Consider the following 57,671-nt stretch of genomic DNA (forward strand, 5'->3'; position numbering starts at 1 on the left):
ACGACCGAAAAATATCCTTTGGCGTCGATACCGGCGGCATTCAATTGCGATAACAGGGCAACCATGATGTCGACGCCTGCATATGTGGTTTCCGAGCGCCTGACCTTGACGCCCAACTTTTCGAGTGGCGCACGATGCAGCAGCGTGACACGGCTTTCGGTTTCGAGCAGCATGTTCGCATTCTGGCCATCGATCGTGACAGGGAGGGCAGGGTATTGATGGGAACCGACCAGGCTCAAGGGAACCAGCGTCGTCGTTCCCATGTCGCATGCCTGGGCATGGGCGGAACCGGGAAGCGTGGTCGATGCCATGGCGGCAGACAGAACAAGAGAGGAGAAGCCGGAAAATCGGGATGCGTTATTCATGGACTGGTAATCGGTACCGATCGGGCGGCGGCTGGAAAGGCCACAGACCAATGCATTATTCATGGAAACCCTGATGGTGTAGCGATCTTGATGTGCTGCTCGGTGGGGTTTTGTTCTTGCCGGGATCAGCCGCCCATTCCCAGAGCCGGCCGCGTGGCCAGCCGCACTTTCACATACGCCAGCCATTGGTCGTTCTCGTCGACCTTCCCATCCACGATCTCGATCTTCTCGAAGCTGCGCCACGTTGCCTGCGAACCCTGGAACACGAGGTAGCTTTCGCCCAGCACGAAGCTGGGCGCGATGATGCAGTCGCTTTCGTTGATGGTCCGGCCGCCGCCGTGCTTCCAGAACACCGGCGCGGTGTGGTGCTCGAAGCTCGTATCCTTGTGGTTGCCGGTGGCCGGACCGCCCATCAGCGTGAAACTTTCCTGTTCCGGTCCGGCCAGGCGCTGCTGCACGACGAAGCGGTACTCGACTGCGGATTCTCCGGCAGGCGTGGCGCTCACGGCCATCGCCACCGTCACATCCCTCGCCCGCGCGATCTGTTCATCCACGCCGATCAGCTGCTGGGGCAGGGGACGATAGCAGGCCGATGCATCGTGGAGGATGAATGCGCAGAGCAGGGCAACCAGGCTGCGCGTCACGGGCTTACGCATCCTTGCGCTTGAAGAACTTGGCCAGCCCCGCCACCAGCCCGAAGCCCGCGATCAGGGCAATCTTGGCAAATTTTGCCAAGAAGGCCGCGATCACCGCGAACAGCCCCAGCTTCTTGGCCGCGACACCGGTCACCAGCGCGGCGATCCCGTACTCCGCCACCTTGTCGGTGCCGGCATTGAAGTCGGCGTAGGTCTTGCCGGTATTGAAGCTGGTCTGGGTCAGCAGGGTCTGCACGAAGGGTTTGTTGCGGGGCAGCGAATCCAGCCCGGACACCAGGTTCATCGACAGGTAGCCTTCGCGGCCCAGCACGTAGGTGTTGTAGTTGACGCCGTGCTCTTCGTTGCCGGCGCCCTTGTCCTTGCTTTCGATGGCCCACACCAGGCGGTGCGTGGCCTTGTCGTAGGTCGGCTTCTGGCTCCAGCCGACGATTTCCATGTCGGGCATACCACGTGCCTGGCGCTCCTTGTTGCCTTCCTCGGTGCCTTCCTTGATGCCGCTGAGTAGTTCGTCCGCATTCCAGTCCGCCGCCTCGTCGTCCTTGATGTAGCCGGCGTCGATGTAGCGCGGGACGACGAAGCTGTCGCCTTCGGGCGGCAGGATCACGCCGAGGCGGCTCGGGTCTTCGCCGTTGCCCATGGCTTTCAGCAGCTGGTCGGCCTGCGGCTGGGGGATGAAGGCGTAGCCCTCGGGGAGTTTCAGGCGGGCCTGCTTGCCGAGCGGGATCTCGGCCGGACCGGACTGCATGGCCGCCTGCACGGCCGCGCTGGCCGCTTTCATTTCCGCTTCCTGGTCGATCTTGCCGGGCTGCGCATAGGCGCCAGTCAATGCGAACGAAACGAGCAGTGCGCCTGCGGCGCGCGTGGTCCATGCAGTGTTCATGAAGCTCCCCGGTGATGGTCCGGCAGATGCGCCGTGGTGGTATCGATCTTGGTGTGCTGTTATTTTAAGCGCGAGGACAGCGCTCAATACTCTCCAATTATTACTATTTTGTAAGGGATGAACCGGGTGCGGATGCCAGTTCGGGCCTGCCCCGATCGTCGAAGCAGGACATATCCGATGGCCACAATTGGCGCGTTGAAGACCTTGATCCGAAAGCGGAGGATCGTCAGGCAGCGGCCAGGTAACGTGCGCCGGGCTGTGCGTGCGAGAAGCGCTGTGCCAGTGCCTGGCGGCTGGCTTCGTGACGGGTCCAGTCGGCGCCGTCCTGCAGCGGCGGGATGGTGACGACTTCGCCCTGGTCCAAGCCGGCAAGGGCGGCATCGACCATGTCGCTGGCGTGCATGACCCAGTTCTGCGGCATGTTCGAATACGCCATGCCGGCGGTGTCCCAGAACTCGGTGGCGGTGGCGCCCGGCAGGACGGCCTGCACCCGCACGCCCTTGTCCGCCAGTTCATGCTGCAGGGACTGGGTCAGGGCCAGCACGTAGGCCTTGCTGGCGCCGTACACGCCGTTCAGGATTTCAGGCGCCACTGCAACGATCGAGGCGATGTTGATGATCGTGCCGGCGCCGCGCGCCACGAAGCCGGGCGCCGCCGCATAGGTAAGGCGGGTGGGGGCGGTCACGTTAATGTCGATCATCTGTTCCATGCGGTCGACCTCCGAGTCGAGCAGCGGCGTCACGCCGCCAAAGCCGGCGTTATTCAGCAGCAGCGTGATCGAGGCGTCGGCGCGCAGGATCGCTTCGACCCGCGCCAGGTCGTCGCGCTGGCCCAGGTCGGCCTGGACCACGGTGACCTGGCGTCCATGGGCGGCCTGTACCTTGTCGGCCACGGCGTGCAGGCGCTCTTCGTTGCGGGCAACCAGGATCAAATCGTAGCCGCGTTCGGCCAGGCGCTGCGCGTAGATGGCGCCGATGCCTGAGGATGCGCCAGTAATCAATGCGGTACCGCGTGGGGAAGTGGTGTTCATGTCGATCTCCTTGTGTGGGGGTGGGTTGATGAGATGAAGTATGGCCCCGTAAGCCGAAGACCGATATGACATCTTTCCCTCTTTTCCAGACATCGCATTACGGCCATGTTCCGCGTTAGAATCGGCGCATCATCCACTCCATCGGGCATGCCATGGCCGCACGTATCGCACTCGTCGTCTTCCCCGGTTTCCAGATGCTCGACTTCGCCGCGTTGACGGCTTTCGAGCTGGCCAATGCCGAGCATGGCGGCGCGCCGTATACCGTCGAGACGGTGTCGCACAGCGGCGGGCCGGTGCGCAGCTCGGCCGGGGTGCAGGTGGACACGGCGCCGATCGGCCGGCGCGTCTACGACACCCTTTTGATCGCCGGGCCGACGGTGGTGGCGCCGGCCGAGCCGGAACTACTGGCGGCCCTGCGCCGTACAGCGCCGCGGACGCGCCGTACCGCCTGCCTGTGCACCGGCGCCTTTGTTGCCGCCGAGGCCGGGCTGCTCGATGGCCGCCGCGTGACGACGCACTGGGCGCTCGGCAACCAGCTCAGGAAGCAGTACCCCGGCATTCTTCTCGATGACGACAAGATCTTCGTGAACGACGGTCCGGTCTGGACCTCGGCCGGCATGACGGCCTGCATCGACCTGGCAATCGCCCTGGTCGAGGCGGACCTGGGCAGCGAACTGGCCAGGACGGTAGCGCGCAAGCTGGTGATGTACCACCGCCGCACCGGCGGCCAGTCGCAGTTTTCGTCGCTGGCCGAAATGGATGGCGGCTCGGACCGTATCCGCAGCGCGCTGCTGTACGCGAAGCAGAACCTGCAAACGCCGCTGTCGGTGGAGCAGCTGGCCGGCCACGTCAACTGGAGCCCGCGCCACTTCAGCCGCGCGTTCCGCGACCAGACGGGCCATTCGCCGGCCAAGGCCATCGAGAAGCTGCGCCTGGAAGCGGCACGTTCGATGCTGGAAGACGGCCACGTCTCGATTGCGCGGGTGGCGGCGCAAACCGGTTTCGGCGACGAGGAAAGGATGCGGCGCGCCTTTGTGCGCACGCTCGGCAAGCCGCCGCAGGCCGTACTGCGCGAAGCGCGCCAGCGCGCCGGCTACGAGGTGCCGGACTTCGCCTGACGGGAAGTTGGTAGCGGACAGGCGCAAAAAAAAACCGGAGCCTGTGGCCCCGGTTCGGTGTCGATGCAGTCTTGCTCAGTCCATCATCGCTCAGTCTTTCATCAACTCCGCGATCATCTTCACCGGCGCATTGCCATAGCTGAGGAACTGGTCGTGGAACTGCTTCTGGTTGAAGCGGTCGCCCAGTGCCTGCTTGCGCTGCTCGCGCAGTTCCATGATCTCGCTGTAGCCGCTGTAGTAACTGGTCAGCTGTACCGACGACAGCTGCACGCGGCGCCACTTCTCGGTTGCTTCCTGGCGCGTCTGGAAGGCCTGGTTCACCAGCAGGTCCATCGCCGCTTCCTGGCGCATGCCGAGCACGTGCACCGAGTAGTCGAGGATGGTGTTGGTCACGCTGCGCAGGTTCCACTTCGAGTACATCAGCCACATTTCCGGCGCGTTGCCGCCGTAGCCGGATTCGAGCATCATGCGCTCGCCGTACACGGCCCAGCCTTCGACCATGGCGCCGTTCCCGAATAGGGACTTCACCAGCGACGGCGAACGGTTCGCATGCACCAGCTGGGCGTAGTGACCGGGAATGGCTTCGTGGATGTTCAGGATCTGCAGGATCCACTCGTTGTACTCGCGCAGGCTGCTCTCGGCCTGCTCGGCCGACAGGCCGTCCAGCGGCGTCACGTTGTAGTAGGTGCGGTCCTTCGGACGGTATGGGCCCGGCGCGTCGATGCTGGCGCCGGCCACGCCGCGCTGGTACATCGGCGTTTCGCGCACTTCCAGCGGCTTGTTCGGGTCGAGGGTCAGCAGGTCGTGCTTGATCACCCAGTCCTGCAGTTCCGGAATCTGGCGCCGGATCTCGGGCAGGAAGTTTTCGCGCGCGACGTGGCGTGCTGAGAGCTTGTCGATCAGCAGGCCGATCTTCTTGAAGCGGTCATTCGGTTTGCTCACACCGGCCATGTAGCGCGGCCAGAGTTCATCCGAGATCGTGTCCATGCGCGCTAGCAGTTCCTCGCGCGTGCGCAGGGCCTTGCGGAAGGTCTGCTCGGCGCTGCTGGCCGACTGGATCTCGAGCGCGAACTTCTGTTCGTACAGCGCCTTGCCCAGCCTGAACGGACGCGCCTGTCCGCTTTGCGCCAGGGTCTTGTCCAGCTTTTCCAGGTAATCCACGTAGCCCAGCACCGCAGTGCCGGCATTCGCGATGCGCTGCGCGAAGATCGCCTTTTCCTGGGCGTTCAGGATCGATTCCTGGGCCGCCTGGCCAAGGTCGGCCAGCACGGCCAGGGTGCCCGGCGCCTGGGCGATCGCCAGCTGGGTGTGCTCGCGCGTCGGGTTCTTGATCGTCGCCTGCGCCGCCTGGTAGTAGGCCGGCACGTCGGCCAGGCGCTTCAGGATGGTGCGCAGGCGCTGCGGTTTCGCCGCGTAGTCGGTGTTCAGGATCAGGTCGAGCGGCTGGGCCACGTTGTACAGCGACGGGTTCCATTCGAACTCGCGCAGCGTGGTCAGGCGCCAGCGGTCGGTCTCGAGCTTGTTGATCAGGAGGGCGACGTCGGTGCGCTGGCGCGGCGACATCTGGCGCTGGTCGAGCTTGCGGAATTTTTCCAGCCACTCGCCGGCAAAGGCGAGTTTTTTCGCGCGCGTGGCGTCGTCGGGAATGGTGAGATTCGCGGCGGCGTCGAACTTGCCGACCGAGATGCCTCCTTCGGGATCGACGCGCCAGAGCGCGGTCAGGTACTGCATGCTGTAAGAATCGGCGCGGCGGTCGAGGCGTTTTTCGGAGCCGGTCGATTTGGCTGCTGCGACCGAAGCACCGGTTGCCGCCGCAGCGGCTGCGACGGCCTTGCCTTTCGATTTGCCCTTGGCGGCGGGCGCTTTGGCCTTGGAAGACGCTTTGGATTTGACTACTTTCGTCGCCTTCGGCTTGGCGCTCTTGGTCTGCTTGGCGCTGGCGGGCGCCAGCGCGAGGCTGGCGAGCATGACCGCCAGCGCGAGTTTCGTTTTCATCATCTTGATCGGCCCTGTGGAGTATGAATCGGGGCGCCGGGCGCAACGAGAACGCAGGCCAGCGCGCCAGCGTAGCACCATTCAGGCTGCTTGCGGGTGCTTGAAACAATACGTCACGTTTTGCGCCAGCCTGCGCCGGCTCCTTTTTCGCATGCGGCTGCGCTTGCAAAAGCGGCAATGATCACATGGATGGGCTCAGCGCGCCAGTCCCTGCTGCAGCATCGCCAGCATCTCGCTCGGCGACATGCGCGCCGCCATGTCGCCGCCTTCGAGCAGGCTGTCGGCCAGGTCGCGCTTGTGGCCGTGCAGTTCGACGATGCCTTCCTCGATGGTGTGGCGCGCCACCAGGCGGTAGATGGTCACCGGCCGCTGCTGCCCCATGCGGTGCGCGCGGTCCGAGGCCTGGTCTTCCACCGCCGGGTTCCACCAAGGGTCCATGTGGATCACGTAGTCGGCCGCCGTCAGGTTGATGCCGACGCCGCCCGCCTTCAGGCTGATGAGGAACAGGTCTCCTTCGCCGGCCTGGAAGGCGTCGACGCGTTTTTTCCGCTCCTGCATGGGCGTGGAACCGTCCAGGTACTGGTAGGCGATGCCGCGTTCGTCGAGCAGCTTGCGGATCAGGGTCAGGTGGTCGACGAACTGGCTGAACACCAGCACCTTGTGGCGGTTCTCCAGCAGGTCGTCGATCAGGTGCGCAAAGGTATTCAGTTTGCTGCTGGCGATGCCCAGTCCCGGGGCGACGAGCTCCGGATTGCAGACCGCGCGGCGCAGCCGCATCATCTCGGCCAGGATGGCGATCGACTTCTGGCTTTCCGGCGCTTCGAGTGCCGACAATTTGTCCAGCGCTTCGCGCCGCAGCGACTCGTAGAACGCGGTTTCTTCCGCGGTCAGCTCGACCGGGATCACGATCTCGGTGCGCGGCGGCAGTTCGGTCAGCACCTGGCTCTTGGTGCGGCGCAGGATGAAGGGCTGCGTCAGGCGCCGCAAACGCGTGCGTGCGCCAGCCTCGGCGCGCTTGTCCTGGGCCTTTTCGATGGGGCCGGCAAAGCGCAGCTGGAACTGGTCGGCGGTGCCGAGCAGGCCCGGGTTGATGAACCGGAACAGGTTCCAGAGTTCGCCCAGGTGGTTTTCCAGCGGCGTGCCGGTGGCGATCATGCGGAAGTCGCCGCGTAGCGCCATCACCGCTTGTGAGCGGCGCGTGGCCGCGTTCTTGAAGGCCTGCGCTTCGTCGAGCACGATGGTGTGCCAGGTCTTCTTGGCGAACAGCGGCGCTTCCAGCTGCAGCAGGCCGTAGCTGGCGACGATCACGTCGAAGGGGCCGGCGCTTTCCAGCATCCCGGCGCGCTCGCCGGTGCCGAACAGCTTGATGTTCAGCGTCGGCGCAAAGCGCGCCGCTTCCGCGATCCAGTTGGTGCAGACCGAGGTCGGCGCCACCACCAGGGTCGGGCCGTTCGGTGCGCGCAGCAGGATCAGGGCCAGCGCCTGCAGGGTCTTGCCGAGGCCCATGTCGTCGGCCAGGCAGGCGCCCACGCCCCAGTGGGCCAGGCGCGCCAGCCACTCGAAACCTTCGCGCTGGTAGTCGCGCAGCTCGGCCTGCAGGGTGGACGGTAGCTGCGGCTCATAGGCGGCGTTGTCCGCCATTTTCTTCAGGTGGGTACGCCAGGCCTTGTCGAATTCCACGTTGCCGGCGTCAAGCGCCAGTTCTTCCAGCGCGAAGCTGGCCAGCGGGTGCACGCGCAGCGCGTCCCCGTTGGCATCGGTGTAGGCGGCGAGGTCGGTGAGCCTGCGGTGCAGTTCGTTGGTCAGCGCCAGGAACTGGTTGTCGCCCAGCGCGATGAAACGGCCTTCGCTGCCGCGCATCTTTTCCAGCAGCGACACCAGGTCCATCACCCGGTTTTCGTCGACCACGACTTCGCCATTCGCGGCAAACCAGTCCTTGTCGCGCTTGATGTTCAGGCGCACGGATTTCGACGACACCTTTTTGCTGACGCGGAAAGGCTCGCCTTCGGGCCAGGCGATGACCACGCGCGCCGGGTCCAGCTCCTGCAGCTCGCTTACCAGCTCCAGGCTGGCGAAAGGCTGGCCGAGCAGCCATTCGCCGTGCTCTTCTTCCGCGCTTTCGAGTGCGCGGCATTCAAGCAGCAGCTGGCGCTGGCTTTCGCGCTCAAGGTTCAGGTCGCGTTTCGCTTCGGTGCGCACGCCATTCACATCGGCGATCACGCGCTCGGCGCCGCTGCCCGGCGCGTAATAGGCGCCGCTGTCCGGCAACGGCCGCACCAGGATGCGGATGCGCAGGCCCTGGCCATAGGGCAGCAGGTGCACGTGCAGGCGCGGGTCGGCGGCGATGCGTTCGATATCCGCGGAGCTGGCGCCGATGTCCGACTGCACCGTGACGATCGAGGAAATCGCGCCGATCGCCTGCAGCACGCGCACTTCGGCTTCCAGGGGCACGACCAGCGACTCGCCGACGATCGCGCCGATGCGGCGGTGCTCGTCGCGCACGCGCACCACGCGCAGGCGGGTCGGCGACTCGCGCGTGACCACCACGTCGCCGGCACCGCGGTGCAGGGGCGGGCGCAGCGAGATCGTCACGTTGTCGCGGTCGGCTTTGACCAGCAGCTCGGGTTCGCCCGGCAGCAGTTCCACGCGCGTGCCCGGAGAGTCCATCCAGAACAGCAGCGGGTGGCCGATCAGCGCGGCCACGGCCTTGTCGAGGTCGAAGTCGTAGCGCAGGTTGCTGCTGTATTGCTGGCGCTGGGCGCCGATGCTGGCGACCACCTGCAGGTCTTGCGCCGTGACGAAGTCGAGCGCGGCGGCTTCTTCGAGCAGGCGCTTCAGGCCCACCGGGCGGCCGCGGCTCCAGGCGCCCTGCGCATCGCGCTTCTGCTCGCGCGGCTCGACTTCCTGCACGCCGTACTGGGCGTCGTAGCGCAGCAGCCAGACCAGGCGCGATTCCTTCACCACTTCCACGTTCACGGCCGGCTGCAGGTTGATGAGGGCGTTCAGCTGGCGCTCCCAGGCCTGCTCGCGCTCGAACCAGAGCGTCATGTCGGTGAGCCGGTGCTGCCGGCGCAGGGCGATGGCGCGCTGCTCGTGCGCGATGCTGCCCATCTGCCCGAGCACACCGGCCAGCTGTGCGCTGACCAGGTCGAAGCCGGCCGCTTCCGACAGCGCCAGGCTTTCTTCCAGCAGCTCGCTGCGGTTGGCGAGCTGCGGCATGCCCAGCCACCAGTGCATGAGCGCGCGGAACATCACCGGCTGCAACGCGGTTTCCCAGTTCCGCGACGGCAGCACGTTGGCATCGACCGTGCCGCCGCGGATCTGGCGCAGCATGCTCAGTTGCTGGTAGACGGCGGTATCGTGGCTCTGCACGGCGCGCGTGGCGCTGTCGAGATAACTGTCGAGGGCTTTATGCAGCCTGGCGTCGTCGCGGCGCAGCATGGCCGTCACGTACAGGTGGCCGCCGATGCCGGGGAAGACCGCCTTGCGCCTGCCGGTTTCGCGGCGCAGCAGCTTGAGGGCGGCGTCGAAGCCGGCCAGGGCCTCATCGAGCCCATCGCGCAGCAGCAGGATCACGCTGCGGTAGAACAGGGCGGTGGAGTCGTCCAGCTCCGCCAGCAGCGCGCCGGCGTCGTCCAGGCGGCCGCACAGGATCAGGTGCTCGGCCAGCGCCACGCGCAGGCCCATCGAGGCCCAGCCCTGGGCCACGTAACGTTCGGTATAGGCGCGGATGTCCGCCGCTACCTCCAGTTCGCGCTGGGCATGGTGGATCAGTACCGCCAGCACGCCTTCGAGCACGCGTGGATTGATGTGGTCGAGCAGCTCCGGCTCGAAGGGGCGTGCGCAGATATCGACGAAGGGCGGCGAGTACGCCGCTTCGTGGCAGGCCAGGCAGGCAGCCAGCAGCGGCGAGATCAGCGCGCTTTCCTTGCCGGTGACGAGCGCCACGCGCAGCAGGGCCAGGCCCTGGCGGTAGCTGCGCAGCACCGGGCGGCCCTGCCAGTCCATCCGCACCGGCATGTCGTGCAGGTAGGCGGCGGCCAGGTCTTCGATCTCGTCGTTGTCGATCACCGCCTTCAGGGCCGGCCACGAGGCCTCGGGCGCGATGACGAAGCCGCGGCCCGTGACTTCCTGGATCAGGCCATGCTCGCTCAGCTGGTTCAGGTCGGCGTTCGAGGCGCTTTCGGTAAAGCTGCCCTGGTACATCAGCTTCAGGCAGTCGAAGATGCGCTTGCGCCCCATCGGCTCGCCCGCCAGCGCGAGCAGGCCGAGCGGGCGTTTGAATTCATCTGCGAGTCCGGGAATGGCCTGGCGTAGGTTGTTCGGCGTCATGCAGCCAGGTTCTCGATCTCGACTTCAGGCAGCCCGCCTGGGACCGGGATGCCGAACACGCGCAAGTAGAACACCAGCTCCGCTTCCAGCGTTTTCACGACGCTGTCGGCCTTGCGGAAGCCGTGGCCTTCGCCTTCGAGCGTGATGTAGGCCACCGGCACGCGGCTGGCGCGCAGCGCCTCCACCATCGACTCCGACTGCTGGGGCGGCACCACCTTGTCGTCCAGGCCCTGGAAGAAGATCATCGGGCGCTTGAGCGAGGCCGTGTGGTGGATCGGCGAGCGCTGGCGGTAGACGGCGTCGGCCTGCGCCTTGGGTGCGATCAGGTATTCGTTGTAGTGCGACTCGAACTTGTGCGAGTCGGCGTCCAGGCCGGCCAGGTCGGACACGCCATAGTAGCTGGCGCCGGCCTTGAAGACGTCGTGGAAGGCCAGGGCCGACAAGGTCGTCAGGCCGCCGGCGCTGCTGCCGCGGATCAGCAGGCGCTCGGGGTCGGCCAGGCCTTGTTCGGCCAGGTGGCGCGCGCCGGCCACGCAGTCCTCGACGTCGATCACGCCCCACTGACCCTTGAGCAGGTCGCGGTAGCTGCGCCCGAAGCCGCTGCTGCCGCCGTAGTTCACGTCGAGCACGGCGAAGCCGCGGCTGGTCCAGAATTGTGTCGCCAGTTTCAGGGTGCTGGTGGCCATGCCGGTCGGGCCGCCGTGGCCGATCACGATCAAGGGCGGCAGCTCGCCGTTCTGCGGTGCGTAGTCCTTGTTGGTCGGCGCGTAATGGAAGGCATAGGCGCTGCGGCCGTTCGCGCTCGGATAGCGGATGCTGCGCGGGACGGACAAATAGCCGGTGTCGGGCAGGGCGTCGATCGAGCGCGCCAGCACTTCGCGTGCGCCGGTGGCAGGGTCGATCAGGGCCAGTTCCAGGGCGATGGTCGGTGAGCCGGCCAGCACGGCCACCGCCTGCGGCGTCACGCGCAGTTCGCGGATTTCCTGGTAGGGCGTGTCGATGGGCGTGAGTGTGCAGCCGCGCGTCGACAGGCTGGCCAGGCGGCTGACGCCGTCCTCGATATAGGTGCAGACGATTTCGTCTTCCGAGCGGAAGCCGTACATCGAGCCGCCGAAGCTCCAGTGCGGGCCGCCGAATTCGGCTTCGCGCGGGCACAGCGCGTGCACCACGCCGTGCTCGAAGCGGTACAGGTTCCACCAGCCGCTGCGGTCGGACACGAAATGCAGCAGGCCTTCGGGCGACCACTCGGGCTGGCAGATCGACTCGTCCATGCCGCCTGCCACCAGGCGGCCGTCGACCAGCTTGCCGTCTTCCCCGACATCGGCCACCCACAGCTCGGTGCCTTGCCAGGGCATGCGCGGGTGGTCCCAGCACAGCCAGGCCAGCTGCTTGCCATCGGGGGACAGGCGCGGGGCGGCATAAAAGTCGTTGCCGTCGACGAGGATGGTCTCTGTTCCGTCGAAGCCGACCGCGCACACCGTGTTGACCGGGTAGGCTTCGCCGGCCAGGTGGTCTTCGCGCACGGCGACCAGGCGATTGCGCGCGCGGTCCGGCACGAAGTCGGCGTAGCGCACGGCGTCTTCCTTCGTCATCAGGACCGGCTCGCCACCGTCTTCCACGCGGTACAGCTTGTTGTCGGCGTGGTGCGAGAACCAGACCGTGCCTCCGTCGGCCGCATACGCGCCGCCGCCGTACTCGTGCACGCGGGTGCGCACGTTGAACGGGGCCGGGGTCAGCTCGGTTACGTCGTGCGCGCGCCGGCGCAGCAGGGTGGTGCGGCCGGCTTCGCTGGCGCGGCCGGCCAGCCACAGCACGTCCTGGCCGTCGAGCGCGAGCTGGGACAGCGGCATGGCGCCGGCGGCGACCACGGCGGCGCTGATCGGGGAAGTCCAGGTGCCGCAGGGCGCGGCCTGTGGGCGGGTCGAGTCGGTCATGGCGGTTAGCTCAGGAAGATGAACCAGCATTATAAGAGTTAGCCTGGTTTTCGTAGGGTGGACACCTGTGTCCACGCGGATTCGGCTGTCGCGACTCGCGATATCGTTTCGATCGTTCAGTCGATGTACCGCGTGGACACAGGTGTCCACCCTACGAAACCTCGGTGCGCACCTGCCGAGCTACCCAGCCGGATGCCAAGTCCGTAGGGTGGGTACTTGTACCCACCGGTTTCACAACACATCACGCGCACATGGTGGGTACGAGTACCCACCCTACGAAACCGCAGCCGGATGCCAAGACCCCCTCAAGAATGCGATAATAACCCTCTTCCCGACGCCTTTATTGTCAGCCATGCCACAATTTGCCCCGCTCAAGAACGATACTTTCCTGCGCGCGCTGCTGCGCCAGCCGACCGAGTACACGCCTGTCTGGCTGATGCGCCAGGCGGGGCGCTACTTGCCGGAATACCGCGCCACCCGCGCGCGTGCCGGATCGTTCCTGGGCCTGGCAAAGAACCCGGACTACGCCACCGAAGTCACGCTGCAGCCGATCGACCGCTATCCGCTCGACGCCTCGATCCTGTTCTCGGACATCCTGACCGTCCCCGATGCGATGGGCCTGGGCCTGTACTTCGCCGACGGCGAAGGCCCGAAGTTCGAGCGTCCGCTGCGCACCGAGGCCGACGTGCTGGCGCTGCGTGTGCCGGAGATGGACTCGCTCGACTACGTGTTCAAGGCCGTCACCTCGATCCGCCTGGCGCTCGACGGCCGCGTGCCGCTGATCGGCTTCTCGGGCAGCCCGTGGACGCTGGCCTGCTACATGGTCGAAGGCCAGGGCTCGCGCGAATTCCACACCATCAAAAAGATGCTGTACGCGCGCCCGGACCTGATGCACCGCATCCTGGAGATCAACGCCACCGCTGTGGCGCAGTACCTGAACGCCCAGATCGACGCCGGCGCCCAGGCCGTGATGATCTTCGATTCCTGGGGCGGTGCGCTGGCCGACGGCGCCTACCAGGAGTTCTCGCTGAAGTACATGCAGCAGGTCCTCAGCCAGCTGCAGCGCGAAAAAGATGGCGTGCGCATTCCGGCAATCGTCTTTACCAAGGGCGGCGGCATCTGGCTCGACGAAATGGCGGACATCGGCGCCGATGCGCTGGGCCTGGACTGGACCGTGAACCTGGGCCGCGCCCGCGCCCTGGTCGGCGACCGCGTGGCCCTGCAGGGCAACCTCGACCCGGCCATCTTGTTCGCCGAGCCGGACCAGATCCGCGCCGAGGTGGAACGCTCGCTCACCGCCTACGGCGCACCGTCGGCCGGTTCGGGCCACGTGTTCAACCTTGGCCACGGCATTTCGCAGTTCACGCCGCCGGAATCGGTGAGCGCCATGGTGGAAGCTGTGCACAGCTTCAGCCGCCGCCAGCGCGCTGGCTGATTTGCCAGGCAGGGTGGACAAAATGTCCACCGCGGCGCAGCAAAATCACACTTGTTCACAAGTTTCAAAAATGCAAGTCTAGAGGCTGTGGACAATTGGCTGAGTGAGCGTAAACAGCAAGCTATTGAATTCAAAGAGTTTTTCTTTGTTTAATCGATTGGCTTGCTAGTACGAAAGCGAGTTTTCCCGGCGAAATCAGTGCTTTTCACTTCCTTGTTCACAAAGTTATCAACAGCACGCTGAGCTCGGCTATAAAAACTCCCGTGTTTACCGATACTTAGACAAAGCTTCGTAGATTATTGTTTAAATCTTCATTACTTTGTTGCATGCCTTAGCATGGAAACCAAGGTTATACACAATCATTGCAGAGCGGGAACCAAGTTGCTGTGGACTACTTTGGCTGGCGTAAGTGATTGAATATACAGGGCTTATTTTTCTTGTATTTCCGCGTATCCACGTATCGTTTGACTTAACGTAAACTTCTCCACCGGTCAAGCCTTCCATTCTCCACAAAGTTTTCCACAGCCTGTACGACAAGGATAAATTTGCCGCATTGCATCCTACAAATCGCACTCGACACGCCGCTCAATAGCGTGTTCGACTACGGCTGGCCGCATGAGGAAGGCGCCTTGCCCCTGGTCGGACAGCTGGCGCTGGTGAGCTTCGGGCGGCGCGAAGTGATGGGATTGATCGTCGCGGTCAAGCACGAGACCGACGTCCCGCCCGAGAAGCTCAAGGATGCACTGGCAGTGCGCAGCCAGCTCGCGCCGCTCTCGAAAGAGTGGCTGGCGCTGGCCGGTTTCGCGGCCGATTACTACCAGCGTCCGCTGGGTGAAGTGGCCTTGCCCGGCCTGCCGAAGAACCTGCGCATCCCGAAAACCGTGGCGCTCGACCGCGCACTGAAAAAGCTGGCCAAGCTCGATGCCGCGACCGATGCCACCCCGTCCGGCATGCCGCCCCTGAACCCGGAGCAGCGCGAAGCGGCCGATGCCATCGGCGGCGCGATCGGCTTCAAGCCGCTGCTGCTATACGGCGTGACCGGCAGCGGCAAGACCGAGGTCTACCTGCAGGCCTGCTCCCAGGTGTTGGCGCGCGACCCGCAGGCGCAAATTTTGATCCTGGTCCCGGAAATCAACCTGACGCCGCAACTGGAAGGGAATATCCGCGCGCGCTTCCCGGGCCTGGCCCTGGCCACCCTGCACAGCAGCCTGTCGGAAGGCGAACGCATGCTGCACTGGCTGGCCGCGCACGGGGGCCAGGCGCGCATCGTGCTCGGCACGCGCCTGGCGATCCTGGCTTCGCTGCCGCATTTGAAACTGATCGTCATCGACGAAGAGCACGACCCCTCGTACAAGCAGCAGGAAGGCCTGCGCTATTCCGCGCGCGACCTGGCCGTGTGGCGCGCGCACCAGCTGCGCATTCCCATCGTGCTGGGTTCGGCCACGCCCTCGCTGGAAAGCTGGCACCACGCGCAGACGGGCCGCTACCGCAAGCTCGAACTGCGCGAGCGCGCCGTGCGCGACGCCGTGCTGCCCACCGTGCGCCTGCTCGACATGGAGCGCGACAAGCCGAAGGAAGGCCTCACCTCCGGCCTGCTGGCCGCGCTGCGCAAACGCCTGGAGCGCGGCGAACAGTCGCTGCTGTTCCTGAACCGGCGCGGTTATGCGCCGGTGATCACCTGCGAATCCTGCGGCTGGATCAGCAATTGCACGCGCTGCACCTCGTTCATGGTGCTGCACAAGCCCGAGCACCGCCTGCGCTGCCACCACTGCAGCCTGGAGCTGCGCATCCCGCGCCACTGCCCGACCTGCGGCAACGTCGATTTGCAGCCTTTGGGGCGTGGCACCCAGCGCTTCGAGGAAGGGCTGGCGGCGATGTTCCCGGAAGCGCGCATCCTGCGCATCGACGCCGATTCCACGCGCAAGAAGGGCAGCGCCCAGGAAGCCTTCGACACCGTGCACCGCGGCGAGGTCGACATCCTGATCGGCACGCAAATGGTCGCCAAGGGCCACGACTTCAAGAAGCTGACCCTGGTCGGCATTTTGAATCCGGACACGGCGCTGTTCTCGCAGGACTACCGCGCCAGCGAGCGCCTGTTCGCCCAGCTGATGCAGGTGGCGGGCCGCGCCGGACGCGCCGGGCTGGCCTCGGAGGTGCTGATCCAGACCCGCTATGCCCAGCACCCGCTGTACGCGGCGGTGGTGAAACACGACTACGACCGCTATGCCGGCAGCCTGCTGGAAGAGCGCCGCCAGGCCGCGCTGCCGCCCTACATGTACCAGGCGCTGCTGCGCGCCGAGGCGCCGGAACTGGCCACCGCGATCGCTTTCCTGGAAGGGGCGCGCGACATCCTGCCGACCGATGCCATCACCCTGAACGACCCGATCCCGATGACCATGACGCGCGTGTATAACGTCGACCGCGCCCAGCTGCTGGTCGAGTCGAGCTCGCGCCCGGCGCTGCAGGCCTTCCTGAAGGAGTGGGTGGGCTTGCTGCGGGCGCTGAAGACGCGCGTGCGCTGGTCGCTCGAGGTCGATCCGCTCGACATCTGAGCACGCCGCAGGCGCCAGCAACGGGCAAGAGCGGCAAAAAAAGCGTAACCTCTCGGAGCCAGAACGACGAGGACAACAATGAACAAAATGAATGTGGACGTGGCCGTGATCGGCACCGGCACCGCCGGCATGTCGGCCTACCGCGCCGCCCGTGCCGAAGGGGCGCGCGTGGTCGCCATCGAAAGCGGCCCTTACGGCACCACCTGCGCACGCGTTGGCTGCATGCCGAGCAAACTCCTGATCGCCGCCGCCGATGCGGCCCACATGCTGGACCTGGCGCCGGGCTTCGGCGTGCACCCCGAGGGCAAGCGCATCGACGGCCGCGCCGTGATGGAACGCGTGCGGCGCGAGCGCGACCGCTTCGTCGGCTTCGTGCTTGAAAGCGTCGAGGGCTTCCCGGCCGCGGACAAGATCCAGGGGCGGGCACGCTTCATCGGGCCGCACACGCTGCGCGTGGACGAGCATACCGAGATCGAAGCGAAGACGGTCGTGATCGCCACCGGCTCCACACCGACCGTGCTGCCGCAACTGAAGGACGTCGGCCCAGGCATCGTCACCAGCGACGACGTGTTTTACTGGGACGCTCTGCCCAGCTCGGTGGCCGTGATCGGCACCGGCGTGATCGGACTGGAACTGGGCCAGGCCCTGACGCGCCTTGGCGTGCGCGTGAGCCTGTTCGCACGCGGCGGCAGCGTCGCCCACCTGAGTGACCCGGAAGTGCTGCGCGCGGCCACGCGTACCCTGTCGCAGGATCTCGATTTGCGCTTCCAGACCGAAGTCGTGCGAGCGGAGCAGCAGGGTGACGAGGTCCTGCTCACCACGCGCGACGCCCTCGGCAAGGAAACGAGCGAGCGCTTCCAGTACGTGCTGCTGGCCACCGGCCGCACGCCGAACGTGCACGGCATGGGGCTGGAAGAAACCGGGCTGGAACTGCAGGCCAACGGCATCCCGGCTTTTGATAGCCGCACCATGCAATGCGGGAACAGCCACATCTTCATTGCGGGCGACGCCAACAACGAACTGCCGCTGCTGGCCGAAGCGGCCGATCACGGCAAGATCGCTGGCGAGAACGCGGGCCGCTTCCCCGACGTGCGCCCCGGCCTGCGCCGCACGCCGCTGGCGATCGCGTTCACGGAGCCGAACATCGCCACCTGCGGCAAGAACTACAAGACCCTGTGCGAGGGTGGGCGGCCGAAGTTCGCCATCGGGCAGGTCTCGTTCGAGAACCAGGGGCGCAGCCGGGTGATGTTGCAGAACAAGGGGATGCTACGGGTGTATGCGGAGTATGGCACCTGCCGTTTCCTGGGCGCCGAGATGATCGCGCCGCGCGGGGAGAACATCAGCCATTTGCTGGCCTGGGCCGTGCAGGCACGCCTGACCGTGCCGCAGATGCTGGAGATGCCGTTCTATCATCCGGTGATAGAGGAGGGCGTGCGCACGGCGTTGCGCGATTTGGCGGCGAATTTGGCGAAAGGGGTGAACCATACCGATCCGGCCGATTCGGAGCCGGGGACGTAAGCGCAAAGGTAGCTTCGACCGTACGGTGGGCACTCCGTGCCCACGCGGTTACGTGCCTATCCTTTTGACCCGCTGCCGCAACAATTCGCTCCGCGGCCCCGATCCCGGCCACGCGCACGAACTAATCCCACTCCACCCGCTGCGCGTGCACCGTCCCACCCCAATCCGCCGGATACACGCCCTCGCGCACATACCGATGAAACGTCGAAAACGGCCACACCGCCGCGCTTGCGGCATACCCGTGCTTGACCGGATTGAAATGAATGTAATCCGCATGCCGCTCGAAATCCCATTCGTCGCGAATCTTGTGCTCATGGAAGCGGCGATGCCAGATGCTCGCATCGCGGTGCTTGATGCGTGATGCAGACGGTTGCCAGCCATCTTCGAACTGGGTCGCGCATGAACGGGAAACGAGACGCTTGATCAGGGCCCAGCGCGTCGAATAGTCGGCATCATCCGGCGGCAGGGTCCAGATGGTGTGCAGGTGATCCGGCATCAGGACCCAGGCATCGATCTCGAAAGGGCGGCGTTGGCGGACGTCGATCAACGCTGAGCGCAGGGCCGTGCGGATCGGAACCGAACAGAGGATAGGGCGGCGCCAGTAGGAGACCAGCGTGAAGAAGTAGGTTTGGCCATCACGGGCGCGGCGGTAGCGGGACATGGTGGCGCGGATTGTAGGGCGCGTTCACCGTCGCACGGGAGGCATCACGGATGATCATTGAGACGGGTCAGCAAGACGCAAATCGATCGACAAACCGAGCGCCAACATGATGCGGCGTTCCGCGTGGGCACGGAGTGCCCACCGTACGGGATACGCTAACGTCCCAGATACATCATCTCAGTTCAGGTAACTCGCATCCAGCTTCCCGTCAGCCGCCATCTGGCGCAGGATGCGCACCGTATCGATATCCGCCTCCTCATACGCCGATTTCTTGAAATCGTCGTACATCTTGTTCGCCGGATCGCTGTGCTCGCCGGTGCCGTCGTCGTACGCGAAGCGCACGTACAGCCGCGCCGAATCCGGCGCCTCGATGGTCATGGTCAGCAGGGACGCCTGGATTTCACCCTGGGCCGGCACCTCATAGCGCACTTCCTGCAGCGGGGTCAGGATGACGGTGTCGTTCACCACCAGGTCGCCGTAGCGCAGGCGGCGCTGGAAGCTGCCGCTTTCGCGTTCGCCGATCTCGCATTCGTCCAGGTGCGGCACGAACAGCTTCGGCGATTCGGCGCGGATGACCAGGCCGCGCCACAGCTGTTCGCGGGTGATCGTGTCGATCAGCGGGTTGAGCGGGTCGTTAATTTCGATCAGGTGTTCAAATTTCATTGTTGTCAGCTCGTAGCAGTGGGCGCGGGGGGCGCGATGGGGCGATGGTAACCGATCACGCCCGAAGCAGCCCATATGCCGCCAGCTTGGCAGAATTCAACCTGCGCGCCCGTGCCCATCCGCCAGCGTTGCAGATTTGCACAGCAAGATTGCCGGATCGACCAGAGCGCTCCCGGGAAGCGGCCAGAAAGCCCCAAGTTCGCCGCGCACAGCCGCGCCGGCTTCGCTACAATACTCAGCTGTCCTCACGATTGCATCCCCATGTCCAATGCACCAAAGTTCGGCCTGAACGGGCCGCAAAGCGAAGCCGTGCTCTATCTCGACGGCCCCTGCCTGGTGCTGGCCGGCGCCGGCTCGGGCAAGACGCGGGTGATCACCCAGAAGATCGCCTACATGATCGAGCATTGCGGCTATGATCCGCGCACGATTGCGGCGCTCACCTTCACCAACAAGGCCGCGCTCGAGATGCAGGAGCGTATCGCCAAGCTGCTGAAACAGCCGAAGCAGGCCAAGCAGCTGACCGTCTCGACCTTCCACTCGCTGGGCGTGAAGATCCTGCGCCAGGAAGCGGCCGGCGTCGGCCTGAAGGACAAGTTTTCCATCATGGACAGCGACGATTGCTACACCATCGTCTCCGACCTCGGCCTCACCACCGACAAGCAGGAAATCCGCCGCATCCAGAACGCCATCTCGCTGTGGAAGAACGGCCTGGTCGACCCGGAAGACGCTATCAAGGGAGCGAAGGACGAGGACGAAGCCCAGGCCGGCCGCGTCTACCGCAGCTACGTGGCCACCCTGCAGGCTTACCAGGCAGTCGACTTCGACGATTTGATCCGCCTGCCGGTGGAGCTGTTCCGGAATAACGACCCGATCCGCGACCGCTGGCAGCGCCGCCTGCGCTACCTGCTGATGGACGAGTACCAGGACACGAATACCTGCCAGTACGAGCTGGTGAAACTGCTGGTGACGGGCATCGGCAAGAAGCCGATGTTCACGGCCGTCGGCGACGACGACCAAGCGATTTATGCCTGGCGCGGCGCCTCGGTCGAGAACCTGAAGACGCTGCAGGTCGACTTCCCCGACCTGCGCGTCATCAAGCTCGAACAGAATTACCGCTCCACCACGCGCATCCTGCAGGCGGCGAATGCCGTCATCGGCAACAACCCGAAGCTGTTCGAAAAATCGCTCTGGTCCGAGCACGGCCTGGGCGAGCCGATCAAGGTGATGGGCATGCAGAACGACGACCAGGAAGCCGACCAGGTGGCGATCATGATCTCGGCCGACCACTTCCAGCGCAAGAACAAGTGGTCGGACTACGCGATCCTCTACCGCGGCAACCACCAGGCGCGCGTGATGGAGCAGGCGCTGCGCAAGGAGCGCATTCCGTACACGATGTCGGGCGGCCAGAGCTTCTTCGACAAGGCCGAGATCAAGGACATCATCGCCTACCTGCGCCTGATCGCGAACCAGGACGACGACCCGGCCTTCATCCGCGCCGTCACCACACCGAAGCGCGGCGTCGGCATGGCCACGCTGGAAGTGCTGGGCGAATTCTCGCGCCAGTGGAACTGCTCGCTGTTCGAGGCTGCCGGCAAGGGTGGCATCGAGGCGAAATTGCAGGACCGCCAGCTGCATCCGCTGCGCGACTTCTGCCGCTTCATCGACGATCTGGAGGACCGCGCCACGCGCCCCGGCCCGTCCGGCAGCGGCGACAACGCCGCCGAGGTGCTGGACGACATGATGAAGGAGATGAACTACGAGCACTACCTGTACGAGAACTTCGACGACCGTGCTGCGCAGAGCAAGTGGCAGAACGTGCTGGAGTTCACCAACTGGCTGAAGGAACGCGGCAGGGGCGGGCGTGACCGCGACGGCGAGGAAAAGAACCTGCTGGAGCTGACGCAGATGGTGGCGTTGATGTCCATGCTCGAAGGCCAGGACGAAACGCCGGACGCGGTGCGCATGTCGACTCTGCACGCGTCGAAGGGGCTGGAGTATCCACACGTGTTTTTGGTGGGCGTGGAAGAGGGCATCCTGCCGCACAAGGGTGACCCGGACGACCCGATCGAGAAGATCGCCGCACGCATCCAGGAAGAGCGGCGCCTGATGTACGTGGGGATCACGCGCGCCCAGCGCACGCTGCAGATCACTTGGTGCAAGAAACGGAAGCGCGCCGGCGAGCTGGTGCACTGCGATCCCTCGCGCTTCATCAAGGAGATGGCGCTGGACGAGGGCGATGCCCCGCCCAAGGAAAGCGAGATCATCAGCCCGAAGGACCGGCTGGCCAGTTTGAAGGCCTTGTTGGCGACGCCGAAGCCGGATGCGCCGAATCCGGTGGCGTAGCGCCGCCAACGCTACCCGGTAGGCTGATGCATCGCCGCCGTTTCCCGTAGGGTGGGCACTCCGTGCCCACGCGGTACACACGTATGCTTGCACCCGCTGCCGTGACTGATCGATCGCACGGTGTCCGGCGATCACGCACGTTCGCATGACGCCCTTCGGATACTGTACGAGCGATGCGCCACTGCCGCAGGTGCAAGCATACGCCCGTACCCGCGTGGGCACAGGGTGCCCACCGTACGAAGTACGAACACCGCCCGCCAACAGGCATAATGCCGCTCTTAACCAGCATTCAGCAGGAACCCCCGTGAACCACGAAGACCGTTTTGTCGATATCGAAATCAAGCTGGCGCTGCAGGAAGACCTGGTCGACACGCTGAACCAGACCGTGTACCAGCAGGCGCGCAAGATCGACCAGCTCGAAGCCATGGTCGCCAAGCTGGCCGAGCACATCCGCAATTTGCAGGAAGCCGGCCAGAACCCGATCAACGAGCGTCCGCCGCATTACTAATTGCGTTGTCGGTGGGTTCGAGAACCCACCCTACGCAGCGAGCCAGCTGCCCAGCCGCTTGCCCAGGCACAGCAAGGTCAAGGTCGGCGGCAAGCCCCAGGGTTCCGGAATCACCGACGCATCGCACACGAACAAGCCCAGCGTCGGCGTCTGCAAATCCGCATCGACGCCTTCCCCGATGCGCACGCTGCCGCCCGGGTGCGCGGCGAAATGCCAGGATTTGAAGATGTGATGTGCGCCCGCCTCGCGCAGGATCGCCTTTGCCATCACCACCCCGTGCCCCAGCTTCCTGCGGTCGCCCGCCTGCAGCGTCTTGTCGACCCAGCGCGGCCCGACGCTGCCGCCGATCTCGTCGCGGATCTTGACCATCATGCTCAAGGTGCGGCGGTGCGCGAACAAACGGTCGACCCGGCCCGCCTGCGCCGCGAATGCCGCATACATCGGTTGCGGCAGCGTCAAATCGGCCAGCGCGACGCCCTCGTCGTGCAGGTGCAGGCCGGCCGCCATCGGCACTTCGGCTCCGCCATCGATATCGTCCACCGTGCCCATCACCGCCACCACCGGGTCGCTGAAGAAGGGCACGCGGCGCGGGCCGAGGCCTGAGGCGTGCAGGATGCGCGGACTACCGATACCGCCGCCAGCCAGCACCACAATCGGCGCCGAGATCGTCTGCACGCTGCCTTGAATGTCGACCTCGACTCCGGCCGCGCGGCCATCTTGCACCAGCACGCGCAGCACCCGGGTGCGGTCCGCCAGCGTGGCGCCGGCGCGGCAGGCTTCGTCGATGAAGTCGCGCGCCGTCCACTTGGCGCCGTAAGGGCAGCCATACACGCAACGCCAGCAGCCGCTGCGGCAGGCGGCGGGGCGGATCATCTTGTCGAGCTTGCGCCAGTCGAGCGAGAGCGAACGGGCGGCCGCCATCATGCGCGCGGCCATTGGGCCGACCAGCGAATCGGGCAGGGGCGCCAGCGGCAGTTCGGTGCGCAATGCGCCCAGGGCCGGCGCCAGGTCGATGCCGTGGCGCGCGAACATGGCCTGCGGTGGCGGGGCGGCGGTGGCGAAGTTGATGGCCGAGCTGCCGCCGAGGGTAACGCCGCCGACCAGCAGCGAAGCGTCGCGGTGCAGCCAGGCGCCCTTGCCGGGAATGGCGGCCATTGCCGCCATCTGCGTTACCGTGCCTGTCAGCGGGGCGGCAGTGCCCTGTTCCAGCACCAGCACGCGCATGCCGGCGCGGGCCAGCTCGCGCGCCGTGCTGGCGCCGCCAGGGCCGCTGCCGGCGACGACGGCATCATATGAGGGGTGCAGCTTGGGAAGCATGATGGAAAGGGGCGATCGTGACAGGCGGATGCTAGCACGCGGCGCTGCTTCTCCACTGCCTGGCCGCAGGCATGGCATCCTGACAATCCACCCGGGAACTGTGCGAGAATCTTGCCAATTTAAAACTAATCGAGTCTGCCATGGCGTTTCGACCACGCGTCCTGTTGTTTGGCCTGTCGCTGCTGGCCACTGCCGCCCAGGCGGTCGAGTTCAGCGGCCTGATCCGCAGCTCGACCGGCAGCCTGCCTTCCGCCATCACAGTCGAAGCCGACCGGCGCGGCGAGAAGACTGTCCTTGTCGGCAACGTCGAGAATGGCCGCTACCGTATCGACTTGCCGAGCCCGGGCATGTACCGCGTGCGCCTGCAGGCATCCGGCTGGGAAGCCGAGCCGAAGATCGTCTTCGATCCGCAGACCACCGGTGCGCGCGACTTCCTGGTGTATCCGGCCAAGGTGCCCGAGCCGGAACTGGCGGCCGAGCTGCTTCGCATGGGGGAAGATGACCAGGAGTTTCGCAAGAACCTTCCCAAGCAGCCCGACGTGGCCTTCATCAAACGCTGGCAGGAGAACGACCGCGTACGCGAAGAACGCCTGGCCCGGATCATTGCCGACAAGGGCTGGCCGCGCATTTCCCAGGTTGGTCACCAAGCCGCGAACGCCGCCTGGCTGATCGCCCAGCATGGCACGGACGACTTCCTGAAACGCTGCCTGGTGCTGATGAAAGCGGCGGCGGCGGACGGTGAAATCACGCCGCACCACCTGGCGCTGTCGATCGACCGCGTGCTCACGCAAGACAAGCAGAAGCAGATCTATGGAAGCCAGTTCCAGACCAACCAGGACGGCAAGACCTTCCTGCTGCCGGTCGAGGACTTCGAACACATCGACGAACGCCGCGCCAGCATGGGCCTGGAACCCTTCGCTGAATACCGCAAAAATTTCGAAAAATAGGCATTGGGCTGCGCGTAAACACCGTCAATACCCCTGTCCATACGCGTTTGTTAGCACTTTGTTTCACTGTGACGATACGGAAACAAAGCCTGTTATGATCTCCGGCGCACCTGCCGCGCGGCGATCCCGCAGGCAGCCCAAGTCGAATTCGTGAGAGAGACAATGAAACGCCCAACCATGCTCATCATCGCGGCCAGCCTGGCGTTCGCCGGCACCGCTTTCGCCGCTCCGGCCGGTTCCGGCACTGCCCTGGATGCATCGAATCCCTTCGCCAAGCCCAGCACCCTGCCGTTCAATTACCCGGCCTTCGACAAGATCAAGGACGAGCACTTCCTGCCCGCCTTTGAAGCCGGCATGCGCGAGCAGCTGCGCGAAGTGGCCAGCATCGCCAACAACAAGGCGGCGCCTACTTTCGAGAACACCATCGTTGCGATGGAGCGTTCGGGCCAGATGCTGTCGCGCGTCTCTGCGACCTTCTCGAATTTGCAGACCGCGAACACGAACGACCGCCTGAATGCCGTCGACAGCGAAATGTCGCCGAAGCTGGCCGCCCACGGCGACGCCATCTACCTGAACCCGAACCTGTTCAAGCGCGTCGAGACCCTGCACGCCAAGCGCGACCAGCTTGGCCTGGACGCCGAAGCCAAGCACCTGCTCGAGCGCTACTACAAGGAATTCGTGCGCGCCGGCGCCAAGCTCTCGAACGCCGACAAGGAAAAGCTGAAGGCCTACAACGGCCAGATCGCCTCGCTGCAATCGGAGTTCTCGCAGCGCGTGCTGAAAGAAGCGAATGCCTCGGCGCTGGTAGTCAACACCCGCGAAGAACTGGCCGGCTTGTCGGACGCCGAAATCACCGCCGCCGCCGCCGAAGCCAAGAAGCGCGGCATGGACGGCAAGTACGTCATCGCCATCGTCAACACCACGATCCAGCCGCCGCTCTCCAGCCTGACCAACCGCGCCGTGCGCGAGCGCCTGCAGGCGGCGTCGATGGCGCGCGGCAGCCGCGGCGGCGAATTCGACAGCCGCGACCTGGTGCTGCGACTGGCCAAGCTGCGCGCCGAGCGCGCCGTCCTGCTGGGCTACCCGAACTACGCCGCCTATTCGCAGGAACTGGAAACCGCGAAGAACCCGGCCGCCGTGAACAAACTGCTGGCCGAACTGGCCAAGCCGGCCGTGAACAACGCGAAGAAAGAAGCGGCCGAGATGCAGAAGATCGTCGACGCCGAGAAGGGTGGCTTCCAGATCGCCGCCCACGACTGGGCCTACTACACGGACAAAGTGCGCGCGGCCCAGTACAACTTCGACGAAAGCCAGCTGCGCCCTTACTTTGAACTGAACAACGTGCTGGTGAACGGCGTCTTCTTCGCCGCCACCAAGGAATACGGGATCACCTTCAAGGAACGCAAGGACCTGCCGGTCTACGACCCGGACGTGCGCACCTTCGATGTCATCGACGCCAACGGCAAGCAGCTGGCAATCTTCATCTTCGACCCCTACGCGCGCGCCAACAAGCAGGGCGGCGCCTGGATGAACGAGTACGTGTCGCAGTCGCACCTGCTGGACCGCCACCCGGTGGTCGGCAACCACCTGAACATTCCGAAGCCGGCCGCCGGCGAGCCGACCCTGCTCACCTACGACGAAGTGCGCACCGCCTTCCACGAGTTCGGCCATGCGCTGCACGGCATGTTCTCGGACGTGAAGTACCCGCACTTCTCGGGCACCAACGTGCCGCGCGACTTCGTCGAGTACCCGTCGCAGGTGAACGAGATGTGGGCCACCTGGCCGGAAGTGCTGGCCAACTACGCCAAGCACCACAAGACCGGCGCGCCGATGCCGAAGGAGCTGCTGGATAAAGTGGTCGCCGCGAAGAAGTTCAACATGGGCTTCGTGACCACCGAGTACCTGTCGGCCTCGCTGCTCGACCAGCGCTGGCACCAGCTGACCCCGGCCCAGGTGCCGACCGACGTGCTGGCGTTCGAAGCCAAGGCGCTGAAGGATGCCGGCGTCGACTTCGCACCGGTGCCGCCGCGCTACCGCACGACCTACTTCTCGCACTCGATGAACGGCGGCTACTCGGCCGGCTACTACGCCTACCTGTGGAGCGAAAAGCTCGACGCGGATACGGTGCAGTGGTTCACCGAGAACGGCGGCCTGTCGCGCAAGAACGGCGACCACTTCCGCAAGACCCTGCTGTCGCGCGGCGGCACGGCCGATGCGATGGACCTGTTCCGCAACTTCCGCGGGCGCGATCCGATCATCGAGCCGCTGCTCGAGCGTCGTGGCTTGACGCAGTGATGGTTGGCGTTGGCGGTGTGCGAGAGCACCGCCAACAATGATCATCGTTCCGCGTGGGCACGCAGTGCCTACGCTGGCCGCGCCCACCGTACGGTCGCGGCTACCAGCCACAATCATTTCGCCGATAACGGTGACCGTAAGGTGGGCACTTTGTGGTGCTGGCATTTAGCCAGCCCCACTGCCCACGCGGAAGCCTGCCCATACGGAACCCAGTTTTCACCGCACTACCATAAACACAGAGAGACCCATGACCCGTCCCCAACTCCTGCTGATCGCCGCCAGCGTCGCCGTCGCGAACCTGGCCTATGCCCAACCTGCTTCGATGCTGGAAGCCTCGAACCCGTTCGCCAAGCCGAGCACCCTGCAGTACCAGTATCCGCCGTTCGACAAGATCAAGAACGAACACTTCGCGCCGGCGTTCGCTGAAGGCATGCGCCAGGAAGCGGCGGAGATGGAAGCGATCGCCAACAACAAGGCGGCGCCGACCTTCGAGAACACCATCGTCGCCATGGAGCGTTCGGGCCGCCTGCTCGACCGCGTCGGCGCGGCCTTCGGCACCCTGCAAGGCTCCTACACCAACGACACCCTGCAAGCCCTGGCCAAGGAACTGGCGCCGAAACAGGCTGCCCACAATGACGCGATCCGCCTCAATCCCAAGCTGTACGCGCGCATCAAGGCGCTGTACGACAAGCGCGACAAGCTGAACCTGGACGCCGAGTCGAAGTACCTGCTCGAGCGCTACCACACCGACTTCGTGCGCGCCGGCGCGCAGCTGTCGGATGCAAACAAGCAGAAGCTGAAGGCGATGAACGCCGAGCTGGCCGCGCTGTCGACCCAGTTCGCCCAGAACGTGCTGAAGGAAGCCAACGCCTCGGCCCTGGTCGTGAACACCCGCGAAGAACTGGCCGGCATGACCGACAAGCAGATCGACGCCGCCGCCGCCGAAGGTAAAAAACGCGGCCTGGACGGCAAGTTCGTGATCCCGGTCGTGAACACCACCCAGCAAGCCGGCCTGTCGGTGCTGACCAACCGCGCCACCCGCGAGAAGCTGCTGGCCGCATCGCTGGCGCGCGGTTCGCACGGCGGCGAGTTCGACAACCGCGACGTGGTCCTCAAAATCGCCAAGCTGCGCGCCGAACGCGCCGTGCTGCTGGGCTACCCGAACTACGCCGCCTACAACCTGGAAGACCAGACCGCGAAGACCACCGGCGCCGTCAACAGCCTGCTGGCCGAATTCGCCAAGCCGGCCGTGAACAACGCCAAGAAGGAAGCGGCCGAGATCCAGAAGGTGATCGACGCCGAAAAAGGCGGCTTCAAGGTCGCCGCCCACGACTGGAACTTCTACAGCGACAAGGTACGCCAGCAGCGCTACGCCTTCGACGCTTCGCAGCTGCGCCCATATTTTGAACTGAACCGCGTGCTGCAGGACGGGGTGTTCTTCGCCGCGAACAAGGAATTCGGCCTGACCTTCAAGGAACGCAAGGACCTGCCGACCTACGTGGAAGACGTGCGCACCTTTGACGTGTTCGACGCCGACGGCTCGCAGCTGGCGATCTTCACCTTCGACCCGTACGCGCGCGCCAACAAGCGTGGTGGCGCCTGGGCCAATGCCCACGTCGGCCAGAGCAAGCTGCTGGGCACGAAGCCGGTCATCGCGAACAACCTGAACATCGCCAAGCCGGCCGCCGGCGAGCCGACCCTGCTGACCTACGACGAAGTGCGCACCACCTTCCACGAGTTCGGCCACGCGCTGCACAGCATGTTTTCGGAAGTGAAGTACCCGCGCCTGTCGCGCGTGCCGCGCGACTACGTCGAGTTCCCGTCGCAGGTGAACGAGATGTGGATGGCCTGGCCGGAAGTGCTGGCCAACTACGCCAAGCACTACCAGACCGGCGAACCGATGCCGAAGGAACTGCTCGACAAGGTGCAGGCTTCGCAGCAGTTCAACGAAGGCTACCGCACCACCGAGTACCTGGCCGCGTCGCTGCTCGACCAGGCCTGGCACCAGCTGAGCCCATCGCAGATCCCGACCGACGTGCTGGCCTTCGAGGCTGAGGCACTCAAGAAGGCCGGCGTCGACTTCGCACCGGTGCCGCCGCGCTACCGCACGACCTACTTCTCGCACACCTTCTCGGGCGGCTACTCGGCTGGCTACTACGGTTACCTGTGGGCCGAGAAGCTGGATGCGGACACCGTCAACTGGTTCAAGGAACACGGCGGCCTGACCCGCAAGAACGGCGACCACTTCCGCAAGACCCTGCTGTCGCGCGGCGGTACGCTCGATGCGATGCAGATGTACCGCAACTTCAGCGGGCGTGATGCGCAGGTGCAGCCGCTGCTGGAGCGTCGTGGTTTGACGGGCGAGTAAGTCGTCGGCCGCTGTGCGGCTGAGCTGATGTTGTACCGCGTGGACTCAGGAGTCCACCCTACGAAAACCATGATGCGGCCGATAACACGGGACCGATGCGTAACGTAGGGTGGACCGGGCCGCGCAAGGCACCTGTGTCCACGCGGTTTTTTCGTGTCCACGAATACCCCAACGCCTCCGGCGAATCCGGTGTATAAACCCACCTGATTCCACTTCCCAAACAATCCCCAAGCGATGAGTGTTCAGTCCCTCCACGGTATTACTTTAGAATCGCTGTTAACCCGCCTGGTCGAGCACTACGGCTGGGACGGACTCGGCCGCCGGATCGATATCAACTGTTTCCAAAAAGATCCGAGCATCAAGTCGAGCCTGAAGTTTTTGCGCCGCACGCCCTGGGCGCGCGAAGAGGTCGAGAAACTGTATCTCGAGACCCGCTTCCCCAACTAGCGAGAATGCCATGCTGAACGAGAACGACCCGGACCTGAAAACACGCCTGAAGACCCTGCACCGCAGCCTGTCGGAAACCGACGAGGTCGACGAGGAATTGCAGATGCTGCTGCGCCAGCTCGACGGCGACATCAAGCAGGTGCTCGAGCGCCGCGCCGACCAGGACCTCGACGCCAACACCTATGGCCTCGGCTCGCGCACCCAGGAACTGAGCGCCCGCTTCACCGCGCGCCACCCGAAAGTGGCCACCACGCTGAACGAACTCGGCAGCATCCTGTCGAACATGGGCATCTGAAGCGCTGAAAATAGAGGCTGCTCAGCCACAAGTCATTGAAATGTAAGCAATTTTCCGGGCAGGGAGCAGCCGCAAAAGGGGAATTCCGGTACAATGCCGGCCAATGAACTCCCCAGCCAATCTCTTCGCGAGCGTGCCCAAGCGCTCCAGCCGCGCACCTGCCGCGCCTTTCCTGCCGATGACCCGCGCCGAAATGGACGCGCTCGGCTGGGATTCCTGCGACATCATCCTCGTCACCGGCGACGCCTACATCGACCACCCGAGCTTCGGCATGGCGCTGGTCGGGCGTCTGTTAGAGGCACAAGGCTACAAGGTCGGCATCATCAGCCAGCCCGACTGGACCTCGGTCGACCCGTTCCGCGCGCTGGGCAAGCCGAATTTGTACTGGGGCATCACCGCCGGTAACATGGACTCGATGGTCAACCGGTACACGGCCGACCGCAAGATCCGTTCCGACGACGCCTATACCCCGAACGCCGAACCGAACAAGCGCCCGGACCGCGCCGTCACCGTGTACGCCCAGCGCGTGCGCGAAGCCTATCCCGGCGTGCCGGTCATCGTCGGCTCGATCGAAGCCTCGCTGCGCCGCATCGCCCACTACGATTACTGGTCCGATAAAGTGCGCCGCTCGGTGCTGTTCGAGTCGAAGGCCGACCTGCTGATCTTCGGTAACGCCGAACGCGCCCTGGTCGACGTCACGCGCCGCATCGCCGCGGGCGAGAACATCAAGAACATCCGCGATCTGCGCGGCACCGCCTTCCTGGTGCCGCAGGGCTGGCTGCCGGACGAAGAATGGTCTGTGCACAATTCCACCCGCGTGGATGTGCCCGGCCGCATCGACAAGCAGCCGAACCCGTATGCGATGGCGCTGGAAGACCCGAAGGCCTGCGCGCTGGACAATGCCGCGCCGGAACCGGAAGTCAAACCCGTCATCATCATGACGCGCGAACAGCGCCAGGCCGCCGCCCGCGAAAAGGCGGCGAAGACCGTGGTGCGCCTGCCGAGCTTTGAAACCGTCAGCGAAGACCCGGTGATGTATGCCCACGCCTCGCGCGTGTTCCACCTGGAATCGAACCCGGGCAACGCCCGCGCCCTGGTGCAGGCCCATGGCGACCGCGATGTCTGGCTGAACCCGCCGCCACTGCCGCTGGCCATGGACGAGATGGACAACGTCTACGACCTGTCGTATGCGCGCGCCCCGCACCCGAGCTATGGCAAGGCCCATATCCCGGCCTGGGAAATGATCCGCTACTCGGTGAACATCATGCGCGGCTGCTTCGGCGGCTGCACCTTCTGCTCGATTACCGAGCACGAAGGCCGCATCATTCAGAGCCGTTCGGAGCCGTCGATCCTGCGCGAGATCGAGCTGATCCGCGACACGACCAAGAACTTCGCCGGCACCATCACGGATCTGGGTGGCCCGACCGCCAACATGTACCGCCTCGCGTGCAAGGAAAAGAGCATCGAGGAATCCTGCCGCCGCCTGTCCTGCGTGTACCCGACCATCTGCAGCAACCTCGGTACCGACCACAGCAAGCTGATCTCGCTGTACCGCAAGGCGCGCGCGATTCCCGGCGTGAAGAAGATCCTGATCGGCTCGGGCCTGCGCTACGACCTGGCCGTGCGCTCGCCGGAATACGTGAAGGAACTGGTCACCCACCACGTGGGCGGCCTGCTGAAGATCGCGCCCGAGCACACCGAGCAGGGCACGCTGTCGAAGATGATGAAGCCGGGCATCGGCGCCTACGACGAGTTCAAGCGCATGTTCGAGAAGTATTCGATCGAGGCCGGCAAGAAGCAGTACCTGATTCCTTACTTTATCGCCGCCCACCCGGGCTCGACCGACGAGGACATGCTGAACCTGGCCCTGTGGCTGAAGAAGAACAACTTCAAGCTGGACCAGGTGCAGACCTTCACGCCGACCCCGATGGCGATGGCGACGACCATGTACCACAGCCGCAAGAATCCGCTGAAAAAGGTGACGGAGGATTCGGAAATCGTGGAAACCGCGCGCAGCGGCAAGATGCGCAAGGCCCACAAGGCCTTCCTGCGCTGGCACCACCCGGAAAACTGGCCGATCCTGCGCGAGACCCTGATCAAGATGGGCCGCGGCGATTTGATCGGCAATGGCGAACGCCACTTAGTGCCGGCCTGGCATCCGTCGGAAGAGGGCGCCGCGCCCGCAGTGCGCGAGACCGGTGCGCGTACGGCACGCCAGCCGGCTGCCCGTACGCCGGCTGCCCATACGCCTGCTCAGCGTACGCCGGCAGCGCCAGCTGGCAAGCGCGGCAACGGCATGCCGGCTCCGCATGTGGTGAATGCCCAGGCCGCGGCGAAGCGCCAGCCCGAACGCGCCGGCGCCGGCGGACGCGCCGCTGCTGCCGCGCCGGAAAAGACGCGGCCATCGATCCTGTCGACCATCAAGACCAAGCCGAAAGCGCCGCGCAAGTAAGCGTACTGTCGGACCCGATCAAGGCCAGCCGCGCAGGGATGCGTGGCTGGCCTTTTTTATTGCTGTTGTGTATGCACGACATTGCATAAGTCTTTGTCATGCAGCGCTTGCCCCGCGCGATTCGAGAGTGGCATCTAAATCGCCCAATCGTGCGAACAGCAGGAGCGAAAGACGGTAATATGATTCCTTTGGGAAATAGTTGTTAGCATTTTTATAGCTTTGCGCAGACAAATTTGATGTTTTCGTCATGCTGACGCTCCCACAAGGAATGCAGTGATCGATATCCATACCTATATGCTGGCACTCGGCATCGGCAACATTTCGTTTGCCGTGCTGATGGTCGCGTACATCCGCGACACCGAACCCAGCCCCGGCTTGCGTTTCTGGACCTGCGCGCGCCTGGTAGCCGGCACCACCCAGCTGCTGGCCTTTGCCCGCCCCCAGCTGGGGCTGCCGGTGCTGGCGCTGGTCGAACCGGTGGGCTGGTTCATCGGCTGGGCACTCGAAGTGGCCGCGTTCTGCACCTTCTTCGAAGTACGCAACTGGAAACGCTACGCCATTCCGATCGCCGGCCTGGCGCTGCTGGCAGCCGCCTGCATCGTGCCGCTGGAAACGACCAGTTATGGCGAACTCGTGGGGCTGGTGGCCTGCGTATTCGCCCTGTCGACGATCTCGACCGCCTTTGTGCTGCTCAGTCCAAGGCTGAAGAATCCTACGCTGCTGCAGCGGATCATTGGCCTGAACAACGGCGTGTTCGGGGTGGCGATCGCGAGCTGGGCGGTTGGCGCCTTCCTGCGTGGGGAGCTGAACATGACCGAAGCCGATGGCCACCAGATGGCGGGTTATATCTCCGGCTACATGCTGATGATCGTGAACGGCTTCGGCTTCCTCTTGATGTCGAAGCAGCGCAACGATGCCGTCATGAAGCGCCTGGCGACCCTCGACGACTTGACCGGCCTGCTGAACCGGCGCGCCTTCCTGGCCCGTGCCAACGAGGCGCGCCTGCTGGCGCTGCGGCTGCGCAAACCCATCACGCTGCTGATGATCGACATCGACCACTTCAAGCAGCTCAACGACCGCTTTGGCCATGCCAGCGGCGACGAGGCGCTGGTGCTGTTTGCCCGCGCCGCCGGCGGCGCCCTGCGCGAGCACGACATCCTGGGGCGCATGGGCGGCGAGGAATTCGCGCTGGCGATGCCGGGCACCGACCTCGAAGGCGCCCTGCAGGCCGCCGAACGCCTGCGCCAGGCCACCATGGCGATCTGCTTGCCCAGCTGCGGCAATGGCTATGAGATGACGGTGAGTATCGGGGTGGTCGTGATCGAGGCCAACGAGGACTTGCCGGCTGCGCTGGCGCGCGCGGATCGCGCCTTGTACCAGGCCAAGCGCAATGGGCGGAACCGGGTGGAGTTGGGGGAGGCGGTGCGTCGGGTGGCGTGAATCTTTATTGCCTGAATTGATCGTGTAGCTTAATCAATCCCAGACGGCGACGTAGGGTGGGCACCCCGTGCCCACGCGGAAGCATGCACCATGGCTGCCTCTTTGAGGCGGCCCACCTGATCATTGGCCAACGCTTGTACAAGCGTTCCGTTAGCGCGTCGTTCCGCGTGGGCACGGGGTGCCCACCCTACGGTCTCAGCCGCAGGCCATTGAAAGCGCTGCTTATATGGAGCCGTAAACGAAAGAAGGGTCCGACGAATCGGACCCTTCTTTCTTGATGCTGGCGGAGCGGACGGGGCTCGAACCCGCGACCCCCGGCGTGACAGGCCGGTATTCTAACCAACTGAACTACCGCTCCGTTTTAACTGATCGGTTCTTCTTTTTCTGAAACTGAACTTGGTGGGCGCTGAGAGGCTCGAACTCCCGACCTAATCCTTGTAAGGGATCCGCTCTACCAACTGAGCTAAGCGCCCCGCTCACTTTATTCGTTTCGTCTAACGCTTGTCATTGCGTCTGAAGAGGCCCGAATCATAGCTAAGCCCTAGCGATTGCGCAAGGGTTTTTCTGAAAAATATGCAAAAAGCGTTTTTTCGCATGAGCTGAGCCGTTGCCTTGGTTTTATGTCAATATCATTCCATTCCACCCCAGGAGAGCCGTTTGGAAGCGTCCGATCCCCGCCAGTTCCTGAGCCATCTGTTCCAATCGGCCCTCGCCGCCGTCGACCCCGCCAAGCTGATCGCGCAGCACCTGCCGCCGCCGCCGCGCGGACGCACGATCGTGATCGGCGCCGGCAAGGCGGCCGCGCGCATGGCCGAAGCGGTCGAAGCGCACTGGCAGGGCGAACTGGAAGGCCTGGTGGTCACGCGCTACGCCCACGGCGCGCCGACCAGCCGCATCGAGGTAGTCGAGGCCGGCCACCCGGTGCCTGACGAAGCCGGCGTGCGCGCCGCCACCCGCATGCTGGAACTGGTGCAGGGTCTCACCGAGGACGACCTGGTGCTGTGCCTGATGTCCGGCGGCGGCTCGGCCTTGCTGTCGCTGCCGGCGCCCGGCATCACGGCGGAGGAAAAGCGCGACATCAACCGCCAGCTGCTGCGCAGCGGCGCGCCGATCGGCGAGATGAACTGCGTGCGGCGCCACCTGTCGGCAGTGAAGGGCGGGCGCCTGGCGCTGGCGTGTCATCCGGCGCGCGTGCTGACGCTGGTGGTGTCGGACGTGCCGGGCGACGACCCGGCCGTGGTCGCCTCCGGCCCCACCGTGCCCGACGGCAGCAGCGGCGCCGATGCGCTGGCCATCCTCCAGCAGTACGGCATTGCGGTCTCGGAAGCGGCGCGCGCCGTGCTGGCCGACCCGGCGCTGGCCGCGCCACGTCCGGACGACCCGCGCCTGGCCCGCAACGAGACGGTCGTCATCGCCACCGCCCAGGCTGCACTTGATGCGGCAGCCGAAGCGGCGCGCGCGGCAGGGTTCACGCCGCTGGTGCTGTCGAACAGCATTGAAGGCGAGGCGCGCGAGGTGGCGATCGTCCACGCGGCGATTGCACGCCAGGTGATCGAACATGGCCAGCCCCTGCAAGGGCCCTGCGTGATCCTGTCCGGCGGCGAAACCTCGGTCACGGTGCGCGGGAAGGGCAGGGGTGGGCGCAACGCCGAATTCCTGCTGGCGCTGGCCATTGCCCTGCGCGGCTTGCAAGGCGTGCACGCGATTGCCTGCGACACCGACGGCATCGACGGCACCGAAGACAATGCCGGTGCGCTGCTGGGCCCCGACACCCTGGCGCGCGCAGCGGCAGGCGGGCTCGATGCCGCCGCCATGCTGCGCGATAACGATGGCTACAGTTTGTTCGCCGCACTGGGCGACCTGGTCGTCACGGGGCCGACCCGCACCAACGTCAACGATTTCCGCGCCATCGTCATTACGGCGTCTTAGCACAATTGTTGTTATTTGACATCTGCATTTGAATATTCACTTGATATTCGAAATCGTATAGCGAACAATCACGCCTTTGTTGGACGGCAACCTTAAGACATCGACAAGATGCGGGTGCCGCGGCGGGCAAACCGCCTTGCTGCTTCAAGACGAGCGGCACATGGAGGAAAGAGTGGACATCGCGGTTTCACTACTCACGAAAGAACAATCATGATCAAGATGTCCAAGATGCATCGCCGTGTCGTGCAGGCACATGCCGCCATGCTGGCGCTGGCCGCCCTGCCGGCCCTGGCCCAGACCGACGCCGCAACGCCGGCTCCGGCTGCGCAGGTCACGCCTGCACAAGCCGCGCCTGCGCAAGCCGCACCCGTGGCCGAGCTGCAGACCGTCACCGTGACGGCCCAGCGCCGCAGCGAGAACATCCGCGACGTGCCGCTGGCCGTGAGCGCCCTGCGCGGCGAAAAGCTCGACGTGCTGAACTCGGGCGGCCAGGACATCCGCCTGCTGGCCGGCAAGCTGCCGAGCCTGAACGTGGAATCGTCGAACGGCCGTACCTTCCCGCGCTTCTACATCCGCGGCTACGGCAATACCGACTTCAACATCTTCGCCTCGCAGCCGGTCTCGTTGATCTATGACGACGTGGTGCAGGAAAACCCGATCCTGAAAGGCTTCCCGATCTTCGACGTGGCCAACGTCGAAGTGCTGCGCGGCCCGCAAGGCACCCTGTTCGGCCGCAACACCCCGGCCGGCGTCGTGAAATTCGAATCCGAGAAGCCGCGCCTGGGCAAGACCGAGGGTTACTACAACGCCTCGATCGCCACCCATAAAACCGTGAACGTCGAAGGCGCCGTCAACGTGCCGCTGTCGGACACCGTCGCCATGCGCGTGTCGACCCTGCGCCAGCACCGCGACGACTACGTCAAGAACTACGGCGACCTGGCCCAGACCCAGTATCGCGGCAAGCTCGACGGCTACAACGAACACGCCGAGCGCGTGCAGTTCCTGTACCAGCCGGATGCGGGCTTCAACGCCCTGGTCAACATCCACCAGCGCAGCACCACCGGCAGCGCCCGCCTGTTCCGCGCCAACCTGATCCGCCAGGGCAGCAACGACATCGCCGGCGGCCTGGACCTGGACCGCATCGTGACCAACGCGCTGAACGACCAGCGCCTGGGCACGCGCGGCGCCAACGTGCACATGACCTGGAACCTGGGCGACTACCGCCTGCACTCGGTCACCGGCTATGAGACCGTGGGCGAGTACTTCAGCCGCGGCGACATCGACGGCGGCATCCCGGCCGGTCCGGGCCGCGTCCCGTTCCAGGTCGAAACCGCGAGTAACCTCGACCGCCTGGAGCAGTACAGCCAGGAATTCCGCATCGAATCGCAATACGCAGCGCCGCTGAACTGGCAGGCCGGCGTCTACTGGTTCGACGAAAGCGCCACCGGCGGCAGCGACGGCTTCAACAGCGCCACCGGCGCGCGTACCTCGGTACTGGCGAGCCACCAGGACAACGAAGCCTGGGCCGTGTTCGGCTCGGCCACCTACCAGGTGTCCCCGGTCTTCGACCTGCGCGCCGGCCTGCGCTACACCAAGGACGAGAAGGACTTCGCCACCGTGCGCGCCGTGAACTCGCCGCAAGTGGGCGCCACCTCGGTCAGCACCAGCAAGGGCAAGATCAGCTGGGACCTGAGCGGCACCTACAAGCTCACGCCCGACGTCAACGTGTACGGCCGCGTGGCCACCGGCTTCCGCGCCCCGAGTATCGCCGCCGCCTCGGCGTCGGTGCCGATCACCGTGGCCGATGCCGAGACCATCACCTCGGTCGAAGCCGGCGTGAAGGCCGATCTGTTCGACCGCCGCGGCCGCGTCGCCTTCTCGGTCTACGACTACACGATCAAGGACCAGCAGCTGACCGCCGTTGGCGGCGCCAGCAATGCCAACCAGCTGCTGAATGCCGACAAGACCAAGGGCCGCGGTGTCGAGCTCGACGTTGAAGCGGCGATCAGCCCGTCGCTGCGCCTGACCGCCAGCACCAGCTACAACTTCACGGAAATCCGTGACGCCGGCCTGGTCGTGGCCAGCTGCAGCGCCGCCTGCACGGTGCGCGATCCGATCGCCGCCGCCGGCCGCGTTTTCGTCGACGGCAACATGCTGCCGCAGGCGCCGCGCTGGATCGTGAACGCTACCGCGCGCTACAGCGTGCCGGTCGCCGACGGCGAGTTCTTCGTGTTCACCGACTGGTCGTACCGCAGCAAGGTCAACTTCTTCCTGTACGAAGCAGCCGAGTTCACCGGCAAGCCGCTGACCGAAGGCGGCCTGCGCCTGGGCTACACCTGGGCCAACGGCAAGTACGAAGCCGCCGTGTTCGGCCGCAACATCCTCGACGAACGCCGCATCACCGGCGCCATCGACTTCAACAACCTGACCGGTTTCACCAACGAACCGCGTACTTGGGGTGTGCAATTCAAGGGTAACTTCTAATTACAGGAACCTGACATAGCACAAGGCCGCGAGCGATCGCGGCCTTTTTTTATGCATGTTGGGAGAGGAAATATCTTGTCTTATGCACAAGGTAACTGATGTTGTCACTTGATAATGAAAACGCGCCATATGTTATTTGCCGTACATACGAATGTGGCAAATATTCCATGTTTTTGTTAAGTCGAGCACAGAAAGCGTTGCGAAAGTGCCTCACACGATTGGAAATTCCCTTCATGCATATTTACTCGGGAGTAGTCTTTCCAAGCCGCCAGTAGAGGGCAACTCCGGTAGGAGATAACCGGAGACACATAAAACAAGGCATCTCGCCTTGACGGAAAACTACACAAAAGGACGAACCATGAAGTCGATGCAATCGCTTTATCCGAGCCTGTTGAAAGTCACCGCTGCACTGGCCGTCGTCGTGGGCCCGCTCCACGCCTCGGCCGCTGTTCCCGACGCCGTTCCCGGCGCCGCCACGGAGCAGCAATACATCCTCCACACCGACCGCATGATCGTGAAGTACAAGGATGCGAAAGTCGTGAACGGCCGCGCCATGGTGCCTGCCGTGACGGCGGCGCGCCAGTCGGTTGCCGACCGCGCCGGCCAGGACTACGGCGTCAAGCTGCAGGCCCTGCACGGCATCGCTACCGGCGCCAACGTCATGAAACTGAGCCGCAAGATGTCGCTGACCGAAGCGCGCGCGCTGGCCAAGGAAATGATGGCGCGCGATCCGCAGATCGAGTACGCGGAACCGGACCGCATCATGACCAAGATGATGACGCCGAACGATCCGCGCTACAGCGAGCAGTGGCACTACTTCGACGCGACCGGCGGCCTGCGCCTGCCGGCCGCCTGGGATAACTCGACCGGCGCCGGCATCCGCGTCGCCGTCATCGACACCGGCTTCCGTCCGCACGTCGACCTCTCCGGCCAGCTCCTGGCAGGCTACGACTTCATCTCCGACACCGCCGTCTCGAACGACGGCAACGGCCGCGACAGCGACGCCTCCGACCCGGGCGACGCCGTCACCGCTGGCGCCTGTTACGCCGGTTCGCCGGCATCGAGCTCGAGCTGGCACGGCACCCACGTGGCCGGCACCATCGCCGCCGCCACCAACAACGGCGTCGGCGTGGCCGGCGTCGCCTTTGGCGCGAAAGTCGTGCCGGTGCGCGTGCTCGGCAAGTGCGGCGGCTACACCTCGGACATCGCCGACGCCATCGTCTGGTCCTCGGGCGGTAGCGTCAGCGGCGTGCCGAACATCGCGGCCCGCGCCCACGTGATCAACATGTCGCTCGGCGGCGGCGGCGCCTGCGACACCACGACCCAGAACGCGATCAACAGCGCCCGTTCGCGCGGCACCGTCGTGATCGTCGCGGCCGGCAACGAGAACCAGAACGCCTCGAACGCCAGCCCGGCCAACTGCTCGGGCGTGGTCACCGTGGCGGCGACCACCAAGGCCGGCGGCCGCGCTTCCTACTCGAACTACGGCACCGTGGTCGACGTGGCGGCGCCTGGCGGCGGTACCGGCGGCGGCGTGCTGTCGACGCTGAACAGCGGCACCAACGGTCCTGGCGCCGACACCTACGCCTCCTACCAGGGCACCTCGATGGCCACCCCGCACGTGGCCGGCGTCGCCGCCCTGATGCTGGCGAAGAACGGCGCGCTGACGCCGGACCAGATCGAGTCGAAGCTGAAGAGCACCGCGCGCGCCTTCCCGGCCACCTGCTCTGGCTGCGGCACGGGTATCGTCGACGCGGCAGCGGCCGTGGCTTCGGCTACCTCCGGCGGCGGCACCACGCCGACCGGCCCGACGATCGCGGAAAGCGAATCGAACAACACGATCGCCACCGCCGACGTTGTCAGCACCGCCAACACGACCGTAACCGGCAACATGGGTTCCAGCACCGACAGCGACTACTTCGTGGTCCAGCTGCCGGCCGGTAAAACCCTCACCGCGACCATGACGCCGGGTTCGTCGACCGCCGACTACGACGTGTACATCTACAACAGCTCCGGCACCCAGCTGGCGCTGAGCGAAAACGGCGCCGGCTCGACCGACACCGCTTCGGTGGCGAATACCACCACCGCTACCGCCGCACGTTATGTGCGCGTGAAGTACTACAGCGGCGGTACGGGCGCGACCAACGGCAAGTACACGCTGCAGTTGGGCTGGTAAGTTTCCGTAAAACAGTCGAGTACCAAGGGTGAAAGACGCGCGGCTTGCCGCGCGTCTTTTTGTTTGCGTGGACAGATTGTGGGGCGTCCGGAGATGGCGGCGTCAACCGTAGGGTGGGCACTCCGTGCCCACGCGGAACGGCGCGTCATCGGCGGCGATGCTGGCTTTGCTGACAGACGCATGCCGATGCGTATCCAGAAGACAGTTGTTAGCGGCTGCTCTCTGAGAGACGTCAACAATCGTCATCGTGCGCGTCCAGCACCAACGTCAACACAGCGCCACGTTCCGCGTGGGCACGGGGTGCCCACCCTACGGATCAGCCAACGCCCCAGCCATCGATAGCGCCAACGCTGCCCTTGCGCCAATCCCCATTTGACGAGATACTGTATGGAATGACAGTAGTCGGCCCCCGCCGCCGCCCGAGTGAACGCCCCCGCACGTAAAATCATCCATTGCGACTGCGACTGCTTCTACGCGTCGGTCGAGATGCGCGACGATCCGTCCTTGCGCGGCCGGCCGCTGGCCGTCGGTGGGCGCCAGGACCAGCGCGGGGTGGTGGCGACCTGCAACTACGAGGCGCGGCGCTATGGCATCCACTCGGCCATGGCCACGGCCCAGGCGGTCAAGCTGTGCCCGGACCTCGTGATCATTCCGCCGGCAATGGAGAAGTACCGGGTCGCATCAACCCAGATCATGGACATCTACCGCGACTACACGGACCTGGTCGAACCGCTGTCGCTGGACGAAGCCTACCTGGACGTGACCAATTCGCCGCACTGCAAGAACAGCGCGACGCTGATCGCCCAGGAAATCCGGCGCCGCATCTTCGAGACCGTCGGTATCACGGCCTCGGCCGGCGTGGCGCCGAACAAGTTCGTGGCGAAGATCGCCAGCGACTGGAACAAGCCCGACGGCCTGTTCCTGGTGCGTCCGGAAGAGGTGGATGCTTTCGTGGCCGCGCTGCCGGTGAAAAAGCTGCACGGCGTCGGCAAGGTCACCGCCGCCAAGATGAACAACCTGGGCCTGCAGACCTGCGCCGATTTGCGCACCTGGAGCCTGCAAAAGCTGCAGGAACACTTCGGCAGCTTCGGTGCGCGCCTGCACGATCTGTCGCGCGGCATCGACCACCGCGAGGTCAGTCCGGAGCGCGAGCGCAAGTCGATCAGCACCGAGGAAACCTACACGCCCGACATCCCGGACCTGGCGGGCTGCCTGGCGTTATTACCCGACCTGCACGAACACCTGCTGGGCCGTATCAAGCGCAACGCTGCCGAAAAATTCATCAACAAGCTATTCGTGAAGATCAAGTTTTCGGACTTCCAGCAGACCACGGTGGAGTGTGTCGGCTATACGCCACACCTGCCGACCTTTGCCCGGCTGATGGAAATCGGCTGGGCCCGCGCCAGCCGCCAGGTGCGCCTGCTGGGCGTGGGTGTACGCCTGGGCGACACAGAAAATGTCGAGCAGCTGAGCCTGTTTGACGAACATGCAACACATTGAAAAACCGTCTGTTGCCAGCCGAAAATAGGCCGGCTTCAGCGTGTAGAATGTCGTTCCCCTGAAATACTGAGACAACAGAAAGCAACTATGTGGTTCAAGAATCTTCAGATTTACCGCCTGCCCACCAACTGGGATTTCGCGCCTGAAAAAATGGAAGAGGCGCTGCAGTCGCAGGCCTTTACGCCGGCTAGCAGCAACGAATTGCTGCGCCAGGGCTGGGATGCACCGCGCCCGAACGGCAAGCTGGTCCACGTGGTCAACAAGCAGATGCTGATGATGCTGGGCACGGAAAAGAAACTGCTGCCGAGCTCGGTCATCAACCAGGTGGCCAAGGCCAAGGCGGCCGAACTGGAAGAGCAGCAAGGTTTCCCGCCTGGTAAAAAGGCGATGAAGGAACTCAAGGAACGCGTCGCCGACGAACTGCTGCCGCGCGCATTCACCATCCGCAGCAACACCTGGACCTGGATCGACCCGGTCAACGGCTGGCTCGTGATCGATGCCGCCAGCCCGGCCAAGGCCGACGAAGTCATCAAGCTGCTGCTGAAAGCCGTCGACCGCATGCCGCTGGAGTCCTTGCGCGTGCAGCGCTCGCCGGTGGCCGTGATGACCGGCTGGCTGGAATCGGACGAAGCGCCGTACAACTTCACGATCGACCAGGACACCGAACTGCGCGCCACCGGCGAAAGCCGCGCCGCCGTGCGTTATGTGAAGCACTCGCTGGACCCGGAAGACATCCGCCGCCACATCGCCTCGGGCAAGCAGTGCACCCGCCTGGCGATGACCTGGAACAGCCGCGTGTCCTTCGTGCTGACCGAAACCCTGGCGATCAAGGGCGTCAAGCCGCTGGACGTGATCAAGGAAGGCGAAACCGTCACCTACAGCGACGACGAGCGTTTCGACAACGACATCGTGCTGATGACGGGTGAGCTGTCGAAGATGCTGGCCGACGTGGTCGAGGCGCTGGGCGGCGAAGCCAAGGCCTGATTCCAACGCTGGCGTGTTCATGCGCCTCTGCGACCAGCCCGGTAGCGAACAGCTGCCGGGCTTTTTATTTCTTTTTAAAAATATTTACAGATATAATTTCAATAATAAAATTATTATTGGGATGATCTGATGAAAAAAGAAACAGGACGCGCATGGGGCATTCGCGCGGGTGCCGCCTTGCTGCTGCTGGGCCTGCTTGCCGGCTGCGGCGGCGGTGGCGGCGGTGGCGACACGCCGGTCGCCGTGACGCCGCCGGTTGCCAACAAGGCGCCGGTGCCGGCCATTGCCATGTCCGGGACGGTCGGCGCCGGTGCGGGCAGTGCCGACATTTCCACCTTCACCAACAGCAGCGTCACGCTCGACGCAGGCGCCAGCACCGACCCCGACGGGGATAAGCTGAGCTATGCCTGGACCCTGGTGTCGAAACCGGCAGGCAGTACACTCGTGCTGCCGGGCACGGCCGCCCAGGCTGCCTTCAAGGCCGACATCGCCGGCACCTACGTGGCCAGCGTGCGCGTGACCGACAGCCGCGGCGCCTACGCCGACAAGCAGGTGACGATCCTGGCGAACACGAATGCGCCGGTCACGACCCTGTCGATGAGCGTGAGCTACAGCGCCGTGCCGACCACCCTGGCGACGAAAAGCGTTACCCTCGGCGCCGTCATCCTGGTCGATGCCAGCGCCAGCCTGGACGCCGACGGCGATCCCGTCACCACCACCTTCGACCTGATCGAACGCCCGGCCGCCAGCCGCACCAGCCTGACCATCGTCGGCAAGACCGCGCGCTTCGTGGCCGACGCGGTCGGCGCCTATAAAATCCGTGCGCGCGCCGCCGATCCTTCCGGCGCCTACAGCGAAACGGTCTATCCGATCGAGGCATTGGGTGATGCTCCGCAGACCGTGATTATCAGCACCGTGACGAACGTGACCGGCGATTCGGGCCAGAACACCGTGCAGGCCTCGATCGGTTACCTGGTTGCGCTCAGCGGGGAAGGCAGCCGCGATCCCGATGGTGGCGCCTTGACCCATGCCTGGAGCCTGGTGTCGCGTCCGGCAGGCAGCACGGCTGCGCTGAGTGTAGTGAACGGCGCCTTCAGCCAGTTCACGCCCGACCTGATGGGTGACTATGTCGTGCGCCTGGTCGCGACCAATCCGAGCGGCGCATCGAGCAGCTACCAGACCACGGTATCGGTACGCAACCGTCCGCCGCAAGCCGTAATCGGCAGCAACGCCACGCCGCAGGCGCTGCCAACCGGCCCGGCCGTGCGCCTGCCGGTCGGTACGACGTTGACCCTGCGCGGCACGTCCAGCACCGACGCCGACGGCGACACGCTGACCTATGCCTGGAGCTTCGCCGACAAGCCTGCCAACAGCACGGCGACCCTGTCGTCGAATAGCGGCGCCACCGTGCAGCTGACCACCGACGTGGAGGGCAGCTACCAGGTGCGCCTGCGCGTGACCGACACGGCCGGCGCCTGGTCCGAAAGGCTGCTGAGCATCAACAGCGGGAATACCGCACCGACCGCGGTGATCGACAAGAGCCGGCTGTCGGTGTTGGCCGGCAATGCCGTCGGCGCCTCGGCTTCGTTCAGCTACGACACCGATGGCGATGCGCTCAGCTACAGCTGGGCGATCGACGCGCGTCCGGCCGGTTCGGTTGCCACGATCGCGGCGCCGAATGCGGTGCAGCTGGCGTTCACGCCGGACACGGCCGGCACCTATGTCGCGTCGCTGACCGTCAGCGACGGCAAGAATGCCAGCGTGACCTACATGACGATCAAGGCGCTGTCCAGCGTGACCAGCAACGTGCCGCTGTCCTTCGCGCCATTGCAAGTGCGCTACAGCCGCGGCCTCGACCAGTTCGTGGCGATCGCCACCAATCCGAATGCGCTGTACATCGTCGATCCGTTCAACGGCGCCACGCGCACGGTGCCGCTGCCGCTCGGCGTGAAATCGTTCAACCTGAGCGCCGACGGCAAGCTGGCAGCGGTGCTGCATGAAGGCATCGTTAGCCTGGTCGATATTGCTTCGGCCACGCTGGTCCGTTCCTCGCTGACCGGCGGTTCGCAAACCGATGCCTTCCCGACCAATGCCGGCTTGATCTACCTGGTGGGACAGTCGGGTGGCCAATGGGTCGACCGTTCGGTTTGGATCCTGAATGGCCGTACCGGCGCCGACGTGAGTAATAGCGGTAATTATTACGGCGGTTCCTACTACGGCACCATGCGCGGTGTGTATGCGGCCAGCAAGAACAAGGGTTTCGTCATGTCGAATGGCCTGTCGCCGTCCGACATCAGTTATTTCGACGTCGATCCGGCTTCCGGCGCCTTGGTGCGCACCGGCGATTCGCCGTATCACGGCGACTATGCGATGAACCTGCCGTTCTACCTGAGCGGGAACGAAGACCTGCTGTTCACATCGAGCGGCACCTTCTTCCGCACCGACACGCTGCAGTATGCCGGCCGCCTGTCGATGAACGGTCCCTTGCTGTCGATGAGCCATTCGGCGGCGGCGGACGAAGCGCTCGTCCTGTCGAACAGCTATTCGCCACAGGGCAGCTATTCGTTCAACGGCACCGTGACCTACCAGGCAAGCTACCAGCGCTTCACGGGCGCCCTGTTCCTGCCCGATACGAGCATCGCGCTGCCGCTGGTAAACGGCCAGCAGAGTTATGGCATCAATATCTTCCACAGCGCCAACGACAACCACGTCACCCTGGTGCAGACCGGTAGCGACCAGCAGAACGCCTCGGGCATTCGCTACTACCTGGTAACGCGCTGAACTTGCCAGCCATCCGCGTGATGGCGGCATGAAAAAACGGCCCGGGAAACCGGGCCGTTTTGTTTTCTAGCGGAGACGCTTACTTGGCCGCCACTTCCTCGCTGGTCGCCGGCTCCTCAGTCTTGCCGTCGGTATAGGTCGCACCCTGGCGATCCTCATGCGGCGCCGGCTTGCCCGGCAGCGGCGGCAGCGCCTTGGCCTTTTCCAGGTCGATGCCGGCAATCTCCGCCACGCGGCGCCCGTAATCCTCGTCGCAATGCCACAGGTGCCACACCATGCGCAGCTGGATCACTTCCGGGCACTGCTTCAGGTCGCCGCCGACGTTGTTGACCAGGTCGTCGCGCTCCCAGTCCTCGAAGGTGCGGTAGCGGTCTCCAGCCTGCTTGTAGTCGGCTGCGGTCGAGGTGGTCTGGTAACGGCCGAGGTGGCCTTCCACGTATTGATGGTAGTCGCGCTGCGGTTGCGGCGCTTCCTGCAGCCCGCCCATCAGGCTCGGCTCGTAGTTGATGTGCTTGCTCTCGCCGCCATCGTCGACGTAGTACGCCATCTGGCCGTCGCGCTGGTTGGTTTTCGCACGCGCACGTTCCTGCGGTGCGTTGATCGGCAATTGCAGGTAGTTGGGCCCGACGCGGTAGCGCTGGGTGTCCGAGTAGGACAGGGTACGGCCCTGCAGCATCTTGTCGTCCGAAAAATCGATGCCGTCGACCAGCACGCCGGTGCCGAAAGCCGACTGCTCGGTTTCTGCGAAGACGTTGTCCGGGTTTTTATCGAGCACCATGCGGCCCGCCGGCAGCAGCGGGAACTGGTCTTCCGGCCAGCGCTTGGTGTCGTCCAGCGGGTCGAAGTCGAGCTCGGGATGCTCGCCGTCGGCCATGATCTGGATACAGAATTCCCATTCCGGATAGTCGCCGCGCTCGATGGCCTGGTAGAGGTCGCGCGTGGCGTGGCTGGTGTCGTGGGCCTGGATTTCGGACGCCTGTTGCGTGGTGAGGTTGCGCACGCCCTGGCGCGGTTGCCAGTGGAAGCGCACCAGGTGGGCCACGCCTTCGTCGTTGATCAACTTGTACGTGTTGACGCCGGAACCTTCCATTTCGCGGTAGTTGGCAGGGATGCCCCATGGACTCTTGACCCAGGTAACCATGTGCAGCGATTCCGGGTGGTTCGCGATGAAATCATAGAAGCGCCACGGTTCCTGCTGGTTGGTCACCGGGTCCGGCTTGAAGGCGTGGATCATGTCCGGGAACTTGATCGCGTCGCGGATGAAGAAGACCTTCAGGTTGTTGCCGACCAGGTCCCAGTTGCCCTCGACGGTTTTCAGTTTCACGGCAAAGCCGCGCGGGTCGCGTGCCGTTTCCGGCGACTCCTTGCCGCCGATCACGGTCGAGAAGCGAACGAAAGTCGGGGTCTGCACGCCGACCTCGGTCAGCACCTTGGCGCGGGTGTATTTGGAGGCCGGCTCGTCACCGATCTTGCCGTAGGCCTCGAAATAGCCATGGGCGCCAGTACCGCGCGCATGCACCACGCGTTCGGGGATGCGTTCGCGGTCGAAGTGGGTGATCTTTTCGATGAACTGGTAGTTCTCGAGCGTTGCCGGACCGCGTTCGCCGACGGAGCGCAGCGACTGGTTGTCGCGCACAGGATGGCCCTGGCGCGTGGTCAGGATGGGACGATCTGACATGGGAAACTCTCCTCTCTGGACACGTTGAGAGAAAAGTATAGGAAGTTCCTCCGAGGGGCAGCGCCCGGCTGCCTCCCGGAAATGCAGGCCGGTTACAGCGGCTGGAACACGCCGGCGGCGCGGTTTTTCGTGACGTTGTCCCAGGCAAACACCTGGCCATTCATCGCCACGTAGACGCCGGCCGGCAGGGTTTGCGCCGCGGCGCAGGCAAAGCCGAGGTTGAAGAGGGCGTCGGAGTTCGCGATTTCGTAGGGAATCATGGCGCCGGTCAACACGATGGTCTTGCCGAGCGGGACAGCGCCAAGCACGCCTGCGGTTTCGCGCATGGTGTCGGTGCCGTGGACGATGACGATGGCTTTCTCGGAAGCCGCCTGGCACGAAGCCAGCACGCGGGCGCGGTCTTCGTCTCCCATGTCGAGCGAATCGAGCAGGGGCAGCACTTCGAGCTCGACCGGAATGGTCATGCGGGCACGGGCGATGACTGCCGGCAGGTGACTATCGGCAAAGCCGAGCACACCGTTCAGTTCGTTGTAATGTTTGTCGAAGGTGCCGCCGGTGGCGATGAGGCGCAAAGTCATATCGGTTTGTAAAGGCAGTGAAAAAAGGTGGGTAATGATAGCCGCAAACCGTAGTGTATCCATATGTGACTGCGCTAGAATCAGCCGGATCGGATGAGTAGACTCCTCTTTTTGCCAGGCACTTGCCTACGATAGAACATGAAAGCCGTTGCACCAGGAACCGTTATTTTTCACCGTCATCGCGGGTATGGCGTGATCACCCACGTCAACCTGCTGACCGGATGGATTTCCGCGCGTTTCGGCAATGAAGCGCGCACCCTAGACCTGAATCTGTCGAGCGACGAAGTGCAGCACGCGGACGGCGAGCCGATCCTGTTCCGCCGCACCCCGCCCGACCGCATGCCGCACGCGCGCCTGATGGCCGTGGTGCGCGAACTGCACCAGGCCGGCTACCAGAAGCTGTACCTGTATTCCTGGCCGAAGCCGTCCGGCCTGCATTGGCGCTGGCATTTGTTCACCGGCCAGCGCAACTGGATGCAGCGCTCCTGGCGCGAAGGCTGGTACGGCTCGGGCGCCGAGTACAACAACAATCCGGTGATGGGCTGGGGCGATTCGCCCGGCGCCACGACCGAGGAATTGATCCATGCGCTGGCCAAATTCGACCCGCAAGGCCTGGCGCAAGCGCTGGGGCGCGACGAGGATCACACGGCGTGGTTCGCCGATGTGTGCGATTTGCTGCTGCCGGGGTACATGTACAGCCTGAACATGGAGCGTCCGGCCGGTGGGGGATTGATCGAGGCGCCGCCGGTGCCGATCGTGCCGGTGCGGGCCGGAGTGAAACCGTATGCCGGGCCGGATATCGGCTGGCCGCCGGGCTGGGCGGGGTTGTGGACCGGCAGGCATGTGATGCCGGCGCGGCGGATCAAGCTGACGGGTGAGCCGGAGTTGGGTTGAGCGTTGACGCAGTTACGGCCCGGAACGCCGTAGGGTGGGCACCCCGTGCCCACGCGGAACTCGGCACAGTGGTAACGTTGATCAGAGAGGCGAAGCCCGCCACCCAGCAGCGCTTCCAAATGATCATTCGAGACGTTTCGATTATTCGATTGCACGGCTCGAAATTGCGCTAACTCTGCGCATCGTTCCGCGTGGGCACGGGGTGCCTACGCCGGCCGCGCCCACCCTACGGTCGATGTTGCCGCGTAAATTACGTTACGTCTGTAGCGCTGCCGGATTCAGGATATTCGTCGGCTCGCCCGCCGCAAAGCGCACGATATTCTCGAACGCCGTCCTGAAATACATCTCGTAACTGTCCTGCTCGACATACCCCAGGTGCGGCGTCGCCAGCACTGTCGGTATCTTCAACAAAGCCGCATCCGGCCCCAGCGGCTCACTGGCAAACACATCCACCGCCGCCCCACCCGGACACCCGCGCCGCAAAGCCTCCTCAAGCGCTCCTTCCGCCACCAGTTCCGCCCGGCTCGTGTTCACGAACAAGGCATCCGGCTTCATCCGCGCCAGGTCCCCGGCAGTCACGATGCCGCGCGTAGCGTCGGCCAGCCGCAGGTGCAGGCTCAGCACATCCGCCTCCGCAAACAAGGCTGCGCGCGATGGCGCCGCCGTGAACCCATCCGCCACCGCCTGCGCCCGGCTGGCCTCGCTCCCCCACACCACCACGTTCATGCCGAAGGCCTTGCCATACCCCGCCACCAGCTTGCCGATCTTGCCGTAACTCCAGAGCCCCAGCGTGCGCCCATGCAGCACCCGCCCCAGGCCGTTCAGCCGCGGATTGACCGACGCCGTCTGCCACGCGCCTTCCCGCAGGTTGTTCGCATACGGAACGATCTTGCGGCTGGCCGCCATGATCAGCGCCCAGGTCAGCTCGGCCGGCGCCAGCGGCGAGCCGACACCCTCGGCAATCGCAATCCCGCGTGCAGTCGCCGCCGCCACGTCCACATGCCCGCTGACCTTACCCGTCTGCGAAATCAGCTTCAGGTTCGGCAGCCGGTTCAGCAGCGCGGCGGGAAACACCGTGCGTTCGCGGATCAGCACCAGCGCGTCGAAGCGCGCCAGCCGGACCGCCAGCTGGCCCACACCGCGCGCCGATGTATTGAACACTTTGACCTCATGCCCGTCCAAAATTTTGTAACAGTCGAGACCGGGCACGGCGTTCTGGTAATCGTCAAGAATGGCAATTTTCATCGAAGTTGAACGAAGTTATTGATGAGCACGTAAAGGAAGTACACGATCCGGAAAATCGAAAGTAGCCCACTACTTTAGTCAACTATATTTCCTACATTTTTAGCCCCGAAGAGCTTGTGCATGATTTTCAGGGGTGTACAATCGCCCGAATATTGAGGGTTTGACAGCACGATTGTGTATATCACACAGGCCCAGCAGCACCGTTCCACCCAGCCTCGCGAACGAGGCTGTCGACACGACCGCCGTACGCCATGCTTCCATGCAAGCAAAGGGATTCCGAAGCGCTGTCCCTGGCCCACGACGATCTGCCGTGCCGGGACATGACCAGAATTCTTTATTGGAGGTACTCATGAACCAGCCCGTGATGAGCGGCGTCGCCGCCCTGAACGTTCCAGCTTACATCAACCATCAAAAGCTCATCAATTGGGTGGCAGACATTGCCGCCCTGACGAAGCCTGACGCCATCTACTGGTGCGACGGTTCCGAAGAAGAGTACGACCGCCTGTGCGCACAAATGGTCGATGCCGGCACGATGATCCGCCTGAACCTGGAAAAGCGTCCGAATTCCTACCTGGCCCATTCCGACCCGTCGGACGTGGCGCGCGTGGAAGACCGCACCTTCATCTGCTCGGCAACGAAAGAGCAGGCCGGCCCGACCAACAACTGGACCGACCCGGCCGAGATGCGCACCACGCTGAACGGCCTGTTCGACGGCTGCATGGCCGGCCGCACCATGTACGTGGTGCCGTTCTCGATGGGCCCGCTGGGTTCGCCGATCGCCCACATTGGCGTCGAGCTGTCCGACTCGCCTTATGTTGCCGTGAACATGCGCATCATGACGCGCATGGGCAAGGCCGTGTACGACGTGCTGGGCGCCGATGGCGAGTTCGTGCCGTGCGTGCACAGCGTCGGCATGCCGCTGTCCGCCGGCCAGCAGGACGTGCGCTGGCCGTGCAACAGCACCAAGTACATCGTCCACTACCCGGACACCCGCGAAATCTGGTCCTTCGGCTCGGGCTACGGCGGCAACGCGCTGCTGGGCAAGAAATGCTTCGCGCTGCGCATCGCCTCGAACATGGGCTACCAGGAAGCCCAGCAGGGCGGCACCGGCTGGCTGGCCGAACACATGCTGATCCTCGGCGTCGAGTCCCCGCAAGGCGACAAGAAATACGTCGCCGCCGCTTTCCCTTCGGCCTGCGGCAAGACCAACTTCGCCATGCTGATCCCGCCGACCTCGTTCAACGGCTGGAAAGTCACCACCATCGGCGACGACATCGCCTGGATCAAGCCGGGCGCGGACGGCAAGCTGTACGCGATCAACCCGGAAGCCGGCTACTTCGGCGTGGCCCCGGGTACCAATGACAAGACCAACTCGAACTGCATGTCTTCGCTGCGCGAGAACGTGATCTTCACCAACGTCGCGCTGACCGACGACGGCGACGTGTGGTGGGAAGGCATGACGAAAGAAGCGCCAGCGCACCTGATCGACTGGCAAGGCAAGGACTGGACCCCGGCCTCGGGCACCAAGGCCGCCCACCCGAACGCACGCTTCACCGTGGCCGCTACCCAGAATCCGGTGATCGATCCGGCCTGGGACGACCCGGCCGGCGTGCCGATCTCTGCCTTCATCTTCGGCGGCCGCCGCTCGACCACCGTGCCGCTCGTCACCGAAGCGCGCGACTGGGTCGAAGGCGTGTACATGGCTGCGACCATGGGTTCGGAAACCACCGCCGCCGCTGCCGGCCAGATGGGCGTGGTGCGTCGCGATCCGCTGGCGATGCTGCCTTTCATCGGCTACAACATGAGCGACTACTTCCAGCACTGGCTCGATCTCGGCAAGAAAGTCGCCGGGAAGAACGGCGCCGCGCTGCCGAAGATCTTCTGCGTCAACTGGTTCCGTACCGACGAGTCGGGCAACTTCGTGTGGCCGGGCTACGGCGACAACATGCGCGTGCTGAAGTGGATCCTGGAGCGTACCGAAGGCCAGGCCGGCGGCAGCGAGCACCTGTTCGGCACCTCGCCGAACTATGGCGACCTGAACTGGGACGGCCTGGACTTCACCGAAGCACAGTTCACGCAGATCACCTCGATCGACCAGGACGCCTGGCGCGAAGAGCTGAAGCTGCACACCGAGCTGTTCGAGAAGCTGTCCTACCACCTGCCGCAAGAGCTGGTGGCGGCCAAGGCCAAGCTGGAGAAGCAGCTGGGCTAAGGCGCGCACGACAAACGCGCGAGTGTGGGGGAGAGACGGCCGGTTCACGTAAATCGGCCGCAGACAACGAAGAAGGGACGGGCGCTTGCCTGTCCCTTTTTTTCGTTGGGAATGTTGCCGCTATCCGTAGGGTGGGTTCTTGAACCCACCATCATCCCTGGCCAGGAAGTCCGCATTGGTCCACCGAGGGCGAATGGTGGGTTCGAGAACCCACCCTACGAGCTGCCGGGCAGTACGCAATCCGGGTTGGTCCACGGCGGCAGAATGGTGGTTCGAGCCGCACGCGGACCGACCCACCCTACACCTCATGCGGTTGTCGTTGGCTCCTGGCGCTGGTGCTGCCTGCGATAGCGCGCCGGTGGCGCCATGCCGCGGCTGCGGAAATGGCGCCGCAGGGATTCCGCCGAACCCAGCCCCGCCAGGTCGGCGATGGCCTCGATGCCGAGCGCGGGCCGGGTTTCCAGCAGTTGCGCCGCCAGCGCCACGCGTTCGCGCACCAGCCAATCGAGCGGGCTGAGCCCGGTCCTGTCCTTGAAGCGGCGCTGGAAAGTGCGCACGCCCATCCGCGCTTGCTGCGCCATCGACGCCAGCGTATGCGCGGCGCGCATGTTTTCGCGGATCCAGTCCATGGTGTGTGCAACCGGATCGCCCTCGACCGATGGCAGCGGCCGCGCAACCTGCTGGGCCTGGTCGCCATCGCGGTGGGCCGGCAGCACCAGACGCTGGGCAACCTGATTGGCAATGGCTACGCCGAAATCGCTACGCACCAGGTGCAGCAGCATGTCCAGCCCGGCGGCGGAACCGGCCGAGGTCACGATCGTGCCGTCCTGGACATACAAGGCATCCGCCTCGATGCGGATCGTGGGGAAGCCTGCCGCCAGTTGGGCGAAGTAGCGCCAGTGCGTGGTGGCCCGCTTGCCGTCGAGCAGGCCGGCATGGGCGAGTACGAACGCACCCGAGCAGATCGAGCACAGGCGCGCGCCGCGTGCATGGGCGCGGCGCAGGGCGTCGACCAGCTCGGCACCCGGCACGTGGTCGGCGCCGCGCCAGCCCGGAATGACGATGGTGTCGGCCCGGTCGAGCGCTTCCAGCCCGTGCTGCACCTGCAGCACCAGGCCGCCCGCCGCCCGCAACGGACCGGGCTCGGCTGCACACACCGCATAGCTGTACCACGGCACTTCCAGCTCGGGGCGTTCCAGCGCAAACAGCTCGATGGCGCACCCGAATTCGAAGGTGCACAGCCGGTCGTAGGCAAGGATGGCAACGTGGTGGGGCATGTCGGGATGTTACCAGTTTCTGTCGTGCCAACGGCTGCCAGTGGCTGGCCGCGGCTGGCACACTGGTCGCTCACTTTACACAGGAGAACACGATGGCTTCAGCAGTCTCGGCAATCCCCGCGGCACCCAGCGACCAGGCAGCGCGCCACTTCGGCGCGGCCTTCGAATACGAAACCGACTGCGCCGACGTTCATGAGGCGATGCGCGGCGGCGAGCACGATTTCGTGCTGCTCGATGTGCGCAGTCCCGCGCTGTACGCGCAAGGCCACGTGCCGGGCGCAATCAACCTGCCGCAAGGGAAAATCGTCGAGGCCAAGTTGCAGGAGTATCCCGGCGCGACCCTGTTCGTCGTGTATTGCGCCGGCCCGCATTGCAATGGTGCCCATCGCGCGGCGTTGCGCCTGGCGAACCTGGGGCGTCCGGTCAAGCTCATGATCGGTGGCGTCACCGGATGGCTGGACGAGGGCTTTGCGCTCACAAACGCAGCCCAGGTGTCGAGCGTTATCGGAGCGTCGTGACTTCGGTCTTGTTGCCGCCGAAGCCATCGAAAATCCGCTGGTGCGTGGCGTATGACATCGCATCGTCGCGCGTGTAATAGCCTGCAACCCATTTCAACAGGAAGTCCAGCTTGCTCTGCTGGGCTTCCATCGATGCGTACTTGTGCGGCTCCCACGGACGCCGGCGGTTGTTCTCCAGGCACACCTCCAGCCCCGGATTCATGAACACCAGTTCCGAGCAAAAGGGCAATGCTGCCTCGACCAGGTCGCCATAGCAACCTTCCGCCACCCAGCTCTGGTTGGCGTCGACAAACACCAGCAACTCCGCCCGCACCTGTTCCGGCGCACGCGGCACGGCGATCTGCCCCGTCTCCCACACGATGGTGTCCAGGTCCAGGTGCACCAAATCATGCTGCGCCGCCAGCGCCTGCGCCCGGTAGGACTTGCCCGATCCCGAATTGCCCATGATGAGTACGCGCATATTCTTCCCAGCCTTATTTCCTTGAAGTATTAATATTAACGCGTTCCAGGAAGTGCTTGACCCTCACGCAAGGTGAGGCTCCATCTTGTGCCTACGTTGATTGAGGAAGAATCCATGCTGAAAATCGGAGAACTGGCAAAACGCACCGGCCTGACCGTGCGCACGCTGCACCACTACGACGACATCGGGCTGCTTTCTCCTTCGGCGCGTTCCGATGCCGGCTACCGGCTCTACAACGAGCGCGATATCGCCCGCCTGCACCGCATCCTGGCGTTGCGCCGCTTCGGCATGAGCCTGGCCGACATCGGCACCTATCTCACCGGACCGGACCTGCCGCTCATCGACGTGGTCGATCGCCAGATCGCCATGCTCACGGGACAGATCGACCAGGCAGCTACCTTGCGCAGCCGCCTGCAAGGCCTGCGCGGACAGCTGGCGGGAGGGCAGGAACCGGACCTGGCCGATTGGCTGACCACCCTGGAGCACATGACCATGTACGAGAAATATTTTTCGCAAGAAGAACTGCAGCAACTGCCGCTGTACATCCCATCCAAACAGATCGAAGCCGAGTGGAAGGCGCTGGTGGAAGAGGTGCGGCACTTGATGGATGGCGGCGCCAGCCCGCTTGACGCGCGGGTACGCGAACTGGCCGCACGCTGGATGACGATGCTAGGCCGCGACACCGGCGCCAACCCGGTCCTGTTCGCCAAGCTGAACACGATGCACGAGCAGGAGCCGGAGGTGCAGCAACGCACTGGCATCACGCTCGAGGTGATGGCCTTCGTGCTGGCTGCGGTGAAGGAAAACCAGCTGGCCGTCTACGAGCGCTACCTGGATGCCGACGAGCTGGCCTTCGTGCGCGCCAACCTCGGCAGGCGCGACGCCGAGTGGCCGCCCCTGATTGCCCGCGTACGCACGGCCATGGACGAAGGTTGTGCGCCCGATTCGCCGACGGCCAAGGCGCTGGCGGTGCAGTGGTTCGACCTGTTCCGTTCGTTTGCCGGCGACGATCCGGCGACCCAGCAGAAGATCCGGCTGGCGCTCGAGAACGAACCCGCGCTGCGCCAGGGCGGCATGGTGGACGACTGCATGCGCGATTTCATTCGCGCGGCGATGCAGGCCTTACGCGCTCAGCCGGCGCCGTAGCCGACGCCGCGCGCCATCATCGCGGCAAAGATCGGGATCAGCGCGAACACGTGGAGTTCGATCAGCAGCCAGCGGCGCAGCTTGGCGATTTCCGGCAATGTTGGCACGAAAGCGGCGTTGGCCTTCAGCGATTTTTGCCAGGCCAGGATGCGCATGGTCGGCTTGATCGAGATGAGGCCGACCACCGCAAACGCGGCGATCTTGGCCCAGAAAACATGGTTGTGCAGGTAGAAGTCCGGGCCCTTGGCGCCGTACCAGACGCGGATGAAACCGACGACCAGGATGGCCATCGCTAGCATGCCGTAGAAGAAGTCGAAGCGGCCCAGCAGTTTGACGGTTGACGGCGACATGGTGGACGAGCGCATCAGGGCCAGTTCGGCGGCCAGCACGGCGGCGAGGCCGAAGACGATCAGGTGGTGGAGGATGGCAAGCAGGAGATCGGTCATGACGAGTGCTCGACAGTGAAGGTGTGTTCAATGTCTGCTTGTCTTGTCAGCGTGTCAAGGTAAAACCGGTGGGTTCAAGAACCCACCCTACAAAAGCCGCATCGAACGGTAGGGTGGGTTCTCGAACCCACCACATACCCAGCGGCCATGGCGCCAATAAAAAAGGCAGAGCTGCAGCTCTGCCTTTTCACATGCAACCAACGCCGGTGCTTACTGCACCAGTAACGGCTTCAGGTACTTGCCCGTCACACTATTCGGATTCTCCGCCACATCTTCCGGCGTACCCGTCGCCACGATCGTACCGCCGCCCGCGCCACCTTCCGGCCCCAGGTCGACGATCCAGTCCGCCGTCTTGATCACGTCCAGGTTGTGCTCGATGATCGCGAGCGTGTTGCCCTGGTCACGCAGGCGGTGGATCACCTTCAGCAGCAAATCGATGTCGGAAAAGTGCAGGCCCGTGGTCGGCTCGTCCAGGATGTACAGCGTCCGCCCGGTATCGCGCTTCGACAGTTCCAGCGACAGCTTCACGCGCTGCGCCTCGCCGCCCGACAGCGTGGTCGCGCTCTGGCCCAGCTTGATGTAGCCAAGGCCCACGTCCAGCAAGGTCTGCAGCTTGCGTGCAATTACCGGCACCGGCTTGAAGAACTCGTGCGCGTCCTCGACCGTCATCTCCAGCACTTCGGTGATGTTCTTGCCCTTGTACTGCACTTCCAGCGTCTCGCGGTTGTAGCGCTTGCCGTGGCAGACGTCGCAAGGCACGTACACGTCCGGCAGGAAGTGCATCTCAACCTTGATCACGCCATCACCCTGGCAGGCTTCGCAGCGGCCGCCCTTCACGTTGAACGAGAAGCGGCCTGCGCTGTAGCCACGTTCCTTGGCGGTCGGCACCGTCGCGAACAAGTCGCGGATCGGGGTAAACACGCCGGTATAGGTGGCCGGGTTCGAACGCGGGGTACGGCCGATCGGCGCCTGGTCGACGGAAATGACCTTGTCGAAATGCTCCAAGCCGAAGATCGCATCGTGCGGCGCCGGTTCGGTCTGCGAGCCGTACAGGTGGCGCGACAGGGCCGGGTACAGCGTGTCGTTGATCAGCGTCGATTTACCCGAACCCGAGACACCCGTCACGCAAGTCATCAAACCGACCGGCAGCGTCAGGGTCTGTTTCTTGAGGTTGTTGCCGGTCGCATTCGTGATCACCAGCTGGCGCTCTTCATTTGCCGGCGTACGCTTCTTCGGCACGTGGATCTTGCGGCGGCCGTCCAGGTACTGCGCAGTCACCGAATGCTCGTTGGCCATGATCTCGTCCAACGTACCCTCGGCAATGACCACACCACCATGCACGCCGGCGCCCGGACCCATGTCGACGATGTAGTCGGCGGTACGGATCGCGTCCTCGTCGTGTTCGACCACCAGCACGCTGTTGCCGATGTCGCGCAAATGCTTCAGCGTCGCGATCAGGCGGTCGTTGTCGCGCTGGTGCAGGCCGATCGACGGTTCATCCAGCACATACATGACACCCGTCAGGCCGGAACCGATCTGCGAGGCCAGGCGGATACGCTGGGCTTCGCCGCCCGACAGGGTATCGGCGCTGCGGTCCAGCGACAGGTAATCCAGGCCGACGTTGTTCAGGAACTTCAGGCGTGCGGTAATTTCCTTGATGACGCGCTCGGCGATATCGCGCTTGGCGCCGGTCAGTTCCAGCGACTCGAAATAGGCCAGCGTTTCGCGCAGCGGACGGTCCGACACTTCATAGATTGCGCGCTGCTGGGCACCCTGGCCGATCTTCACGAAACGGGCTTCGGTACGCAGGCG

The 57,671-nt window shown here is 64.6% G+C and carries 40 protein-coding genes and 2 tRNA genes (2 of these 42 cut by a window edge); 23 read left to right on the forward strand and 19 right to left on the reverse strand.

From position 1 onward, the window contains the following. The 4 genes from LK540_RS07255 to LK540_RS07270 all read right to left on the reverse strand — a co-directional run. Positions 1–428 carry the start of a retropepsin-like aspartic protease gene (locus LK540_RS07255; RefSeq protein ID WP_229436460.1) on the reverse strand. Its footprint begins 580 nt before the window's first position, so the window shows 428 of its 1,008 coding nt (coding positions 1–428); the start codon lies at positions 426–428; the stop codon falls past the left edge of the window. Positions 429–490: 62 nt separating this feature from the next. Beyond that, complete coding sequence (locus LK540_RS07260) at positions 491–1,021, reverse strand: hypothetical protein (RefSeq protein ID WP_229436461.1); 531 nt, start codon at positions 1,019–1,021, stop codon at positions 491–493. Further along, a complete protein-coding gene (locus LK540_RS07265; RefSeq protein WP_229436462.1) occupies positions 1,014–1,901 on the reverse strand; it encodes a DUF2167 domain-containing protein in 888 nt (295 codons plus the stop codon). Before LK540_RS07265 ends, LK540_RS07260 begins: the two co-directional genes overlap by 8 nt. 226 nt (positions 1,902–2,127) lie before the next feature. Then, positions 2,128–2,931 (reverse strand): SDR family oxidoreductase, encoded by an 804-nt coding sequence (locus LK540_RS07270; protein WP_229436463.1) that lies wholly within the window; start codon positions 2,929–2,931, stop codon positions 2,128–2,130. A 152-nt stretch (positions 2,932–3,083) separates the two neighbouring features. On the opposite strand from LK540_RS07270, the gene LK540_RS07275 reads away from it, so the two are divergent. Next, positions 3,084–4,049 carry a GlxA family transcriptional regulator gene (locus LK540_RS07275; RefSeq protein ID WP_229436464.1) on the forward strand — a complete coding sequence of 322 codons (966 nt, stop codon included), beginning with the start codon at positions 3,084–3,086 and terminating at the stop codon, positions 4,047–4,049. Positions 4,050–4,139: 90 nt separating this feature from the next. Here the strand turns inward: LK540_RS07275 and LK540_RS07280 are convergent, their stop codons facing one another. The 3 genes from LK540_RS07280 to LK540_RS07290 form a co-directional block, all read right to left on the reverse strand. After that, positions 4,140–6,047 carry a DUF885 domain-containing protein gene (locus LK540_RS07280; protein WP_229436465.1) on the reverse strand — a complete coding sequence of 636 codons (1,908 nt, stop codon included), beginning with the start codon at positions 6,045–6,047 and terminating at the stop codon, positions 4,140–4,142. Between the two features lie 192 nt (positions 6,048–6,239). Further along, positions 6,240–10,376 carry a DEAD/DEAH box helicase gene (locus tag LK540_RS07285; RefSeq protein ID WP_229436466.1) on the reverse strand — a complete coding sequence of 1,379 codons (4,137 nt, stop codon included), beginning with the start codon at positions 10,374–10,376 and terminating at the stop codon, positions 6,240–6,242. Further along, the gene (locus tag LK540_RS07290; RefSeq protein WP_229436468.1) at positions 10,373–12,310 is read right to left on the reverse strand and encodes a prolyl oligopeptidase family serine peptidase; all 1,938 of its coding nucleotides are present in this window, start codon (positions 12,308–12,310) and stop codon (positions 10,373–10,375) included. The genes LK540_RS07285 and LK540_RS07290 overlap by 4 nt, the downstream gene beginning before the upstream one ends. Before the next feature lie 352 nt (positions 12,311–12,662). On the opposite strand from LK540_RS07290, the gene hemE reads away from it, so the two are divergent. The 3 genes from hemE (at position 12,663) to LK540_RS07305 (ending at position 17,815) form a co-directional block, all read left to right on the forward strand. Next, positions 12,663–13,745, forward strand: a complete 1,083-nt coding sequence (gene hemE / locus LK540_RS07295) for a uroporphyrinogen decarboxylase (protein ID WP_229436469.1) — start codon at positions 12,663–12,665, stop codon at positions 13,743–13,745. A gap of 545 nt (positions 13,746–14,290) precedes the next feature. Beyond that, positions 14,291–16,297: a primosomal protein N' gene (locus LK540_RS07300; protein ID WP_229436471.1), complete on the forward strand. Its 2,007-nt coding sequence runs from the start codon at positions 14,291–14,293 to the stop codon at positions 16,295–16,297. 78 nt (positions 16,298–16,375) lie between these two features. Continuing rightward, complete coding sequence (locus LK540_RS07305) at positions 16,376–17,815, forward strand: dihydrolipoyl dehydrogenase (RefSeq protein ID WP_229436473.1); 1,440 nt, start codon at positions 16,376–16,378, stop codon at positions 17,813–17,815. 121 nt (positions 17,816–17,936) lie between these two features. Here LK540_RS07305 and LK540_RS07310 read toward each other — a convergent pair whose 3' ends face one another. Beyond that, positions 17,937–18,476: a transposase gene (locus LK540_RS07310; RefSeq protein ID WP_229436474.1), complete on the reverse strand. Its 540-nt coding sequence runs from the start codon at positions 18,474–18,476 to the stop codon at positions 17,937–17,939. Between the two features lie 177 nt (positions 18,477–18,653). Continuing rightward, complete coding sequence (locus LK540_RS07315; RefSeq protein WP_229436475.1) at positions 18,654–19,139, reverse strand: SRPBCC family protein; 486 nt, start codon at positions 19,137–19,139, stop codon at positions 18,654–18,656. A gap of 261 nt (positions 19,140–19,400) precedes the next feature. Here LK540_RS07315 and LK540_RS07320 point away from each other — a divergent pair, with 261 nt between their 5' ends. Both LK540_RS07320 and LK540_RS07325 read left to right on the forward strand, forming a co-directional pair. Continuing rightward, positions 19,401–21,482 carry a UvrD-helicase domain-containing protein gene (locus tag LK540_RS07320; protein WP_229436476.1) on the forward strand — a complete coding sequence of 694 codons (2,082 nt, stop codon included), beginning with the start codon at positions 19,401–19,403 and terminating at the stop codon, positions 21,480–21,482. A gap of 304 nt (positions 21,483–21,786) precedes the next feature. Further along, entirely contained in the window at positions 21,787–21,990 is a 204-nt protein-coding gene (locus LK540_RS07325; RefSeq protein ID WP_229436477.1) for a SlyX family protein, read from the forward strand. A gap of 30 nt (positions 21,991–22,020) precedes the next feature. On the opposite strand, the gene LK540_RS07330 is transcribed toward LK540_RS07325, so the two are convergent. Next, positions 22,021–23,307 carry an FAD-dependent oxidoreductase gene (locus tag LK540_RS07330; protein WP_229436478.1) on the reverse strand — a complete coding sequence of 429 codons (1,287 nt, stop codon included), beginning with the start codon at positions 23,305–23,307 and terminating at the stop codon, positions 22,021–22,023. Positions 23,308–23,447: 140 nt separating this feature from the next. On the opposite strand from LK540_RS07330, the gene LK540_RS07335 reads away from it, so the two are divergent. From LK540_RS07335 to LK540_RS07365, 7 genes are all read left to right on the forward strand, one after another. Beyond that, a complete protein-coding gene (locus tag LK540_RS07335) occupies positions 23,448–24,254 on the forward strand; it encodes a carboxypeptidase-like regulatory domain-containing protein (protein WP_229436479.1) in 807 nt (268 codons plus the stop codon). Between the two features lie 162 nt (positions 24,255–24,416). Continuing rightward, positions 24,417–26,549: a M3 family metallopeptidase gene (locus LK540_RS07340; protein ID WP_229436480.1), complete on the forward strand. Its 2,133-nt coding sequence runs from the start codon at positions 24,417–24,419 to the stop codon at positions 26,547–26,549. Positions 26,550–26,796: 247 nt separating this feature from the next. Further along, entirely contained in the window at positions 26,797–28,917 is a 2,121-nt protein-coding gene (locus tag LK540_RS07345) for a M3 family metallopeptidase (RefSeq protein WP_229436481.1), read from the forward strand. A gap of 234 nt (positions 28,918–29,151) precedes the next feature. Beyond that, complete coding sequence (locus LK540_RS07350; RefSeq protein WP_229436482.1) at positions 29,152–29,364, forward strand: VF530 family DNA-binding protein; 213 nt, start codon at positions 29,152–29,154, stop codon at positions 29,362–29,364. A gap of 10 nt (positions 29,365–29,374) precedes the next feature. Continuing rightward, positions 29,375–29,659 carry a DUF4404 family protein gene (locus tag LK540_RS07355; RefSeq protein ID WP_229436483.1) on the forward strand — a complete coding sequence of 95 codons (285 nt, stop codon included), beginning with the start codon at positions 29,375–29,377 and terminating at the stop codon, positions 29,657–29,659. Between the two features lie 103 nt (positions 29,660–29,762). Beyond that, positions 29,763–32,111 carry a YgiQ family radical SAM protein gene (locus LK540_RS07360; RefSeq protein WP_229436484.1) on the forward strand — a complete coding sequence of 783 codons (2,349 nt, stop codon included), beginning with the start codon at positions 29,763–29,765 and terminating at the stop codon, positions 32,109–32,111. Positions 32,112–32,384: 273 nt separating this feature from the next. Next, positions 32,385–33,551: a GGDEF domain-containing protein gene (locus tag LK540_RS07365; protein ID WP_229436485.1), complete on the forward strand. Its 1,167-nt coding sequence runs from the start codon at positions 32,385–32,387 to the stop codon at positions 33,549–33,551. A 281-nt stretch (positions 33,552–33,832) separates the two neighbouring features. On the opposite strand, the gene LK540_RS07370 is transcribed toward LK540_RS07365, so the two are convergent. Both LK540_RS07370 and LK540_RS07375 read right to left on the reverse strand, forming a co-directional pair. After that, positions 33,833–33,909: transfer RNA gene (locus tag LK540_RS07370), tRNA-Asp, on the reverse strand. A 39-nt stretch (positions 33,910–33,948) separates the two neighbouring features. Continuing rightward, a tRNA-Val gene (locus LK540_RS07375) sits at positions 33,949–34,024 on the reverse strand. A gap of 184 nt (positions 34,025–34,208) precedes the next feature. Here LK540_RS07375 and LK540_RS07380 point away from each other — a divergent pair. The 6 genes from LK540_RS07380 (at position 34,209) to LK540_RS07405 (ending at position 45,405) form a co-directional block, all read left to right on the forward strand. Then, on the forward strand, positions 34,209–35,480 hold the full coding sequence (locus LK540_RS07380) for a glycerate kinase (protein WP_229436486.1): 1,272 nt from the start codon (positions 34,209–34,211) through the stop codon (positions 35,478–35,480). Between the two features lie 210 nt (positions 35,481–35,690). Next, positions 35,691–37,964 (forward strand): TonB-dependent receptor, encoded by a 2,274-nt coding sequence (locus LK540_RS07385; RefSeq protein WP_229436487.1) that lies wholly within the window; start codon positions 35,691–35,693, stop codon positions 37,962–37,964. A 358-nt stretch (positions 37,965–38,322) separates the two neighbouring features. Next, on the forward strand, positions 38,323–40,140 hold the full coding sequence (locus tag LK540_RS07390) for a S8 family peptidase (protein ID WP_229436488.1): 1,818 nt from the start codon (positions 38,323–38,325) through the stop codon (positions 40,138–40,140). 423 nt (positions 40,141–40,563) lie between these two features. Next, positions 40,564–41,640, forward strand: coding sequence for a DNA polymerase IV (gene dinB, locus LK540_RS07395; RefSeq protein ID WP_374041333.1), 1,077 nt, complete (start codon positions 40,564–40,566; stop codon positions 41,638–41,640). A gap of 87 nt (positions 41,641–41,727) precedes the next feature. Further along, positions 41,728–42,624 carry a recombination-associated protein RdgC gene (locus LK540_RS07400; protein ID WP_229436489.1) on the forward strand — a complete coding sequence of 299 codons (897 nt, stop codon included), beginning with the start codon at positions 41,728–41,730 and terminating at the stop codon, positions 42,622–42,624. Positions 42,625–42,753: 129 nt separating this feature from the next. After that, on the forward strand, positions 42,754–45,405 hold the full coding sequence (locus LK540_RS07405) for a PKD domain-containing protein (protein ID WP_229436490.1): 2,652 nt from the start codon (positions 42,754–42,756) through the stop codon (positions 45,403–45,405). Between the two features lie 79 nt (positions 45,406–45,484). Here the strand turns inward: LK540_RS07405 and LK540_RS07410 are convergent, their stop codons facing one another. Further along, a complete protein-coding gene (locus tag LK540_RS07410; protein WP_229436491.1) occupies positions 45,485–47,083 on the reverse strand; it encodes a catalase in 1,599 nt (532 codons plus the stop codon). 92 nt (positions 47,084–47,175) lie between these two features. Further along, positions 47,176–47,661, reverse strand: coding sequence for an asparaginase domain-containing protein (locus tag LK540_RS07415; RefSeq protein ID WP_229436493.1), 486 nt, complete (start codon positions 47,659–47,661; stop codon positions 47,176–47,178). 138 nt (positions 47,662–47,799) lie between these two features. Here LK540_RS07415 and LK540_RS07420 point away from each other — a divergent pair, with 138 nt between their 5' ends. Further along, positions 47,800–48,555 (forward strand): L-asparaginase, encoded by a 756-nt coding sequence (locus LK540_RS07420; protein ID WP_229436495.1) that lies wholly within the window; start codon positions 47,800–47,802, stop codon positions 48,553–48,555. 255 nt (positions 48,556–48,810) lie between these two features. Here LK540_RS07420 and LK540_RS07425 read toward each other — a convergent pair whose 3' ends face one another. Next, a complete protein-coding gene (locus tag LK540_RS07425) occupies positions 48,811–49,800 on the reverse strand; it encodes a D-2-hydroxyacid dehydrogenase family protein (protein WP_229436496.1) in 990 nt (329 codons plus the stop codon). Positions 49,801–50,149: 349 nt separating this feature from the next. Here LK540_RS07425 and LK540_RS07430 point away from each other — a divergent pair, with 349 nt between their 5' ends. Then, positions 50,150–52,012, forward strand: coding sequence for a phosphoenolpyruvate carboxykinase (GTP) (locus LK540_RS07430; protein WP_229436498.1), 1,863 nt, complete (start codon positions 50,150–50,152; stop codon positions 52,010–52,012). Between the two features lie 305 nt (positions 52,013–52,317). Here LK540_RS07430 and ftrA read toward each other — a convergent pair whose 3' ends face one another. Next, a complete protein-coding gene (gene ftrA, locus LK540_RS07435; RefSeq protein WP_229436500.1) occupies positions 52,318–53,289 on the reverse strand; it encodes a transcriptional regulator FtrA in 972 nt (323 codons plus the stop codon). A 92-nt stretch (positions 53,290–53,381) separates the two neighbouring features. Between ftrA and LK540_RS07440 the strand changes: the two genes are divergently transcribed. Beyond that, positions 53,382–53,807: a rhodanese-like domain-containing protein gene (locus LK540_RS07440; protein ID WP_229436501.1), complete on the forward strand. Its 426-nt coding sequence runs from the start codon at positions 53,382–53,384 to the stop codon at positions 53,805–53,807. On the opposite strand, the gene LK540_RS07445 is transcribed toward LK540_RS07440, so the two are convergent. Continuing rightward, positions 53,791–54,267, reverse strand: a complete 477-nt coding sequence (locus LK540_RS07445; protein WP_229436502.1) for a hypothetical protein — start codon at positions 54,265–54,267, stop codon at positions 53,791–53,793. The genes LK540_RS07440 and LK540_RS07445 overlap by 17 nt on opposite strands. Before the next feature lie 114 nt (positions 54,268–54,381). Between LK540_RS07445 and LK540_RS07450 the strand changes: the two genes are divergently transcribed. Then, entirely contained in the window at positions 54,382–55,413 is a 1,032-nt protein-coding gene (locus LK540_RS07450) for a MerR family transcriptional regulator (RefSeq protein ID WP_229436503.1), read from the forward strand. Here the strand turns inward: LK540_RS07450 and LK540_RS07455 are convergent. Further along, positions 55,398–55,859, reverse strand: a complete 462-nt coding sequence (locus LK540_RS07455) for a DUF2214 family protein (protein ID WP_229436504.1) — start codon at positions 55,857–55,859, stop codon at positions 55,398–55,400. The genes LK540_RS07450 and LK540_RS07455 overlap by 16 nt on opposite strands. Before the next feature lie 210 nt (positions 55,860–56,069). Beyond that, positions 56,070–57,671: the 3' portion of an excinuclease ABC subunit UvrA gene (gene uvrA, locus LK540_RS07460; RefSeq protein WP_229436505.1), read on the reverse strand. 1,248 nt of this gene lie beyond the right edge of the window; 1,602 of the gene's 2,850 nt are visible here — the last part of the coding sequence; its start codon lies beyond the right edge, outside the window — the gene reads right to left on this strand; its stop codon occupies positions 56,070–56,072.

The sequence above is a fragment of the Massilia sp. IC2-278 genome (genome assembly GCF_020708045.1).
Taxonomy (GTDB): Bacteria; Pseudomonadota; Gammaproteobacteria; order Burkholderiales; family Burkholderiaceae_D; genus Telluria.

What these genes read in the sequence shown, in the direction of transcription:
- LK540_RS07455 (WP_229436504.1), bottom strand. Translation starts at nt 55,859, where the DNA reads ATGACCGATCTCCTGCTTGCCATCCTCCACCACCTGATCGTCTTCGGC.
- LK540_RS07385 (WP_229436487.1), top strand. Translation starts at nt 35,691, where the DNA reads ATGATCAAGATGTCCAAGATGCATCGCCGTGTCGTGCAGGCACATGCC.
- LK540_RS07315 (WP_229436475.1), bottom strand. Translation starts at nt 19,139, where the DNA reads ATGAAATTTGAACACCTGATCGAAATTAACGACCCGCTCAACCCGCTG.
- LK540_RS07320 (WP_229436476.1), top strand. Translation starts at nt 19,401, where the DNA reads ATGTCCAATGCACCAAAGTTCGGCCTGAACGGGCCGCAAAGCGAAGCC.
- LK540_RS07305 (WP_229436473.1), top strand. Translation starts at nt 16,376, where the DNA reads ATGAACAAAATGAATGTGGACGTGGCCGTGATCGGCACCGGCACCGCC.
- LK540_RS07335 (WP_229436479.1), top strand. Translation starts at nt 23,448, where the DNA reads ATGGCGTTTCGACCACGCGTCCTGTTGTTTGGCCTGTCGCTGCTGGCC.
- LK540_RS07390 (WP_229436488.1), top strand. Translation starts at nt 38,323, where the DNA reads ATGAAGTCGATGCAATCGCTTTATCCGAGCCTGTTGAAAGTCACCGCT.
- LK540_RS07265 (WP_229436462.1), bottom strand. Translation starts at nt 1,901, where the DNA reads ATGAACACTGCATGGACCACGCGCGCCGCAGGCGCACTGCTCGTTTCG.
- LK540_RS07280 (WP_229436465.1), bottom strand. Translation starts at nt 6,047, where the DNA reads ATGATGAAAACGAAACTCGCGCTGGCGGTCATGCTCGCCAGCCTCGCG.
- ftrA (WP_229436500.1), bottom strand. Translation starts at nt 53,289, where the DNA reads ATGCCCCACCACGTTGCCATCCTTGCCTACGACCGGCTGTGCACCTTC.
- LK540_RS07415 (WP_229436493.1), bottom strand. Translation starts at nt 47,661, where the DNA reads ATGACTTTGCGCCTCATCGCCACCGGCGGCACCTTCGACAAACATTAC.
- LK540_RS07270 (WP_229436463.1), bottom strand. Translation starts at nt 2,931, where the DNA reads ATGAACACCACTTCCCCACGCGGTACCGCATTGATTACTGGCGCATCC.
- LK540_RS07290 (WP_229436468.1), bottom strand. Translation starts at nt 12,310, where the DNA reads ATGACCGACTCGACCCGCCCACAGGCCGCGCCCTGCGGCACCTGGACT.
- LK540_RS07450 (WP_229436503.1), top strand. Translation starts at nt 54,382, where the DNA reads ATGCTGAAAATCGGAGAACTGGCAAAACGCACCGGCCTGACCGTGCGC.
- LK540_RS07285 (WP_229436466.1), bottom strand. Translation starts at nt 10,376, where the DNA reads ATGACGCCGAACAACCTACGCCAGGCCATTCCCGGACTCGCAGATGAA.
- LK540_RS07425 (WP_229436496.1), bottom strand. Translation starts at nt 49,800, where the DNA reads ATGAAAATTGCCATTCTTGACGATTACCAGAACGCCGTGCCCGGTCTC.
- LK540_RS07355 (WP_229436483.1), top strand. Translation starts at nt 29,375, where the DNA reads ATGCTGAACGAGAACGACCCGGACCTGAAAACACGCCTGAAGACCCTG.
- LK540_RS07405 (WP_229436490.1), top strand. Translation starts at nt 42,754, where the DNA reads ATGAAAAAAGAAACAGGACGCGCATGGGGCATTCGCGCGGGTGCCGCC.
- LK540_RS07345 (WP_229436481.1), top strand. Translation starts at nt 26,797, where the DNA reads ATGACCCGTCCCCAACTCCTGCTGATCGCCGCCAGCGTCGCCGTCGCG.
- LK540_RS07330 (WP_229436478.1), bottom strand. Translation starts at nt 23,307, where the DNA reads ATGCTTCCCAAGCTGCACCCCTCATATGATGCCGTCGTCGCCGGCAGC.
- LK540_RS07310 (WP_229436474.1), bottom strand. Translation starts at nt 18,476, where the DNA reads ATGTCCCGCTACCGCCGCGCCCGTGATGGCCAAACCTACTTCTTCACG.
- LK540_RS07410 (WP_229436491.1), bottom strand. Translation starts at nt 47,083, where the DNA reads ATGTCAGATCGTCCCATCCTGACCACGCGCCAGGGCCATCCTGTGCGC.
- LK540_RS07350 (WP_229436482.1), top strand. Translation starts at nt 29,152, where the DNA reads ATGAGTGTTCAGTCCCTCCACGGTATTACTTTAGAATCGCTGTTAACC.
- LK540_RS07430 (WP_229436498.1), top strand. Translation starts at nt 50,150, where the DNA reads ATGAACCAGCCCGTGATGAGCGGCGTCGCCGCCCTGAACGTTCCAGCT.
- LK540_RS07340 (WP_229436480.1), top strand. Translation starts at nt 24,417, where the DNA reads ATGAAACGCCCAACCATGCTCATCATCGCGGCCAGCCTGGCGTTCGCC.
- LK540_RS07400 (WP_229436489.1), top strand. Translation starts at nt 41,728, where the DNA reads ATGTGGTTCAAGAATCTTCAGATTTACCGCCTGCCCACCAACTGGGAT.
- LK540_RS07360 (WP_229436484.1), top strand. Translation starts at nt 29,763, where the DNA reads ATGAACTCCCCAGCCAATCTCTTCGCGAGCGTGCCCAAGCGCTCCAGC.
- LK540_RS07275 (WP_229436464.1), top strand. Translation starts at nt 3,084, where the DNA reads ATGGCCGCACGTATCGCACTCGTCGTCTTCCCCGGTTTCCAGATGCTC.
- LK540_RS07420 (WP_229436495.1), top strand. Translation starts at nt 47,800, where the DNA reads ATGAAAGCCGTTGCACCAGGAACCGTTATTTTTCACCGTCATCGCGGG.
- hemE (WP_229436469.1), top strand. Translation starts at nt 12,663, where the DNA reads ATGCCACAATTTGCCCCGCTCAAGAACGATACTTTCCTGCGCGCGCTG.
- LK540_RS07445 (WP_229436502.1), bottom strand. Translation starts at nt 54,267, where the DNA reads ATGCGCGTACTCATCATGGGCAATTCGGGATCGGGCAAGTCCTACCGG.
- LK540_RS07260 (WP_229436461.1), bottom strand. Translation starts at nt 1,021, where the DNA reads ATGCGTAAGCCCGTGACGCGCAGCCTGGTTGCCCTGCTCTGCGCATTC.
- LK540_RS07440 (WP_229436501.1), top strand. Translation starts at nt 53,382, where the DNA reads ATGGCTTCAGCAGTCTCGGCAATCCCCGCGGCACCCAGCGACCAGGCA.